The sequence below is a fragment of the Butyrivibrio sp. AE3004 genome, assembly GCF_000703165.1.
Taxonomy (GTDB): Bacteria; Bacillota; Clostridia; order Lachnospirales; family Lachnospiraceae; genus Butyrivibrio.
The window spans coordinates 1,889,277-1,946,947 of record NZ_JNLQ01000002.1 but is presented as its reverse complement, the minus strand read 5'-3'; the positions used below and the strand labels follow the sequence as shown (position 1 = coordinate 1,946,947).

Sequence of the window (57,671 nt, the reverse complement as noted above, 5' to 3'; positions counted from 1 at the left end):
ATAAAAACAACTGTGATCTAAAGCTTATTGAAATTGCAGGACATCTTGAACTTGATGCAATAATAATGCAGCTTGAATTTATCAAGAATAAATATCTTATAGATGCTATTAAAAATCTTGCTAAGAAAAAAGCTATCCCCCTGATAGTAATGGAAAGAAAAATACCAGGAAGCATTAATATTTCGATGCGTTATAAGGAGGGATTTGCTGAAATTGTCAAACATGTAATTAATGTGCATGGATGTAAAAAAATAAACATGATCGCGGGACCTAAAGGGGACCGCTTTTCAGATGAAAGAATAGATGCATATAAGGAGATTCTTCTTGAAAATGGTATTCCGTTTGAACCTGATAGGATAGGTTATGGGGATTTCTGGGACAGACCTGCAAGAGTTGCTTTAAGACAATTTGTAGAAAAGGGAGATCTTCCAGAAGCTATAGTATGTGCAAATGATGCTATGGCTATTGCTGTTTGTGATGAGCTGTCTAAGTTTGGTTATAAAGTACCTGAAGACATAATAGTAACAGGATTTGATGGTGTTAAGAGCGCCCTTTTTAACGTTCCGTCAATATCGACTGTTGAACCAAACTATGCAGATGAGGCAGTTCAGGTAATTAAGCTTATTAAAGAATATGAGAATAATTCAGATGCTGACGCAAGCTATGATGTTGATTTTGTACTGAAAAGGAGAAGTTCCTGCGGATGTTTTAAATCTGAAGATGTCCTGTCACCTGAGGAAATAACAGTTCTTTCTTCCAGCTATTCTGACGTTAATCTGGCGGTAAGAAGTATTAATATGCTTGTATCCAGAACATCCATGCTGGATTCTGTGATCGATCTTTCTAATGTTATAGTTGATACATTATGGATGCGGGAATCAGACTTTCAATTCGTTGGGATTTTCTCGGATATTTTAAAACCCGAAACCGGAGAAAATGTATATGATGATTTCACTACATTATTTCGCTGTGAGAATGGTGAAAGAACCGGAATAGGCATTTCTTATGAGGAAAAGGAATTCATACCTGGATTTGATAAAATCATCGAAAAAAATGATATTAGTGTACTTTTGGTAAGGCTTCTTTACACAGGAAATAAAACCTTTGGTTATGTAGTGGAAGGGACAAAAAACACATCTAACAGAGATATCAGAAGATGTGAAGAGTTCAGCATGTTTTTGTCTACAGCCATTAATGCTGTTTTGACCAATAGAGATCTTGCGGATATGCATCGTGAAATGGAGCGCATCTCTGTACTTGATTATCTCACCGGAATTCCAAACAGAAGGGGATTTTATAATGAATTAAAAAGTATTATTGAGGAACCTTCCAATAAAGGAAAATGTATAACTGCATTTTCAATAGATATGGATAATCTAAAGCACATTAATGATTTCTATGGACATGCACAAGGCGATTTTGCTATACAATGTATGGCTGATGCTATTTTACATTTTTCTTCCAGAAACGGAGTATGTGCAAGATATGGCGGAGATGAATTTGCATGTGCATTGCTTACCGAAAAACCGATAGATTTAAATGCGGATACAGTTCGAAGCAGACTTGATAACGTGCTAACTTCAAGAGACGATGTTGTATCAAAGACATATAAAATAACTGCAAGTGTCGGAAGTGCTCAGGTGATCATAGACGAGAATATTGACATCGATACACTTCTTAGCAAAGCAGATGAAGAGATGTATAAAGATAAAAAAGAAAGAAAACAGGCTGCAGCAAAAAAAACATTCTTCTAATTAATTGTGTTGAATGTGAACTATAAAATAATATGAATAAAAAAAGAAGGCAATGTTGCCTTCTTTTTATATCATTATCAAAACTCTTATGTTTACAAAGCGGGATCAATAGGGCTATATGCAATTTTTACATTAATATCCTGACTGTAATTTCCAAATGTTTTTCCGAAAATAGTAAGACCGCCAACATGCTCGGCATCAGCAGGAACAGCCATCTTGAATTTTATACTACTCTTACTTGTCAGAGCAAAATGATCGATTGTGATATCGGAAATCTGAAGACCATCTATAAAAGTTCCACGATGATTTATAACAAGCATTTTTAGGAGACCATATTGATTCCAGTTAGGAAACCACCAATCAGGGGTGAATATTCCTTTAACATCACCAAAATCCCCGGGAGATACCCATGTTCCCAGAAATTCGCTGTTTAAATAAAAAGAGATATCTGAAGGCCATACATTATTAACACCGGGAGCTTCACTGGAAAGCTCAGCTGAAATGCATATTTCATCAATCTTCTGATTAAAGGGGATAAAATTAGGTACAACATATTCTACATACCCCTTAGTGAACCAAAGAATATCAGCGTTATAACGATCGGGATGAGAAAAATACCTTGTATCATCAACCTGTCCGATAATTTGTGTTGATGAAGCAAGACCACAGGTAGGGAATACATCATAATCAGAAAACTGCCCTACCTTAATATCTGCTGTATATATATTTTCATTGCGTTCTTCATTTTGGATATCTATTAGGATTTTATCTACATGTACGGAACAAATCTTTTGGTTACCATGACCGTTAGTTTCATTGCTGACTGTAATCATGCCGCATTCCTCAAGCTTTCGGATGTGGCTGGTAAGAGCACCGTTTGTGATATTCAGACGGCTTGCGAGCTCGTTCATGTTCATTCCGTTTTCTTCAAGTAAAATCTTGATTATTTCAATTCGTACATCTGAACCGAGAGCTTTGAAAAGGTCAAGTCCCTCAGAAAGTGATTTAATATGAAGCATGGCAACTCCTTTAAATAAATGTAAAATATTTAACATAAATATAATATCATAGGGGCTATATATGTTTCAATGGATTTTCTTTTTCTATAAAGAACTGTTTTTAATATATAATGAATAACAGAAAATAAAGGTTGTGACTTTCTAAATTATTAGTTTTTGATCAAAATTAGAAAGACGAGAGGATAATATGACAGATATCTTTGGAACAATTGGACCTGCATGTAGCAATGAAGAAACAATAAGAAAAATGTTCGAATCCGGAATGACGGGAGTACGATTTAATCTTTCACATTCTATGCTTGAAGATAATGAAAAACTTATAGAAACTGTTAGAAGACTTGGAAAGCAAGCCGGTATTGTGCCTAAGATTCTTATTGATTTGCAGGGTCCTGAACTCAGAATCGGTTCTTTTGAAAAGGAGAAGATGCTTTCTGAAGGTGACATTGTAACCTTTGGAGAAGATGAAATTCCTCTTTCTGGTAATATTTTATGTGCATTGGGAAAAGATATGGAGATACTGCTTGATGACGGGAAAATACTATGTCATGTAGTGGAGAATGATGGAAAAGCAGCTAAAGCAAAGGTTGATAGAGGTGGATTACTGAAAAGCAGAAAAAGCATAGCAATAAAAGATATTGATATAGAAATGAATACACTTACGGATTCTGACATGCAAAATATCAAATGCGCAATTAATAATGGTATTACAGGAATCATGCAGCCATTTGTCCGAGAACGAAGAGATGTAATTACTTTGAAAGATATCCTGAAAAAAGAAAAAGCTTCTAATATAGAAGTGTATTCAAAAATAGAAAACCAAAGAGGCCTGGAGAAACTTGATGAAATAATTTTAGAGTGTGATGAACTTATTATTGCAAGAGGCGATCTGGGTAATGTAGTTCCATTATGGGAGTTGCCGGGTATTCAAAAGAGAATAGCAAAAAGATGCAGTAATTCCAAAAAACGTTTTATGGTAGTAACACAGATGCTTTCTTCTATGGAAAATAATCCGGTGCCTACAAGAGCAGAGGTAAGTGATATATTTAATGCTATTCTTGATGGAGCATCTTCGGTAATGGTAACAGGTGAGACGGCTGTTGGAAAATATCCTGACAAAGTAATAAGCTATTTGAAGAGAACGGTTGAATGTGCAGAGAAATTTCAAAGAAATATTTAGGAAAACTATAGTGAAAATCTGAAGTTACAGGAAACTGGAAATATTTTTAAAAAAAGTAAAATTTCTTGTTGACACATATAGGGGTGAGTGATATATTAAATATCGCTGCGGCGTACGGCAAACATCAAAAAAGCCTGCGAGCCCAGTATTTAAGCACATTGACAATGAAATAGTAATGCAACCCTGAAAATTCCAAAAAGAATATTCAGAGAATAAAACAAACCTAACAAGGTAAAAACGGACAGAACAAAAGCCAAGCTTAAGTTCTGGTCAGACGAACGAGATCAGGAGAGATCCTGATAGAACATTTAAACGTGAGAGTTCGATCCTGGCTCAGGATGAACGCTGGCGGCGTGCCTAACACATGCAAGTCGAACGGAGAATATACGCTTCCGAGACTTCGGTCAAAGATTGTATATTCTTAGTGGCGGACGGGTGAGTAACGCGTGGGCAACCTGCCTCGTACCGGGGGATAACAGTTGGAAACGACTGTTAATACCGCATAAGCGCACGGTGTCGCATGACACAGTGTGAAAAACTCCGGTGGTACGAGATGGGCCCGCGTCAGATTAGCCAGTTGGTGGGGTAACGGCCTACCAAAGCAACGATCTGTAGCCGGACTGAGAGGTCGGACGGCCACATTGGGACTGAGACACGGCCCAAACTCCTACGGGAGGCAGCAGTGGGGGATATTGCACAATGGGCGAAAGCCTGATGCAGCGACGCCGCGTGAGTGAAGAAGTATCTCGGTATGTAAAGCTCTATCAGCAGGGAAGAAAGACCCTTCGGGGAGATGACGGTACCTGACTAAGAAGCCCCGGCTAACTACGTGCCAGCAGCCGCGGTAATACGTAGGGGGCAAGCGTTATCCGGATTTACTGGGTGTAAAGGGAGCGCAGACGGTGATGCAAGTCTGAAGTGAAACCCCACGGCTCAACCGTGGGCTTGCTTTGGAAACTGTATGACTAGAGTACTGGAGAGGTAAGCGGAATTCCTAGTGTAGCGGTGAAATGCGTAGATATTAGGAGGAACATCGGTGGCGAAGGCGGCTTACTGGACAGCAACTGACGTTGAGGCTCGAAGGCGTGGGGAGCAAACAGGATTAGATACCCTGGTAGTCCACGCGGTAAACGATGAATACTAGGTGTTGGGGGACGAAGTCCTTCAGTGCCGACGCAAACGCATTAAGTATTCCACCTGGGGAGTACGTTCGCAAGAATGAAACTCAAAGGAATTGACGGGGACCCGCACAAGCGGTGGAGCATGTGGTTTAATTCGAAGCAACGCGAAGAACCTTACCAGATCTTGAGATCCTGCTGAATACAGAGTAATGTCTGTAGGCCTTCGGGACAGTAGAGACAGGTGGTGCATGGTTGTCGTCAGCTCGTGTCGTGAGATGTTGGGTTAAGTCCCGCAACGAGCGCAACCCTTGTCCATAGTAGCCAGCAGTAAGATGGGAACTCTATGGAGACTGCCAGGGATAACCTGGAGGAAGGTGGGGATGACGTCAAATCATCATGCCCCTTATGATCTGGGCGACACACGTGCTACAATGTCGTAACAAAGAGAAGCGAACCCGCGAGGGGGAGCAAATCCCAAAAATAACGACCCAGTTCGGACTGTAGGCTGCAACCCGCCTGCACGAAGCTGGAATCGCTAGTAATCGCAGATCAGCATGCTGCGGTGAATACGTTCCCGGGTCTTGTACACACCGCCCGTCACACCATGGGAGTCGGAAATGCCCGAAGCCGGTGACCTAACCGCAAGGAAGGAGCCGTCGAAGGCAGGTCGGATGACTGGGGTGAAGTCGTAACAAGGTAGCCGTAGGAGAACCTGCGGCTGGATCACCTCCTTTCTAAGGAAGAGGAAGAAGTAGGGAGTTGCATTACTGTTTTGTTGCCGGTGGCAACAGAAAAATTCCGGTGGCGATGCGAAAAGGGGAAACACCCGTACCCATCCCGAACACGACGGTTAAGACCTTATCGGCCGAAAGTACTATGCTGGAGACGGCATGGGAGGATAGGTGGCTGCCGGATATAAAAAGAAGAAGTTTTAACAGTGATGAGGGAACAGAGGAAGATCCGTTTCCTGATGACTGGTAAAACAGTCAGAAGTCTGTACCTTGAAAACCGAATACTGAAGAAAACATTTTAATCAGAGAATCCGATTAAAAGACATCGAACGGATCTGCGATCATATGATCAGGATCCGAGATCCAGAAAAAACAATGTAGCAATACATAAACGAGCATATATCGATAACGCTATATCAGATATATGCGGGAACGTGGTTATTAAATGGACCAAAAGTTCTATATAGCTGGTCAAGCTATGTAGGGCGCAGGGCGGATGCCTTGGCACTAAGAGCCGAAGAAAGACGTGATAAGCTGCGAAAAGCTGCGGGGAGTGGCAAATACACTGAGAGCCGCAGATATCTGAATGGGGCAACCCGGCAGGAAGAACTCCTGTCACTGCATGCTGAATACATAGGCATGTGGAGGGAACCCGGTGAACTGAAACATCTAAGTAGCCGGAGGAAGAGAAAACAACCGTGATTCCGTAAGTAGCGGCGAGCGAACGCGGAAGAGCCCAAACCGGGTGCTTGCACCCGGGGTTCGGACTGAATGATCGATGGAGGACGATAGCAGAAAGGTCCTGGAAAGACCTGCCAGAGAGGGTGAGAGCCCCGTAAGCGAAATTGTCCGAAGCGAGTCAGTATCCAGAGTAGGACGAGACACGTGGAACCTTGTCTGAAAGAGCGGGGACCACCCCGTAAGGCTAAATACTCCTTAGTGACCGATAGCGCATAGTACCGTGAGGGAAAGGTGAAAAGGACCCCGGGAGGGGAGTGAAAGAGAACCTGAAACCCTGTGCCTGCAAACTGCGAAAGCTCCTTATGAGAGTGATCGCGTACTTTTTGTAGAACGGTCCGGCGAGTTATGTTATGCGGCGAGGTTAAGGGCCATAGGTCCGGAGCCGGAGGGAAACCGAGTGTGAAGAGTGCGAGAGTCACATAACATAGACCCGAAACCGGGTGATCTATCCATGTGCAGGATGAAGCGGCCGTAAAAGGCTGTGGAGGTCCGAACTCACATCCGTTGAAAAGGGTGGAGATGACGTGTGGATAGGGGAGAAATTCCAATCGAACCCGGAGATAGCTGGTTCTCCCCGAAATAGCTTTAGGGCTAGCCCTGTAGCATGCCATTTGGAGGTAGAGCACTGAATATCCGCGGGGGCTTCACCGCTTACCAAAGATTATCAAACTCCGAATGCCAGTATGGCTGAGCGCAGGAGTCAGACTGTACGAGATAAGTTGGACAGTCAAAAGGGAAAGAGCCCAGATCCACGGCTAAGGTCCCAAAGTGCGTGTTAAGTGGAAAAGGATGTGGGATTTCACAGACAGCTAGGATGTTGGCTCAGAAGCAGCCACACATTCAAAGAGTGCGTAATAGCTCACTAGCCGAGAGGTCCTGCGCCGAAAATTACCGGGGCTGAAACACGACACCGAAGCCTGGGGATTGCAAGTATCTACGGGTACTTGTGATCGGTAGGGGAGCATTCACAGCAGCGTCGAAGTCGTACCGTAAGGAGCGATGGAGCGCTGTGAAGAGAGAATGCCGGAATGAGTAGCGAGATGGAGGTGAGAATCCTCCAGGCCGAATATCCAAGGATTCCAGGGTAAAGCTGATCTGCCCTGGGGAAGTCGGGACCTAAGGCGAGGCCAGACGGCGTAGTCGATGGACAGCAGGTTGATATTCCTGCACCTGATGATATCAGAACTGTGGGGACGCAGGACGAAAGTGTGAGCCGGGAAAGGAAAGACCGGTCCCGCAAGGGGGAACGAAGTAAGAGTAGTGAAGCACATGGACGTACTGCCAAGAAAAGCCACTATTGCGTATCATCAGCCCGTACCGTAAACCGACACAGGTGGATGAGGAGAGGATCCTAAGGCCGGCGGGAGAAGCATTGTTAAGGAACTCGGCAAAATGTCCCCGTAACTTCGGGATAAGGGGAGCCTGCGAGAGCAGGCCGCAGAGAAGAGGCTCAAGCAACTGTTTAGCAAAAACACAGGTCTATGCGAAACCGAAAGGTGAGGTATATGGGCTGACGCCTGCCCGGTGCTGGAAGGTTAAGAGGAGAGGTCAGGGCAACCGAAGCTTTGAATTTAAGCCCCAGTAAACGGCGGCCGTAACTATAACGGTCCTAAGGTAGCGAAATTCCTTGTCGGGTAAGTTCCGACCCGCACGAAAGGCGTAATGATTTGAGCACTGTCTCGGCAATGCACCCGGTGAAATTGAAGTACCAGTGAAGATGCTGGTTACCCGCGCCAGGACGGAAAGACCCCATGGAGCTTTACTCCAGGTTGATACTGGGATTCGGTACTGTATGTACAGGATAGGTGGGAGACTGTGAAGTGATGACGTCAGTTGTCATGGAGTCGCTGTTGGGATACCACCCTTATAGTACTGGGTTTCTAACCAAGGACCGTGAAACCGGTCCGGGGACAATGTCTGCCGGGGAGTTTGACTGGGGCGGTCGCCTCCGAAAGGGTATCGGAGGCGCTCAAAGGTTCCTTCAGAATGGACGGAAACCATTCGCAGAGTGCAAAGGCAGAAGGGAGCCTGACTGTGACACCGACGGGTGGAACAGATACGAAAGTAGGACTTAGTGATCCGGTGGCATGAAAGTGGGATTGCCATCGCTCAACGGATAAAAGCTACCCTGGGGATAACAGGCTTATCACTCCCAAGAGTTCACATCGACGGAGTGGTTTGGCACCTCGATGTCGGCTCATCGCATCCTGGGGCTGTAGCAGGTCCCAAGGGTTGGGCTGTTCGCCCATTAAAGCGGTACGCGAGCTGGGTTCAGAACGTCGTGAGACAGTTCGGTCCCTATCCGGCGCGGGCGTAGGATATCTGAGAGGAGCTGTCCTTAGTACGAGAGGACCGGGATGGACGGACCGCTGGTGTATCAGCTGCATCGCCAGATGCATAAGGCTGGGTAGCCAAGTCCGGAAGGGATAAACGCTGAAGGCATCTAAGCGTGAAGCCCCCCTCAAGATGAGATATCCCTGCATTTTGCAGTAAGACCCCTTAGAGACTATGAGGTAGATAGGCACAAGGTGTAAGCACGGTAACGTGTTCAGCTGATGTGTACTAATAGGTCGAGGGCTTGTCCAAAAAAGGATATAGAACAATAACGGATTGAAGATGAAGTATTCAGTGTTCGGTTTTGAAGGTACAAAATGCAGAAGAGATAGTCAATTGGCTGTCTCTTTTTTGTTATTTGGTATAAAAAAGTGTGATTTTTCAATTGGTTTTGATATACTTCAATATATGCTATACTACGATACTTTCATTTGCTGATACTTATATACTGGCAAATGATTTGGATGAATCGGATAAAAAACATGCATTTATAATAGGAGAAATATGTATAAGATTAGAGACGTCAAAGCAGATGATGTAAATAGATTATTAGAAATATATGGATTTTATGTTAAAGAAACTGCCATCACATTTGAATACGATATACCTACTGCTGAAGAATTTTCAGAACGAATAAATACAATTACTGAAAAATATCCTTATCTTGTTATTGAAGAAAATGATATTGTTTACGGCTATACCTATGCAGGTGTTTTAAAGGATCGTGCGGCTTATGATAAATCATGTGAACTTACAATATACATAGATAAGCATGCTAAAAAAAGAGGATATGGAAGAGCATTATATGAAGCTATTGAAAAAAGGCTTATTGAGATGGGAATCGAGAATTTATATGCATGTATTGGAGATCCCATAGAAGAAGACTGTTATTTAGATAAAAATAGTGAGAATTTTCATGCTCATCTTGGATTTAAAAAAATTGGAACCTTTTATAAATGTGGATATAAGTTTGATAAATGGTATAACATGATTTGGATGGAGAAACTTATCGGAAATCATGATCTATTGTCTGAGCGTATTGATTTGTGGAAAGATGGTGAGTACTCATATCCGCTATCTTTTGGCTTTATACCAAATATGGTTAGTTATTTGCATAATGATGGTAAAAAACATCCATGTATGGTGATAATTCCGGGTGGTGGTTACTGCGTTGTTTCACCAACTGAGGGTGAAATAGTTGCAAAGAGATTTTTTAAGATGGGATATAATGCTTTTGTTGTTACATATACAACTAACATCTTATTTAAAGAACCTTTAAAAGACCAACCTATGAGGGATGTTTCAAGAGCTATTAGAATTATTAGAAAAAATGCTGAAAAGTATGGCATTTACAATAATAGAATAGTGATATGTGGTTTTTCTGCAGGTGCCCATCTATGTGGAACAGTGTGTGTTCATCATGAAGATGTTGAGGAAACAGATTCGGATTTCAAACAATATAGTAACAGACCTGATGCTGCTATTTTAAGTTATCCGGTCATTACAGGAGGTGAATTCGCGCATAGAGGTTCATTTGATGCATTGATTGGTGCAAATCCGGATGCTTGTGAACTTGAATACTATTCATTGGAAAAGCAGGTAAATTCAACTACGCCTCCTGTGTTTCTTTGGCATACAGCAACAGACGATACAGTTCCTGTTCAAAACAGCTATCTGTTTGACGAAGCTTTGACAAAGGCTAAAATAAATCACGCAATGCACATTTTTTCATCCGGGCATCATGGTTTAAGTCTGGGTGATGAGGATTGGGCTAAACACAGATTTGGAATTCCGTATACTTATGAGCAGACATTTAAAACAGTGGATGCAGTTAAAAAAGGAATAGTTGATGTTCCTGATGAAAAGAAGGAAGAACTGATCAGAGATTATGCAGAGGCTAAATATTTTCCGGATGTAACATATCCAGAGATTTCTCTATGGCCGGACCTGGCAAATGCATGGATAAGGAACACTCTTGTGTTTTGATTTTATTTGAAAAATATAAACGAAAAGATGTTAAATCATATATAATCGAAAGCAAGTTTTAAATGTATAAAAAACTTATTAACAGTTTCTTAAAAGACAGACAATTCGGCTGTCTTTTTTATTTTTTCTATTTATTTTCAAGAAGTATATGCTATACTAAATTAGGATATTAAATATATATTCAATCGGTTTTTAGTTTGTTTTTTAAGTGATTGCAGTCTCTTTTTTTCAATGCGTGAGGTGAAAATATGGAATCGAAAATCTTGCTTGAAAATGGCACAAACGAACTTGAAGTCTTAGAGTTTAGAATTGATGATCATTGCTATGGAATTAATGTTGCAAAGATTAAGGAAATTATCGTATATCAGGAAGTAACACCGGTTCCAAATGCTCATCCCAGTATTGAAGGTATCTTTATGCCAAGAGATACTATGATAACTGCAATCGATTTACGAAATTGTTTACAAAGAGGTGCATCTAAACCGGGTGGACTTTTCATAATAACCAACTTTAACAAGCTTGATATTGCATTCCATGTTGATACTGTAGTAGGAATTCATAGAGTTTCATGGGCGGATATTATAAAACCAAACGCAACTATCTCCAAGGCAGAAGAGAGTATATCAACCGGTATTATCAAACTTGAGGAGAGACTTATCATTATTCTTGACTTTGAGAAGATTGTATCGGACATTAATCCTAACACAGGTCTTAATGTTGCTCAGCTTACCGATATTGGCACCAGAACGAGAAATGAAATTCCGATTGTGCTTGCTGAAGATTCACAGTTACTTAATAAGCTGATAGTAGATTCTCTTAAGAAGGCCGGATATGATAATGTCAGACACTTTGAGAATGGTAAACTTGCATATGATTATATCAAGGGATGCAAGGACAGAGGACAGCTTGATAAAGTTAAATGCATCATAACAGATATTGAAATGCCTATTATGGATGGCCATCGTCTTACTAAACTTGTTAAAAGTGACGACGAGACGAAACAGATTCCGCTTATTATATTCTCATCACTTGTTAATGAGGAAATGAGAAGAAAAGGAGAGTCTTTAGGAGCCGACAGGCAGCTGTCAAAGCCGGAAATCGGAAATTTGGTTGCTGTAATAGATGAACTTGTTCATGCTGATGGCGATGCCAAATAAAGATATATGATGTGAAAGATAACTCCCTTTATTGCTTCAGTTATGAAAATCAATTTTCAATGACTGCTACAATGAAGGGAGTTTTATAGTTTTAGTGCAGATGTTTTATATTAACCGGAATAAAAACAACTGTATTAGTGCATGGTTTTTGGGGAGTGGGTGAAATGAAGTCTAAGAATGAGGAGCATTTGGATAACCTTTTGCAATCTCTGAGAAATGATTCGAATTCAGGCATTGCTAAGATTACGGAATCCGAAGAGTTACATGCGGCTATTAATAATTCATCGGAGAACAGTGATCTTAAAGAAATAAGTGCAATGCTTGATAATTTGGATAGCGGTCAATTACTTGATTCAGGAATGTCAAATGTTCTTGAATCTATTAGTATGCCTCCCTCTGAAGATTTGCCTAAATATACAATAGGTAATGATGCTGACCAGGAATACGAAAAAGATGCAGATGAACTTGCTTTAGACGAAGCTATTGCCAGGGCAGAAGCATTGGCAATGGAAGCTATAAATGAAGGAACTGATAAAAATGATGAATTAGCCGGTGACGATGCAGAAGAAATAAATGCTGCGGAAGCATCAGTATTAGCTGAGGAAACAGTAGCAGAAGAAACAAATGCGCTGGAAGAATCAGCATTAGCGGAGGAAGCAGTAGCAGAAGAAACAAATGCGGCGGAAGCATCAGCATTAGCGGAGGAAGCAGTAGCAGAAGAAACAAATGCGGCGGAAGCATCAGCATTAGCGGAGGAAACAGTAGCAGAAGAAACAAATGCGCTGGAAGAATCAGCATTAGCGGAGGAAGCAGTAGCAGAAGAAACAAATGCTGCGGAAGCATCAGTATTAGCGGAGGAAGCAGTAGCAGAAGAAACAAATGTGCCGGATGCTTCATCGTTAGCTGGGAAAACCGGTACAGAGGAAATAGATTTACCTGAGAGTCCATTGTCGGTAGAAGAAGTGACCGAGACAGAAGGATTATCTCCTATTAATGATTCTGATGTAACTGAAGAAGCAGCCGGATCGGAAAAAGCAATTGTTCCTGAGTTAAATGAAGTAAGTGAAGAGACATCATCTGAAGATATAGAAAAAATGATGGCTGAAATGGGTATAACTCCGGAAACAGATCATGTCCCTGAAGAAAATAATGTTAATAATATCGATATTCCTGATATCCCTTCGCTGGATGAGATTACAGCTGAGGGTGCTGATGTTGCGGAATTAAAAACTGAAGTTGAAAATGCTGTTCAGGAATCAGTTCCGAACATGGATATAGCTGATCTGCCTGATTTAAATGAAATTAGTACTTCAAATTCTGAGGATATGTTGAAGGAAGTTGCTGTAGAAGTTCCTGAAGAGATATCTGAATCATTATTGGAAGTTGCTCCGGAAATACCAATTGAAGATGAAGAGGAGAACAGAACATTACAGACAGATGCTAAAGAGACAACAGAGGAAATATTGGATGAAATGCTCCATGCACCTGAAGAAATGTTGGATACAGATAGTTATGACAGCTCAGATACTGACGATGAAGCATTGGAAATACCGAATTCTGAACTGAATAATCCTGTTATGGATGATTTACTGGATTTGGAGGGCATGTTGGATGGTCTGAGTGAGACCGGTAATAACATCGACGAAGATACAGCAGATCTTGATGCAGCAATAAATATAAACGGAAAAGAAACATTATCAGATGAGGAAGGACTATCGCTGGATGACATCGAGATTCCGGAAGCTGTTATCATGGATAGCGCTTTGGACGAGAACTTGGTTACAGATGAAGATCAGTCTGTTTTATTGGACTCTATTGAGGGTGGCGTAGCCAATACAAATACGGATGATGCTAATGAAGAAAATCCTACAGAAACAGGAACGTCGGTTGTTGGAATAGATGAACTGAACCTGGATGAGATAAATCTTGATACTTTAAATCCGGATGAGCTTAATTTGGATGAAACAAATGTAGGAGAAGAAGGCCTTGCAGAAATAAGTACGCCGGATACCAATATAGATGAATTAAACTTAGACGAGATAAATCTTGATACTTTAAATCCGGATGAGCTTAATTTGGAAGAGACAAATGTAGGAGAAGAAGGTCCTGCAGAAATAAGTGCGCCGGATATCAATATAGATGAATTAAACTTAGACGAGATAAATCTTGATACTTTAAATCCGGATGAGCTTAATTTGGAAGAGACAAATGTAGGAGAAGAAGGTCCTGCAGAAATAAGTGCGCCGGATACCAATATAGATGAATTAAACTTAGACGAGATAGATCTTGATACTTTAAATCCTGATGAGCTTAATTTGGAAGAGACAAATGTAGGAGAAGAAGGCCCTGCAGAAATAAGTACGCCGGATACCAATATAGATGAATTAAACTTAGACGAGATAAATCTTGATACTTTAAATCCGGATGAGCTTAATTTGGATGAAACAAACGCGGGAGAAGAAATTCCTGCAGATATTAATACAGATGAACTGAACTTGGATGAGTTAAATCTGGATGAGCTTAATTTGGATGAATTAAATCCTGATGTGGCAAATACGGAAGAGATTAACACAGATGAAATTTCTTCGGAAGGAGTAAATTTGGATGAGATTAACATGGATGAACTGAACCTTGAAGAGTCTAATCCGGATGCCGAAGCATCTGATGAAATTCCAATGGAAGATTTAACAGCAATTGATGAATCACTGCTGGATAATCCTGAGGGTACAGGTGATACTACAGGTGAAGCAGATACTTCAGAAATGACAGGAGAAAATGATGTTGTTTCGTCTGAAGGTGAAAACGATACATCGTTGGCTTCTGATGTCTCCTTGGAAAGCGAACAGTCTGATGATAGTGCCGGTGGCGCTGATGAGGCAGCTATCGAAGATGCACTTGCTGCTTTTGCGGATGCTATGGATGAAGAAAAGACGGAAGATTCTGAAGGTGAAGATTCTGATGTAAGCTTTGAAGCGGTTAGTGCGGAACTGGATGATCTTCTAAAAGAAGCCGGAGAAGATATAAGTGATGAAGCAGGTGAAGGATCTGATGACATTGGATCGGAAATGGATCTTGACAGTATGCTTGAGGATCTGGGAGGAGACGCTGCGGAAGCAGAAGCCGGTGGAAGTGAACCTGCAGATGTTGAAATGCCGGATCTTGACGCTATTATGAACAGCCTTGCCAGTGATGACGCTGAGGATATGGAGAATACTGCCCACATAGATGAAAAAGAAGGTGCAAATGCAGAGATAAGCCTTGACGATATGGGACAGGATACTTCAGACTCGATGGATGCAGAGGTACCATCCGAAGAAACGGATATGAGTGCTGAAGATATGCTTGAGGCCATGAGCGAAGAAGGAACAGATGAAAATGGCCTTTCGGAAGATATCCCTGATCCTGATGAAGTAAATGACAATGGTGGGGATTACGATGAAATAGCCCTTCGAATGGGAGAGAATGAGTCAGAAGGCGGAACCGAGGACGGAAAGAAAAAGAAGAAAAAGGGCGGTCCCAATATAATAGTCCGCTTGATCACAACATTATTTAGGGTTCTGACGCAGACGGATGAAGACCTTAATCCCAAATTGGCTGAGGATGAATTAGCCAGTCTGACGGATGAAAATCAGCAGGTATTGGATGAGCTGGCAGCTGAAGGCAAAAAAGCTAAGAAAGAGAAAAAGAAAAAAGAGAAGCCACCCAAGAAAGAAAAGCCACCGAAACCAAAGAAAGAGAAGCCACCAAAGAAAGAAAAGCCAAAGAAAGAAAAGAAGCCGAAGCCGGATGATGGTGAGCCGGAGAAAGCGCTTGCACCTAAAAAGGTTGCTATTTCCGTGCTGTTTGCAGTTAGTATAGGATTGTTCTGTTGTCTGCCGACTATTATTTTGCCCGGAAGAATAAATATGAATAGGGCTAGTAGTGCTTTTGAAAAGAAGGACTACCATACAACATATAAACTGTTATATGGTAAGAAACTGAATGAGGAAAACTCGCTAATGTATCATCAAGCCAGAGTTATGACCAGCGCACAGCACTATCTTGATTCATATAATAACTATAAGGCAATGAACATGGAGGATGAGGCTTTAGATATTTTACTTATGGGTATGAATGCTAAGGATCAAATAGTCGCCGAGGCAGAGGAGTTTCAGGTTGCTAATGAAGTCCAAAGCGTGTATGCTAATATCGAATCGACGCTCGCTTCTGAATATGGACTTAATAGCCAGGATATTTCTGATATTAATAGCATTACAGAAAAACCATCGTACACAAAACGTATAATGGAAACGACAGGCTCAATAGAAAAAATAATGCCAAAAAAATAGCGAGATCGATATCCTATCAGGGAGAATTAGATTGATGTTAGCTATAATTGACTATGATGCAGGAAATATTAGAAGTGTAGTAAATGCTTTTAAGTATGTGGGGACAGATGCATGCGTGACGAGAGATCCTAATGAAATAAGAAGAGCCGACCATGTGGTTCTTCCGGGAGTTGGAGCTTTTGGAGACGCTATGCAGAAACTTGAAGAGTATAATCTGACGGGGGTTATTCGTGATGTTGCAAATAGCGGCACCCCGTTTATGGGAATTTGCCTGGGTCTACAGCTGCTTTTTGATTCAAGTGATGAGTCAAAGGGAGTTGAGGGCCTGGGCATTTTGCGTGGAAAGATAAAAAGGATACCTGACAATGGTACGCTCAAAGTACCACAGATTGGCTGGAATAGTTTAAAGTATCCGAATAAAGGAAGATTATTTAACGGTATTGATGAGGGGGCATATGTATATTTTGTTCACTCATATTATCTGGATGCTGATGATAAAGGAATAGTGACAGCTACAACAGAATATGGGACTGTTATTGATGCATCGGTTGAACAGGGGAATGTTTTCGCTTGTCAGTTTCACCCGGAAAAAAGTTCCGATGTTGGAATGGAAATTCTTAAAAACTTCTTGAGTGTTTGACATAATGTAGTTGAGTTCAATGTAGTTATTTAACTGCATTTATTACTTATATGAGATTTTGCTTACAAACAGGTTACTTATTATTTTGATTAAAAGATAAAGGATGACAGATGCTTACTAAAAGAATAATCCCCTGCCTTGATGTAAATAATGGCAGAGTAGTTAAAGGAATAAATTTTGTTCAGCTTCGCGATGCAGGAGACCCTGTTGAAGTAGGAAGGGCCTATTCCGAAGCCGGGGCAGATGAACTTGTGTTTTTAGATATAACAGCAACTTCCGACGCAAGAAATACGGTAGTTGATCTTGTAAGGAAAGTTGCGGAACAAATATTTATTCCATTCACTGTTGGTGGTGGAATAAGAACGGTTGAGGATATGAGAGCCGTTTTGAGAGAAGGCGCTGATAAGGTAGCCGTGAATTCTGCAGCCATTAATAGACCTGAACTTATTTCCGAATCAGCCGAAAAATTCGGATCTCAATGTGTTGTGGTGGCAATTGATGCGAAGAGAAGAGATGACGGTGGCTTTAACGTTTATAAAAACGGTGGAAGAATAGATACAGGACTTGATGCTATACAATGGGCTGTTGAGGCAGAAAAGAGAGGCGCCGGTGAAATATTGCTTACCAGTATGGATGGCGATGGAACAAAAGCAGGTTACGATATTGAACTGACAAGAGCAGTTGCGGATTCGGTTGGTATTCCGGTTATTGCATCGGGTGGTGCCGGAAACTGCGAACATTTTTATGAGGCACTTACAAAGGGTGGTGCGGATGCAGCTCTTGCTGCTTCACTTTTTCATTACAAGGAACTTGAAATAAAGGAAGTAAAGGAGTATCTGCGCAAAAAAAATATACCTGTACGGTTATAGTGTACGACATAACAAAAGGGGACATTCGACTGTTTTAAATAAAGAAAAGTTATGTGGTTGTAGAGGAGGGTGTGATAAAAATGCCAATGATTTCTAACGATTGGCTTCCGGCACTTGAGGAAGAGTTTAAAAAGGATTATTACAAAAAATTATATAAGTTTATTTTAGATGAATATCATTCCAGGGTGGTGTATCCGCCTGCGGATGATATTTTTAATGCATTACATCTCACACCGCTTAAGGATGTTAAGGTTCTTATATTGGGACAGGATCCATATCATGAACCGGGACAGGCACATGGGCTTTCTTTTTCGGTTTTGCCGGGTGAGAGTGCACCACCGTCTTTAGTAAACATTTACGGAGAACTCAAGGACGATCTGGGGTGTTATGTGCCAAATAACGGATATCTTAAAAAGTGGGCTGATCAGGGCGTTTTGTTACTAAATACTGTACTTACAGTAAGAGCACATGCTGCAAATTCACATAAAGGACATGGATGGGAGTATTTTACCGATGCCATAATCAGAGCAGTGAATGAGCAGGACAGACCAATTGTTTTTATGCTATGGGGAAAACCGGCTCAGACAAAAATGTCAATGCTAAGTAACCCGAAGCATTTGATCCTTACGGCGCCTCATCCAAGCCCGCTTTCAGCATACAGAGGCTTTTTCGGATGCAGGCATTTTTCAAAATGCAATGAATTTCTGAAGGCAAACGGAGTTACTCCGATAGACTGGCAGATTGAGAATATTTAAAAATTGTTCAAATAATATTGGACATGCGCACTTTTTCGTGATAACGTAGTAAAGTGTATTTCGATTATTTTTTTAGAACAGGAGAATATTATGAAAAAAGCGTTCGTAACAAAAAATCAGGTAGAAGACATTGCAAAAAAATACCCAACACCGTTTTATTTATATGATGAGAAAGGTATTGTTGATAATGCCAGAGCCGTAAAAAAAGCTTTCGCCTGGAACACTGGATTTCGTGAATATTTTGCTGTAAAAGCGACACCAAATCCGATGATAATGGAACTGTTGATGAAAGAAGGATGCGGATTTGACTGTTCTTCAAAAACAGAATTGATGCTCAGTAAAGCGATTGGAGCATCAGGACATGACATTATGTTTTCATCAAATGATACTCCTGCGGATGAGTTTGTGTATGCTGCTGAAATTGGCGGAATCATTAATTTTGATGATATTACTCATATTGAATTTGCGGAGGAAGCGTTGGGGGGAAAATTGCCCGAGACCATCAGCTGCAGATATAATCCGGGTGGAATTTTCAAAATGAGTAATGGAATTATGGATAACCCCGGTGATTCAAAATACGGAATGACTAAAGAGCAGCTATTTGAAGCGTTTAAGATCCTTAAGGAAAAAGGTGTTAAGCACTTTGGAATTCATGCGTTCCTTGCAAGTAATACTGTAACTAATGAGTATTACCCCACACTTGCAGCACAGCTTTTTGAGCTTGCAGTACAGCTTGAAAAGGAGACAGGTGCTGATATCAGCTTTATAAATCTTTCAGGTGGTGTAGGAATTCCGTATGAGCCTGACAAGGTAGGCAATGATATAGCGGTCATTGGTGAAGGCGTAAGAAAAGAGTATGAGCGTATACTTGTACCTGCAGGTATGGGAGATGTTTCAATTTATACAGAAATGGGACGTTTTATGCTCGGACCTTATGGAGCGCTTGTTACAAAGGCTATTCATGAGAAACATATATATAAGGAGTACATTGGGGTTGATGCATGTGCTGTAAACCTGATGAGACCGGCAATGTATGGTTCATATCACCACATAACTGTGCTTGGAAAAGAAGATGCACCTCTTGATCATGTATATGATGTTACCGGTTCGCTTTGTGAGAACAACGATAAATTTGCTATAGACAGAAAGCTACCGGAGATTGATATGGGAGACTATCTGTTCATTCATGATGCAGGAGCACACGGATTTGCAATGGGATATAACTACAATGGAAAGCTGTGGTGTGCTGAGCTCTTACTGAAAGAGGATGGAAGTGTTACACAGATTAGAAGATCAGAGACTCCCAGGGATTATTTTGCTACATTTGATCAATTACCCATGTATTCCGAGCTTGATAAAATAATGAAGGAATTTGAGTGAACAGATGAATGAGATTGCTGACTTCATAACTGAATGCAGATTGTCCGGCAAAATGAGTCGGAGTACGATCAGCTCATATCAATGTGATCTTAATAAGCTTCAAAATTACTTAAATGAGATTCAGATTACTGAGATAGCAAAGGTTACTGAGAAAGTTTTGAAGAATCATTTAAGTAATTTGGCAAACAAAGGATATTCATCTGCTACTATTGCCAGGAATATAGTGTCAATTAAAGCATTGTTCAAGCATCTGATAAAAGACGGGATAATTGCTATTGATGCTTCTGAAAATCTTGTGGCGCCCAAAGTTGAATTACCTAAGGCTTTGGTTCTTACCAGAAGACAGATAGAAGAGCTTATGCGTATGCCGGATGTGAAAACAGCAAAAGGACAGCGTGACGCGGCTATGCTTGAACTTATGTATGCGACCGGAATAAAAGTTTCTGAGCTTATCAAAGCTAAAGTTTCCGATATTGATATGCAGCTTGGGAATATCGAATGTGTAAATGACAAAAAGGAAAGAATTATACCCTTTGATAAAAGAACAAAAACTGTGCTAATGAGATATTTGCAGGATGGCAGACGACATCTGATAAAACGCACAGATGAAGAACTGCTATTTATCAATTATCAGGGTGAAGCAATGAGCAGGCAAGGAGTATGGAAACTTGTCAAGAGATATGCAGAGCAGGCCGGAATAAAGGTTCCTATTACGCCTGAGGCATTGCGACATAGCTTTGCGGCTCATCTTGTTGAAAGAGGTGCAGATATAGAGGCTGTTCAGATAATGATGGGGCATGTGAGCCCAATTTCCACTGTTCGTTATGCAAGAGAGAACAGGGATTATATTCGGGATGTATATGACAGAACTCACTAGGCATAGAAAACAGAAATCCCCGGATATGTAATATTAAAAACATCGAAGTGATGATTGATTTTAATATTGCATACCCGGGGATTTTTTTATACAAAGAGTTGCATTGCAACTCTTTGCGCACTATTTTAATTCGTAGCTGAGTTTTTATACCTGTTCTGCGATATCGAGAAGAAGACGCTCGGTGTCATTCCAGCCAAGGCAGGGATCTGTAATGGATTTACCGTAAATGCCTTCGCCGATTTTCTGGCAACCTTCCTCAATATAACTTTCTATCATTACGCCCTTAACAAGCTCACTTATATTTTTGTTCTGATTTCTGGAGTGCAGTACTTCCTTAACTATGCGGATCTGCTCCTTGAATTTCTTGCCTGAATTATTGTGGTTTGCATCAATAATTGCAGCAGGATTTTTTATATCACGCTCAGAATAAAGATATGCAAGAAGACTAAGATCTTCGTAGTGATAGTTTGGCTGTGACTGACCATGCTTGTTCTGGGAACCACGAAGCACGCAGTGAGAAAGCGGGTTACCGCTGGTCTTAACTTCATAACCTCTGTATACGAAGGAGTGAGGAAGCTGTGCAGCATATACTGAATTAAGCATTACACTGAGAGTACCGCTGGTTGGATTTTTCATGCCTGCGGGGACACCAAAACCACTTGCTACCATACGATGCTCCTGATCTTCAACAGAACGCGCACCGATGGCAACGTATGAGAGGATATCTTCTACATAACCCCAGTTTTCAGGGTAGAGCATCTCATCGGCAGCAGTCAGACCGGATTCTTCTATAGCCCTTATCTGCATGTGACGCATAGCAATAAGACCTGCACGGAAATCTGTTTTTCCTTCAGGATCAGGCTGAGAGGTGATACCCTTATAGCCTTCACCTGTAGTACGTGGTTTGTTTGTATAAACTCTGGGAACAATGATAAGTTTGTCCTTAACCTTTTCGTTAACTTTGGCAAGTCTTGTAACATAGTCGCAAACTGCGTCCTCATTATCAGCTGAGCAGGGACCTACGATAACAAGAAATTTATCGCTTGTTCCGGTGAGTACATCCGCAATTTCCTTATCCCTGTTTTTCTTTAATTCCGCAAGCTTTTGAGAAAGAGGAAATTCATCTCTTATCTCCTCAGGTGAAGGAAGCTGCTGTATATATTGGAATGACATTATTAAAACCTCCGATGAAGATAAATTTATAGTATTCATGAAACCTACGCACTACACTATACCACGTTAAAGTCTGAAAGTAAACGATGAAATATACTTGATTATTATTATAGCCGCTTTTTGTGCTATAATTCATTAGCATAGTACTGATTTTTGTGTAACGTTTCTGTTTGACAGGCGATATACCGGTACAAAATAGACCCATATTAGTCAGAAAAAACATGGGGGTATATAGCCAAGTACCGTCCAAGAATGCGAAGCGTGATTGGTTAACGGTATTGGCAACAGACCGGTATGAGTCAGATAAAAACTTGCGTTTATAGATGAGGAGGATGTATGAAAGAGGATGCTTTAAGACAATCCAATATTGAACTTTTGAGAATTTTGGCAACGTGTGGGGTTATAATTCTTCATTATAATAGTATAGCAGGTGGTGGGTTCTTTTCTGCACTGGATAAAAGTGTGAATCAGTTTATACTTATTTTTCTTGAATCCATAAGTATATGTGCGGTTAACGTTTTTGTTATTATAACAGGGTTTTTCCTTAGTAAGACAAATATAAGAGATTTTATGAAGCCACTTGGTCTTCTTGCTCAGGTATTTGTTTTTGCTGTACTGGCTTTTGCTATACAGAAAATAATAATGCCCGGTAAAGTGACGATAGATACATTCTTTGAATTTTTATATTCAAGTAACTGGTATGTATATGTATTTGTTGCTCTTTATCTGATTTCGCCTTTTATCAATGTAATGTGGAACGCTTTAAATGCCGCGGGTAAGCGAATACTTCTGGCTTTTTCCGTGTTCCTTTTTTCCATATATCCGACATTTATAGATATTCTGAAGTTTTGGACAGGACGACAACTTAACGGAAGCAGTTCAATAGGACTTGAAGGTTCGCAGGCAGGATATACTATAGTTAACTTTATTTTAATGTACATTATAGGGGCTTTTATTAGAGAGATGTCAGAAGGAGAGATGCCCCAGATGCCAAAGCTTTTGTCAAGATATTTCATATGTTTATGTCTTGACATGGCATGGGCATTTGCAGATGGGATCAGGCAGGGGAAAGAGATATATGAGACAGTGGCATGGAATTACAGCAATCCTTTTGTCATTGCGGAAGCTGCAATTGTGTTTATGATATTCCTGAAACTGAATATTAGATACAATAAGATAATTAACATGTTGGCGGCATCATCATTTACTGTTTACATATTACATTTAAGATTTTTGGGATTGCTTAAAATAGGAAGCTTTGCTAAAGGTAATCCTGTAATAATGATATTACATGCAGCTTTGTGTGTTGCCGGTACTTATCTTATATGCTTTGTGATTAATTATATTTACAAATATCCTGCCGGTTATGTTGCAGAGCGCATTTCTTCAAAATGGAACGATTTCAGAAAATTTTCCATTTGACACACAAAGGTGTTCACAGATTTTGAAAAAAATATCTTATCAGGGGAAAGAATGAAAAGAAAGAATATTACCGTCACTGTAATTATTTCAGTGGCGGTGTTCATTATAGGAACAAAAAATGTTAATGCATATAATGGCACCAAAAAGATAATTCCAATTGAATTGCCTGAGCTTACAGTAAGTGAGGCAATCGTTATTGATGATGACACCGAGGATCTTTTAGAAGAAATAACAGGCTCTGAATGTGATTTTAAATCTGTAACGTCAAAGGAAGATCTGCCATCTTTTTATAGTTCAGATCAGGCAAAGAACAGGGATAATGTAACACCTGTCAGAAATCAGGGAATAACAGCTCTGTGCTGGAATTATGCGGCTATAGGAGCTGTTGAAAGTGACCTTTTGAGCCATCATGAAGAACTTGTGGCAGACGAACTCAATCTCTCTGAAAAGCATGGAGCCTTCTATAATATGCATAAGGCTGAGAAACATGGGGATGGAGGAATAGATAATGATTATCGTGAGTTTGTTTTTGATGAGAAAGATAATTTTCTGAGTAAGTATCAGACGAGTTATCTATCGGTCGGAGGGGTTACAAACTATTCGATGTCATTGTTTACCGCATGGAAAGGACCTGTTAAGGACAGAGATAATAATTCTATTCATGTGATAAAGGGACAGAATGATTTTTATATTCAGAATGCAGATGTTCCTTCGGATGCATACGAAGCTGAATGTCATGTGCAAAATGTTCTGGAAATTCCGGCATCTGCAAAGAACAGAGATGTGATTAAGCAGATGATCATTGAGCATGGTAGTGTTACTGCCAGTGTTTGTGCTGATAATCAGTATTGGACAGGGAAAAAGGTGGCACTTTATGACTACAAAAGCTACGGAAACGGTAATTATGCAGACCATGAGATACTGATTGTTGGATGGAATGATGAATATCCTGCCAAGAATTTTATAACAAAGCCCTCTTCAGACGGAGCATTTATTTGCAAAAACAGCTGGGGAATGAAAAATGGTGCTTCCGGATATTTCTATTTATCATATGAGGATACCATTCTGAATAATAATAATGTTGTCGCATATAATTCGGTACTTCCGGAGGATGATGGCTGGTACGACAATAATTATCAGTATGCGGGGTTTATAACCCATATTACAGATCCGATGGAGGACCGGAAAAACGTTGTATATATGTACGACAAGAACGATGCTCATTACGGAATAACCTTTATACCTGAAAGTGATGAAGAACTGTCAGCAATAGGTTACTTTTCTATGAGTTCCTGTACCAATGATAAGGTATACATTTATGAGGTTCCCAAAGAATATTCTGTCGTACCGGATGTCAAGATGCTTGCAGAAGCGATTGGGCAATCTGATGAAGCTGCTAATGATGGATTGCTTTCAGGTTTTTCGTACATAGATACTGATAAACTCGGAAAGCCTCTTACGACAATAAACTGTAAGGCAATAACCGGTGGGTATCACACGTTTGAATTAAATAAAACATTAGATGTTAAAGCGGGAACAGAATATCTTATTGTTGTCTGCCCTGGACAGAAAACAAAGCTTATCTATGAAAAAGCTATGGATTCTACTACGGGATTTCATAAAGATGAATGGCAGCATACTCTTGGGGCAATACATACAGTAAATACTGCAAGCGGACACAGCTATCTTCAGGATATTACCGGAACAGCGATGGTAAAACAGACAGATAAAGATTTTTTTGTAAAAGCTTACACAAAAGTACAACAAAAAAACTCCCATTAATGGGAGGTGGCCATGCGATGGGGAGTCGCATGGCCATGTTGTATGAAAAAAGTTTTTTGGGGTTCAGAAGATGTTCTTCATCTCTGATGAACTTATAATAAGATAAATTTGTTTCTAAATTATGGCTGTTTTATAAAGTAATACTATTATGTTTATAAACATATAATTTGTAGTCTGTAAACAAGAAATAAAAATTATCGTATTCCCGTAATTAATAAATTAAAAGTTCAGAGTTTAAGCGTGTTTCACTTTCCGGTAGTCTTATCCATTCTTGCAAATTGGATTTGAATGTGCTATATTTTGTGGTAGGAACTAATGTTAAACACAAATTCTGCTAATTTGTATTCATAGGAGGTTTGTAGTGGGGAGAGAAGATAAGACACCTGCAGAGATTCGTACCACGGATAAATTGAAGATTCAGAAGATACTCGGTGAAGCCGGATACGTAGTTGAGATGGGGAATAGTAGTGTACCAACTGTCGTATGTAAGAGGCGAGAGGATATGAGTAAGGATCTGGCCGCTATACGCAAGATTCTTAAGGAACAGCGATACGAAGGAAGCTTTGGAGTAAGAGCTCCTCGTAAGACTGACGAAATGATAACAAGTGAAGAAACTGATAATTCTGAAGTAATGGACGAGATGATACCGGCAGCAGGCTAAGGATAAACAATAAGGAGTTGGCTTTAATAAAGGCAACTCCTTTTTTTATCATATAGTAAATTACTTTGTAATTCCTATATGATAAAAAAGAGCTCAGCTATGGATGCGCATCGGCGCGAAAGGAATATATTGCTTTAAAAAATCGCTCCGCCATGGATATAGCGTATAAAATAAATCAGGTATGGTGAAAAATAATGCCCAAAAAAGTTAAAATATTTGAAAAAATAATTCCTTCATATGTTCCGAATTCAGTTGTGGTTTTCTTTTTCTCGGCTATATCATTTATTACAGGGCCCGTAAAGAAAAAAATACGCAAGTTACATTTGGAGGATAATATAAAGTTCCTATCAGCAGGTAAAACCTGTTTAAAAAGAGATGAATTTATTGAAAATCAGGTTGACTGGGGTAGGGTCAGATTTGGCACCCATAACAAATCAAATATCGCATATTCGGGATGTGAGATAATTGCCACCTATAATGCACTTTGTTCGCTTGGTGACAGAGAAAATGATATGCCATACCTTATAGATTACTATGAAAAAAACGGCATTGCGCTAAAGGGAGGCTTTGGGATCACGCCAAATGCTCCTTACGGCTTTTTCAGGAAACGAGGCTATTGTGTGAAGAAGCTCACGTCCAGAAATCCTCGAAAAATTGATAAACTTGGAGATGATTTTCAGACCTTCATTGCGACCTTTTATTGGAACAGAAATAATATTAAAGAACAGCTGCATACTGTGTGCATAACCAAAAATCAAAATGGATATTTTATCCATAATAATTATTGCAGAGGCAAGAAAGGACAGTTTATAGGGCAGGGACCATATAGCAGTCTTTCGAAAGCAATAGCCGGTCTTTCGCCTAACGCGGCACTTCTTGTTATTATCGGGATACGAAATAACGAAAAAGTAAAACAAAATATCGGGGGACTTATGAAAACTGCCAGAGAACAATTTCCTACTAAATCATCACTGGTCCTGTATTTCCTTAAGGGGAGTGTCATTATGTTTATTTTGGGTGTCATATTCTCTATGACAGTGGCATTTCTTGACATGGTAAATCCTAAGATTATTCAATATACGGTTGATTATCTGATAGGTGACGCGGAATCATCTATGCCCTTTTATATGAAAATGATAATAGGTATTACGGGAGGTAAGGAGTATCTTAAGACACATATTTTTGTAATAGCGTTGGTTGTCGTCGTTATTGCACTTTTATGTGCTGTATTTCGCTATCTGAACAAAATGTTCAATTCCATAGCTGCTGAAAAACTTATCTGCAGAATGAGAGACGTGCTTTTTGAGCATATATGTCATTTACCATTTTCATGGCATTCGGAGAATCATACCGGAGACATTATCCAGCGTTGTACATCGGATGTTGAAACAATAAAAATGTTCTTGTCCGAACAACTGACTTCTCTTTTTAGAATAATGATCATGATTGTGCTGGCAACGTACTTTATGATGCAGATAGACGTAAAGCTGTCATTTATTTCACTGGCATTTATTCCTGTAATTGTTCTGTATTCCTTGTTTTTTCATAATAAAATAGGAACCGCATTTGAAAATGCGGATATTGAGGAGGGCAAACTATCTGCAATTGCGCAGGAAAATCTCACCGGTGTCAGAGTTGTCCGTGCTTTTGGCAGAGAAAAATTTGAGCGTGAGCGTTTCGAATCCAAAAACAGAGATTACACAAAAATGTGGATCAACCTTATGAAACTGCTTGCTGCATTTTGGACTTCGAACGATATGATATCCGGAATGCAGGGAATGACAGTTCTGGTTATGGGATCTATATACTGTGTGAGGGGGAATATAACCGTAGGGGAACTGATTGCTTTTATTTCATATAATGCGATGATCTCATGGCCTGTGCGAATGCTTGGTCGTGTCATTTCAGAAATGAGCAAAGCTGGAGTTTCAATAGACAGACTTAGATACATAATGAACTCTGAGGAAGAATGTGACAAGGAAAGCGCAGTCACACCGCCACTTGATAAGGATATAGAGTTTAATAATGTGAGCTTTTCATATGAAAACGGGTCTGCGGAAATATTAAAGGATATAAGCTTTAAAGTAAAAGCAGGTGAAACGCTTGGAGTTCTTGGTGGAACAGGGTCAGGAAAATCAACACTTATGTATCTTTTGGACAGGTTATATAGCTTGCCTGAGAACAGTGGAAGTATAACTATCGGCGGCGTTGATATAAGAGACATAAAGATGCACTATTTAAGAGAAAATATAGGTCTTGTTCTTCAGGAACCTTTCCTTTTCTCAAGGACACTTTATGAAAATATAGGAATCACTAAAAAATCAGCGAAGATGGAGGATATAAGAAAAGCTGCAAAGATGGCTTCTCTCGATGAAACCATCAGAAACTTTGATGAAGGTTATGACACCTTTGTTGGAGAGAGAGGTGTTACGCTCTCAGGAGGACAGAAGCAAAGAACGGCAATAGCGCAGATGCTGGTATCAGAACCTCCGATTATGATATTTGACGATTCGTTGTCAGCTGTTGATACCGAGACCGATGCAAAGATAAGAACTGCACTTAATAAGCATGTGGGAGGAGCAACGACCATTATTATTTCACACAGAATAACTACACTTATGCACGCAGACCATATAATCGTACTAAGCCACGGTGAACTTGCTGAAGAGGGAAAACACGAAGAACTTCTGGAGAAAAACGGCCTTTATCGCAGGATTTATGACATTCAGCTTCAGGGAGGAGGAGAGGACATTGCCTAAAAAACCAATACCGGAACAAACTAAAGCTACAAGGCTGCCGTTTTTTGGAATTCCAAAGCTTTTTCCTTTTTTAAAACCTTATATTACCAAGATAATAGTTATGATATTTCTTGGGAGTATGGTAAGTCTTGTGGATTCGACAATACCGCTTTTTAACAGATTTGCCATAAACAATTACATTACGGCAGGAACGACTAAGGGAATCGGATATTTTGCACTTGCTTATGCTCTCGTGCTTGTTTTAAAACTGATCATGGATTTTATAAGCGCAAATATGTGCGGAGAAATTGAGATGTCTATTGACAGAGATCTTAGAAATGCAGCATTTAATCATTTACAGGAACTGTCATTTTCATATTTCAATCAGAATAATGTCGGATATATTCATGCCAGAGTTATGAGCGACACGGGTAAGATTGGAGTAATGTGCGCCTGGAGAATGATGGATATTGTCTGGAATGGAAGTTACGTGTTGTTTGTGCTTTTTGTAATGGTGACTATAAACTTCAGGCTTGCGTTGTACATACTTCTTCTTATTCCGGTGGCAGTTGTTCTGGTTGTATATTTTCAGAAACACCTTATAGTTCTTAACAGGCATATAAGAGAACTTAATTCCACTATAACAGGAAATTTCAATGAGGGAATCACGGGTGCGAAAGCGATAAAAACGCTGGTGGTTGAGGATAGGATTCAGAAGGACTTTAAGAAGGACACTGAGAACTACAGGAAAAATGCAGTACATGCGACACATTTTTCAGCTCTGTTTTCTGCTTCGGTGACAATGCTGTCTTCCTGTGCACTTGCTCTTGTTTTGTGGAGAGGTGGTGTTATAACCATGGAAGGCGTTATGGAAATAGGAACGCTTTCCGTATTTCTATCCTATTCGCTGGGGATACTTGAGCCAATACAAAATCTTATTGTGACTTTTTCTGAGCTTATAGCTGTACAGGTCAATGTTGAAAGATTTACAAGACTACTCGAAACAGAATCCGATGTTGCAGATTCGCCCGAGGTTGTTGAGAAATATGGTGAAACCTTTAATCCCAGGAAGGAAAACTGGGAAGAACTTATTGGCGACATTGAGTTTAAAGATGTATCCTTCCATTATCCTGACGGAACGGAATATGTATTGGAACACTTTGACCTAAAGGTTCCACAGGGAACGAATGTAGCTATAGTTGGAGAGACCGGTGCCGGAAAATCAACGCTGGTCAATCTTGTGTGTAGATTTTTTGAGCCAACAAGTGGGGAAGTGTTGATTGACGGACGAAATGCGAAGGAAAGATCGCAGCTCTGGCTCCATAGTAATATTGGCTATGTGCTTCAGACGCCTCACTTGTTTTCGGGAACTGTGCGTGAAAATCTTAAGTATGGAAATCCCGATGCATCCGATGAGGAAATATGGAACGCATTAAGGCTTGTCTCTGCTGACAAAATCGTGGCAAGAATGGAGAACGGACTTGACAGTGATGTGGGTGAAGGCGGAGATATGCTTTCTACCGGTGAAAAACAGCTCCTTTCGTTTGCAAGAGCAATTCTTGCAGATCCGAGAATACTGGTTCTTGATGAAGCAACTTCATCTATAGATACCGTTACGGAAAAAGCCATTCAGGATGCAATTTCAGTTGTGATTAAAGGAAGAACTTCATTTATGATTGCTCACAGGCTATCTACTGTAGTAGATGCTGATATAATTCTTGTCGTAAAAGACGGTAAGATAATAGAGCGGGGAAAACACAAAGAGCTTATGAAAAATATCGGTGGTTATTATCACCAGTTATTCTCACGTCAGTTTGAGGAGATGGAAGCTAAGGCTATTTGACAATTATGGTAAATATCAAAAAAAATCTCAGAGATTCATGCCAATCTCTGAGATTTTTTTCAGTTATGGTTGACAAGCTTTAAGGTGTACTATATTATTCTAAGTGTACTAGTTGATATAGTACACTATAAACAGGAGGAAAACAATGCTGATAGAGATTGATTTCAGAGACAAACGACCCCTGTATGAGCAGATTTCCGGAAGATTGGAGGAACTCATTCTGTGCGGAGTAATAAGTGCGGATGAGGCACTTCCTTCTGTAAGGGCACTTGCGATGGATTTATCAATAAATCCCAATACTATTCAAAAAGCCTATGATGCGCTTGAGCAGAGGGGCTTTTGTTATTCGGTAGCAGGACGGGGGAGATTTGCTGCAGCTGCAGACGAAGTTCTTCCTGCAAAAAAGCAGGAGATACTTGATGAACTCGGTAAGGTAATTGATAAGGCATCAAAGGTTGGATTTACTGAGGAGGAGCTGACAGGTTTTGTTCATGAAAAGCTAATAAGGGGAGGTAAAGTATGATTAAGGCAACAAATCTATCGAAAAGATTTGATGATATACAGGCTATATTCGGAGTGGATCTTACGATAGAGGACGGACAGGTTTTCGGTCTTGTGGGAACAAACGGTGCAGGTAAAAGTACTTTTTTACGAATGGCAGCAGGTATCCTGAAACCTGATACGGGAATGGTCACAATAGATGGAAGACCTGTATATGAAAATCCTGCTATAAAGACAAATATGTTTTATATTTCAGATGATGTGGCCTTTTTTCCTAACACTACACCTATAGAGATGGCAACCTTTTACAGCAAGATATATCCGGAATATAACATGGAAAGATTTCATAGTCTCATGAACAGTTTCGGGCTTGATAAAAACAGGAAGATAAAGACTTTTTCAAAGGGAATGAAAAAGCAGTTGTGGGTAATTCTAGGTATTTCTGCTAATACCGCATACCTGTATTGCGACGAAACCTTCGATGGACTTGATCCTGTAATGAGACAGGCAGTGAAAAGTCTTTTTGTAGGAGATATGGCTTCGAGAAAATTTACACCTGTAATCGCATCTCATAATTTAAGAGAGCTCGAAGATATCTGTGATACGGTAGGACTTCTTCATAAAGGGGGTATTCTGTTATCCAAGAATCTTGACGACGCTAAATCCGATATTCATAAGATACAATGCGTATTTAGAGATGAGGAGAGCAGGAAGCGGATAGAGGAACAGCTTTTTGTACTTACAAGTGAGAACCGCGGAAAGCTGGTTACTATGACAATCCGTGGACAGGAGGATGAAATAAGTGATGCACTTAGGGCAGAGAGTCCGGTTTTTATGGAAATACTGCCATTGTCTCTTGAAGAGATATTTATTAGTGAAACGGGGGTAGAGGGATATGACATCAAGAAAATTATTTGTTGATTTACTTAAAGAAAACTCAAAACGGCGCCTCTGGCCCATCGCATTGTCAGTTGCGGCTAATTTTTTTGCACAGATAGTTTATGCGATGCTGATGTTTGGCCATTACAAATCAAGACTGGAAAACAATGCCACAACAATAACTGATATCAGAATAGATTTTTACAATAATACAGCGGGAATGGGGAATGTTCCGGTTCTGTTAATTGTATGTGCGATGGCATTTATTCTTGCTCTTCAGGGGTATTATTACCTTTTTGATTCAAGGCAGACTGATCTTTATTATTCACTTCCGATAAAAAGGGAGAAATTGTTTGATGTAAACAATCTTTGTGGGATTTTGATATTTGTTGTTCCTTATGCTGTGTGCCATCTGATAACTGTTATCCTTGGCCTTTCTCGAGGGTATGTTACATGGGATACCATTCTTCTGTTTCCGGCATCTGCTCTGGTAGTAATATGCATGTTTATTATGTGCTATGAGCTTTGCTGTCTTGCGTGTGTGCTCACGGGACATGTGGTGGTTGCGACACTTGGATGTGCAGTGTTCTTCTTCATGGGACCTGTTGTAAAAGGTGTTTATGAGATATTAATGGCCACCTTTTTTTCAAGCTATTTTTCTTATAATTCCATCTCCGGGATATTGCTTGCTTATTCACCGATTAAACTGATGACAGATGCGATTGCGGCCTTTCATGGTGATGCAGCGAATGAAATAGCATTTTATACCTTTGATGCAGCGGCATCTATGATAAAAATATTTCTCCTGGCTATTTTTTCATATCTGTTTGCAAGAGTACTGATTGTGAAAAGACCTGCTGAGGCAGCAGGAAAATCCATGGCATTTTATATCACAAAGCCTGTTCTGAAAATATTAGTTTCGGTGACAGGGTCTCTTGGAACAGGAATACTAATGTATTATGTAAGTAACAGCAGGAACCTTGGAATGTTTGTATTTGGCATTGTATGCGGACTTGTTGTGATACATATAGTAATAGAAACAATTTATGAATTTGATTTTAAAGCCTGCTTCAAAAACTATGCCACTCTTATTACAAGTGCGGTAATATCGGCAGCAGTTTTTGCGATTTTTGTATTTGATATTTTTGGATATGAAACCTGGCAGCCTATGCCGTCAAAGGTTGAAAGCGTTGCAATTGGTGATAGCTTTGTGTATTCGGAACTTATAGCTCCATATTCGAAAATAATAGATCAATCTTCAGGGTATACTTACTATGGGGGTAGTTCTTCCGGAACGGAATATGCTCTTCGCAATATGAAGCTTACTGATTTTGAAAATGTCGAAAAGCTTACAAGGAAAGGTGCTGTCAACGCCAGGCAGATACATAAGGAAGGCCTCAAATATCACGAATTTGGTCCGGACTATATATACTATGATAACAATAATTATGATGAGCTTGAATATCCGGACTATGAATTTTTTACTATTCAATGGAATTTGAAGAACGGCAAAAAAGTCAGAAGGAAATATCGCCTGAATTTAAAGGATGAAGAGATCTTTACAGCTTTTACGAATTTATATAACAGCGATGAGTATAAGGTTGGAAAATTCCCGGTGTACGGGATAACAAAGGGAGAAATAAATGCACTAAAAGGCAATACCGTTAAAGGAGATTACGGGAAAACTTTTAGCGATGATGAAATGGCTGAATTCCTAAAAGCTTATTCGGATGATATAAAAGGTCAGACTTATGAAGACCTGGAAAAAGAAAATCCGACGATGATGCTTTATGGCTGTGAAGAAGCCGATGTAAGAGACTACTATTCCTATAATAAATATAATTTTTACATATTCCCTTCTTTTGTAAACACCATAGCCTTTATGGAGAAATACAATATGCCGGTGACATGGTGGGAAGAAAAAGAAAATATAAATTATCTGAAGGTTGAGATGGAACATTGGGATGAAGAGCAGGATGAAAACATACATGCGGAATGGTCAAGCAGAGAAAAATCAGAAATAGATTCAGTAATGGATAATGTTATTCCTACTGAACTGTTCAATGTTTCCGGTGCAGGTTTCTTATCTGATTACTATGAAAAAGGATGGAAGCATGTTGAAGTAGGATTTGATACAGACAGATCTTCATATTCTCAAGATTTTTACCTGATAAATTCGGAAAAACTTCCGGAAAAACTAAAAAACATGTGTTTCCTTGAAAATGGTGATAATGCTTCCGCATACCGAAACGAATCTGAAACCGGAAGCTTAGGATGGATGAAATGTGTAACAAACGGTTAATATAAAATAAATCTAAATTTTTAATAATATTCTGTAAATTCCATACTATAGCTAAATAAATCAGCTAGAATAAAATTGATATGGAAAACTTAGAAGAATATGTTGTTAATAATATAAATAATGCGATAGGGCAAGGCTGGATAAAGGTTTATTTCCAGCCTGTTGTTCGTGCATTGACAGGGCAGCTTTGCGGAATGGAGGCACTTGCAAGGTGGGATGATCCTCACTGGGGCATGCTTGCGCCTTTTAGGTTTGTAAAACCCCTTGAGGACAATAACCTTATTTATAAACTTGATTGTCATATTGTAGAATTGGTTTGCAACACTCTGGGCAGACTTCAGAAGGAAGGCAGACCAATAGTCCCTACATCTATTAATTTTTCCAGATTGGATTTCTTAATGTGCGACATCTTTGCGATAGTTGAGGATGAAGTCGCAAAGAATGATATTCCACGAGACTACATTCATATTGAAATTACTGAAAGTATCTTTGTTTCCGACGAAGGCTTCTTAAATAATGTCATAGAAAAATTCAGAAAAGTCGGTTATGAAATCTGGATGGACGATTTCGGAAGCGGTTATTCATCATTGAATCTTTTGAAGGATTATGATTTTGACCTGCTTAAGATGGATATGAACTTCCTGACATCATTTACTGATAAATCCAAAGCCATTATGCGTTCGACGATCACTATGGCTAAAGACATAGGAATAAAAACTCTTGCGGAAGGAGTAGAGACAGCTGAGCAGTTTCAGTTTTTAAGAGATATTGGTTGTGAGAGAATACAGGGATTCTTTTTTGGAAAACCTGAGCCGATTGAGGATATGCTTGAAAACATGGCAGAAAAGAATATAGCTATTGAGGAGAGACAATGGCGGCATTTTTATGACGTTGCCGGTTTTCATGTAAAGGATACGGATATTCCTCTTGAGATAATAGAAGATGATGGAATGTCTTTCCACACTCTATTTATGAATAAAGCGTATATTGATCAGATACTGCATGATTATACTGTGGAACTTTCTGAAATAGACAGACGTATTTATCATACCGGTTCACCGCTTCTTGAAAAATACAGGGAATTTGCCAATATAATTGAGAACAGTTCGAATATCGAAACTTTTTACTATACTGATAATGGCAATTATCTTAGATTCAGAGCAAAGTGCCTTGTTAAGCAAAAGGGGCATTCTATTATCAAAGGTTCTATAATGAACATTACTCTTGATCAGAACAACACAGAGAGAAATATGCTTGACGCTAAATTGAGAGACATTAATCTTCTGTTTGAAGTGGTAGACCTGATAAATATAGGTGATAACCTGATAGCTCCGCTCCTTGGACGGTTTAAGTATATTACAAATGATTCATATGTATATTCAGACCTGAAAAAAGCAATAAGAATATTCACTGATGAGGCAGTATATTCTCCGGAGAAAAATGATTTCATTAAATTTATGAATCTTGAAACGCTTTTCGAAAGAATAGAGAAGAGCAGCAAGGGATATATTGAGAAAATTTTCAGACTAAAACAGCCGGACGGCTCATATAAAAGAAAAAATACCATTGTGATGATGGTTCCGGGCACAGGAGGAAATGAGTTTCTTGTATGCTATAAGTCTGTTCCTGAGGAAGTGGCAAGAGTGCTGGATGGACTTACGGCATCCGCGCGTTCACTTGTAGATAAGTATCTTGCTGATTCCGGAGCAATATCTTATTCGGAACTTTGGGAAAATATGATATGGGATTCATCAATCAAGTTTTTCTGGAAAGACAGAGAAAGGAGATTTTTAGGTGCAAGCCAGTCATTTCTTGATTTTTATGGATTTAAATCTGTTGAAGAGATAGTCGGAAAAACCGATGAGGATATGGGATGGCATGTCAGCGATGAACCATATAAAAATGACGAGTATGATGTTCTTATTTACGGAAAGAAAATAATTGATGCTCAGGGACAGTGCATAGTAGGTGGGGTTATTCATGATATCACATGCCAGAAGATGCCAATATATCGAAATGGTGAGATAGTCGGACTTGTCGGATTTTTCCAGGATAAAGAGGAAGAACTGTACAGGCTTGAGAACATTGCAATTCCTACCAACATAGATAATATTACGAAACTTATGAATGCTAAAGCACTGATGATATGTCTGCTTGATTATGCAGGTGAATATGCTGAGAAGGGTAAGAACTATGGTATTATCGTGCTTCGCAATGAAAAGTATCAGAGAATCATAAATACCTACGGTAAGGATATTGCAGATAAATATCTGGCTCTGGTGAGTAAGAAAATTACGTCTGTTACAGGACAGAACTGTGCAGTAGGCAGGCTTAAGGAAAGCTATTTCTGCATACTTACCTTTATTAATACCAGGGAAGCATTGGAATACCTTGCCGGCCGAATAAAAGAATCGGTTGAAACGCTTATAGAGATAGATGGGAATAGTATAACTCAAAAAATAAAAACTGCATTTGTGCTAAGAACGGATGAAAACGTGAATGATGAAAAGATATATGAAATGGTACTTAGTAAAATAGAAACTGATTGTTAGAAATCTCTAATAACTTTTATGAATTTTCATACACAATCACATATTGAATGATGTATACAAAATATAACTAATGTGTTATTGTAATATATAATTATAAGTATATTCTGTCATAAGTGACAGATTTTAGGAAAGATCCTTAGTGTGTCTTTACTGCAAAAGGCATGCGAGCAGCCGTTTTATGGTGGGGACCGGAGATAAGGCTGCAGCGCGAAAACGGATTTAACCTTATTCATGGAGGAAGAAAGGAGCGCAAATATGATAGGAGGCATAGGAAGTAACAGTTATAGCAATAATTATTCCTATGGCAAGATTGCAAGCGGTAACAAACTTCCGAGAGCAGCAGATGGTGCAGCTGAACTTGCAATAAGCCAAAAGCTTGAGAAAGAATCCAGAACAGATGGTGTTCAGATCAGAAACGGACAGGATAATGCAAACATACAAAACATTAAGGACGGAGTCCTTGATGGGGTTACCGATTATCTGCAGAGCATGCGCGAAAATGCAGTTTATGCTCAAAATGGAACATTGTCTTCAAGTGAACGAGGTGATATCTCAAATGCTAATTCTCAGCTGCTTAAGGGAATAGGACAGCAGCTGAACTCATCTGAAATGAAGTCCCTTGGGTTGGATAAGCTTGATGTCAATGATATTGATTCGATTGACAATGCATTAAAGAGTGTTAATGATGCAAGAAGTAGTGTTGGAGCTGTAACAAACGGACTTGAACATAACGTAAGCTATAACTCCATTGCAAAGGAGAATCTGCTTAGTGCGCAGAGCAGTATTGCTGATACAGATATAGCACAGGAGATTACAGAGCTTCGAAAGAACCAGACACTCGATGCATATCGTACGCAGATGCAGCGCAAACAGATGGATGATGAACAGCAAAAAAACAATATGAATCTGATGCTTTAAGGCTTAATGCCGGGAAAACCATCTGAATAAACAATTTCATAGTCATTCGTGACAAACAAAACATAAGTATCGGGGATGGACTCAATGAGTTCCATCCCTTTTTCTGTACCCAGTGAAAAGCAGATGGTTGAAAGCGCATCACCGTCAACTGAAGATTCAGAGACAATGGTTGCGCTGTAAATGTTGTTTTTTATAGGAAAACCTGTAGCCGGATCAAGTATATGGTGGTAAATAATTCCGTCTTTTTCAAAAAAACGATCATAGATTCCTGATGTGACAAGAGATCTGTCATTTAAGGAAAGCGTCAGAATAGGCTCATTGCTATTACCGAACGGTTTCTGTATACCGACGCTGAATGAAGATTCGGTTCCCGGTTTTTGACCTACAAGAAGGACATTTCCGCCAAGGTTGATTATTCCGCTGATCGCTCCTTTTTCTTTATAAAATTCTTTTAATTTGTCGGCAATAAATCCTTTAGCAATGCCGCCAAGATCGATCCTTGCTTCCGGGTCTGTTAGTTGTACAAAGTACTTATTATCTGAGCGTGACAGTTTTATGGTTTTGTAATCGACATGGAGAAGAGCATCGTTTAAGGTTTTGTCATCCGGTATGGATTTATCGGAATCCGCATGAAAATTCCAAAGATTTGTAACGATGCCTATGGTGGGATCGAATAATCCGTCTGTAAGGGCTGAATAATATAGAGCTTTTTCTATTAGCTGATAAGTGGAGGAATCGACCTCAACGCTTTTACCGTGCGCATTGTTGATATTCCAAATATCACTGCCTTCTTTCGAAGCTGAGAAAAGATTCTCATAGTGACTGCATTCTGTGAGACAATCGTCAAGAAAATCAGAACATTTTTTTTCAGCATCAGAATTTTTTGTAAAAAAATTTGAATCATCGGAGATAAAATCTTTATTGTAGGCTGTGAGACTGACAACCGTATCAAAGTAGAAACCGACTTTTTGGCTTGTGGAATTATCTGAAGGCTTTGAGCAGCCGGTAATAGAAGAGTGCAAAGAAATTATGAGTAAAATAATTATCGCCCGCAGAAATCTGCGGGCTCTTTTGAATTTTGAAATCATAGTAAAGTCCTTAGTTTGTGTTATCCTGTAAGCTCTATTATCCTGGGAGAAATTTTTACATTTGTATAAATGTCCGCATATTGTGAAGCGGTTAAATCCTCAATATAGTTAAGCATATAATTTCGGTCTATACCGTTTTTCTTCAGTATATCTGCGGCTTTATTGTAGGCTATAGCCGCTTCGTTTTCGGTATCGTATTTTCCAACCACAAAATCACCGTTGACATGAATTACAGTTTTATACTTAATAAATCCGCGTTCGGCATATTGGCGGACACCATGATATCTGTTAAGTATTTCTATATTTTCATATCGAAGATCGTTGGCATTGCCGTTGGCAAAGCGGTAATCGCGACCTTCAACAGCATAGCTTCTTATGCCATATCTGCTGAGAATACTTATCTGTGATCCATAGTCGGCGACAAAAAGATGAGACCCACGTTTCATGATCTTGTGGGATGAATAATAAAACAGGTCGTCTATATCAAATATCAGCATCTGATTGGGTGAGAGGTAGTAGAAAAAATACTTCTTCTCAAGGTAAATAGGGGTCGGAATATAAAGCCCCTTGTCTCTGAAATTGATCAGAACAACGCACTTTTCAAACGGAAGAGACTGTTCCTTCTCATAAGAAGATAAAGTAAAGGAGTTATCCGCCAGTATGTCCTGGGCTTGTGAATACGCATTCCCCGCTGTTTGCGCATTACAAAAAGACCCTAGTGCAATATGCTTCCCCTTAAAGGTTATGGATGCCCTGTAGGACTTAGTTCCATCCTTCAAACTAGTTTCATACACTCCCGTAACTTTACCATTCATTTTAAGTTTACCCCCATAAGCTTAAAACAGCATTCAGTAAGTTGGGTTTATAAATATTTATGTATTTATATGCAATTGTGTGGTATACTTTCTATTCAAAGTATAGTTTTTGATTCTTCATAAGAAAATCATCCAACTACTCATCAGTGAAGAGTTGTCTTTTAACTATTCTATCATATCAACAACAATGCTGAAATAAAAAAATGGAGGAGCCTAAAAACATGAACGTTATGTATTCCAGTACCAGAGGTGATAAGCATAAAGTAACTGCCTCTCAGGCTATTTTACAGGGACTTGCTGCTGACGGAGGACTTTTTGTTCCCGACAGTATTCCGAAGCTTGACAAGAGTCTCTCAGAGCTTAAAGAGATGGATTATCGTGAAACAGCTTATCAGGTTATGAAGCTTTTGCTTTCTGATTTTACGGAGGAAGAGCTAAGATATTGCATTAACCATGCTTACGACTCGAAGTTTGATACAGAAGAAATGGCTCCCATGACAGAAGCGGATGGGGCATTTTTCCTTGAGCTATATCATGGAAAAACAATTGCTTTTAAGGATATGGCACTTTCTATTCTTCCCTATCTTATGACTACTGCAGCTAAGAAAAATGACATCAAAAATGAGATAGTTATTCTTACTGCTACAAGCGGAGATACAGGAAAAGCTGCACTTGCCGGATTTGCAAATGTTCCCGGAACAAGGATCATTGTATTTTACCCTAAGAACGGTGTTTCACCTATTCAGGAAAAACAGATGGTAACCCAGGAAGGTGATAATACTTGTGTTATAGGTATTGAGGGTAATTTTGATGATGCACAGACAGGAGTGAAGAAGATATTTACTGACCATGATTTTGCAAAGGAACTGGATGAGAAGGGATTCCAGTTTTCATCAGCAAATTCTATCAACATAGGCAGACTTGTTCCTCAGATAGTTTATTATGTTTATGCATATACAAGACTTCTTAAAGAAGGAAGAATTGCTGAAGGCGATAAGATAAATGTTGTAGTTCCCACAGGTAACTTCGGAAATATCCTGGCTGCATATTATGCAGGCAAGATGGGACTTCCTATTAAAACATTTATCTGTGCATCAAATTCAAACAAGGTTTTATATGATTTCTTTAAGACAGGTGAATATGATAGAAATCGTGACTTCATACTGACAAGCTCTCCTTCAATGGATATTCTTATTTCATCCAATCTTGAGCGCCTTATTTATCATATAGCAGGTGATGATGCTGCTAAAGATGCTTCCTACATGAAGCAGCTTACCGAGGATGGTAGGTATGTAATCTCGGATTCGATGAGAGAAGAGCTTTCATGCTTCTTCGGTGGATATGCAAACGAAGAAGAAACTGCGGAGGCTATTCGTAATCTATTTAATAACACAGGATATCTTATTGATACTCATACCGCTGTAGCTTCAAGCGTGTATAATAAATATAAAAAAGAAACAGGTGACAAGACCGTAACAGTAATTGCCTCAACGGCAAGCCCGTATAAGTTTACCAGAAGCGTTATGCAGGCTCTTGGCAAAGATGATGCAAGCCTTGATGATTTTCAGCTTGCTGATAAGCTTTCAGAGGTATCCGGCGTAGAGATTCCTGAGGCTGTAACATCAATTCGTGATGCAGCGGTTCGACACAACAAGGTTGTTGCCAAGGATGCTCTTGCTGATGCGGTAAGAGATTTCCTGAAATAAAAAATAATAAATATGCATTGATCAAGGAGGTAGAATGGGAAACAAGGACAACGAGAGAAACATTTACTCAGATAATACACCGGAATTAGTCGATCTCGCTAAGGTTGTTGAAGGCGCTGACAGCATTGATCCGGAACTTTTTACAAAATATGATGTAAAGAGAGGACTTCGTGATTTAAATGGTAAGGGTGTTCTGACCGGTCTTACCAATATCTCCACAATAAATGCGACAAAGGAAGTGAACGGGGAGAGAATTCCCACTGACGGAGAACTTTTTTATCGCGGTATAAATGTAAGGGAAATTGTCCATGGTACAGCCAGTGTATCTAAATATGGCTTTGAAGAAGCGGCATACCTGATTCTGTTTGGAAAGCTTCCGAGCAAGGATGAGCTTCAAGGCTTTACTCAGCTGCTTGGTTTTTACAGATCACTTCCTACAGGCTTTGTCAGAGATATCATTATGAAAGCTCCTAGCCGTGATATGATGAATACATTATCCAGAAGTGTACTTACGTTGTATTCCTATGATAATCATGCAGATGATGTTTCCATGCCTAACGTATTAAGGCAGTCTCTGCAGATGATAAGTCTTTTTCCGCTTCTTGCTATATACGGATATCAGGCATATAACCATTATCATGAGGGAAACAGTCTTTTTATTCATCCTCCGAAGGCTGAACTTTCAACAGCAGAACATATTCTTTATCTGCTGAGGCCTGACAGTAAGTATACGGAGCTTGAAGCAAGACTTCTTGATATTTGTCTTATTTTACATATGGAGCACGGTGGTGGTAATAACTCATCATTTACAACTCATGTTGTAAGCTCTTCAATGACTGATACCTATTCTGTTATAGCAGCAGCTATAGGCTCACTTAAGGGCCCTCGTCATGGTGGCGCAAACATTAAGGTTATTCATATGTTTGATCAGATGGAGAAAGATCTTAAGGATTGGACAGATGAGGAAGAGGTAACAGAATATTTGGGAAAACTTCTTCATAAGGAAGCTTTTGACAAAGCGGGTCTTATTTATGGTGTCGGACATGCTATATATTCAAAATCCGACCCCAGAGCCGTACTTTTGAAGGAATATACAATTCAGCTTGCAAAAGAAAAGGGAATGGAAAAAGAGCTTGCCCTCTACGAAATGGTAGAGAGACTGGCACCGCAGGTAATAAGCAAAGAACGAAAGATGTACAAAGGTGTTAGTATAAATGTCGATTTCTATTCAGGATTTGTTTACAAGATGCTGGAGCTTCCTGAAGAACTTTTTACACCGATGTTTGCGATTGCGCGTATTGTTGGTTGGAGTGCACACCGAATGGAGGAGCTGGCAAATAATAGCAAGATTATTCGTCCGGCATATATGGCAGTAAGTGAAATGCATGATTATATCCCGCTTGACGAAAGATAAGGGATATAATGTATAATAAATTATTAAAGGCAGGAATAAAAAGCCTGCCTTTTTTAATGTGTTTATTTTGTAGAGGAGGAATATAGACAATTATGAATAAAGTGATAAAGAACAGACTCTCTGCACTAAGAGCTAAAATGGCAGCGAATGGCATCGACTATTATCTTATGCCTACATCTGATTATCACAATTCTGAGTATTCAGCTGATTTCTTTAAGGCAAGAGAATATTTCTGCGGGTTTACCGGATCTAACGGAACGCTTGTGGTTTCAAAGGATTGGGCAGGCATGTGGACTGATGGAAGATATTTTATTCAGGCTGAACGCGAGATGAAGGGAACCGGTGTTACACTTTACAAGATGGGTGAAGAAGGTGTTCCAACTATTTCAGAGTATCTTGTCGAAAATATGACCTCAGGAGAGGTCCTTGGATTTGACGGTAAGGTGGTTCCTGCCGCAGAAGGACTTTCGTATGAAAAGAAGCTTAAGAAGAAGCAGATAAAGATAAAGTATGATAAGGATCTTGCAGGAGAAGTATGGGAGGACAGACCGGAGCTTCCCTGCAATCCCATTTTTGTTCTTTCGGATGAACTTTGCGGTAAATCTTTTTCGGAAAAACTTGCTGATATCAGAGAAGTGATGAAAAGAGAGAATGCCCATGCATATCTTCTCTGCAAGCTGGATGATATTTGCTGGCTTACGAATCTGCGCGGTAACGATGTTGAATGTAACCCCGTTATCCTTAGTTATTTATTTATCACGCCTAAAACCGTCAACATGTTTGTTCAGTTTGATGAAGTAAATGATGAGGTTCGTGCTTATTGCGAAAAGAATGGCATTGACCTTATTGCCTACAACAGAATTATAAACTGGCTTGATGAATATGAGTATGAGGGCGTGACTTTGTACGACGAGAGAAACGTCAGCTATTCGGTTTACAGAACTATCAAAGATAACTCTGAGGAAAATGGTGCAACAATTAAAAATATTTTGGATCCTACCGAATTGATGAAGGCTTGCAAGAATGATACGGAGCTTAAGAATATACGTGACGTATATATAAAGGATTCTGCCGTACTTACAAAATTTATTTATTGGGTAAAAAATGAAGTTAAAAATAATGCTGATTTAAATGAGTATACCGCTGCTATGCACCTTGATGGTATGAGAGCAGAGATTCCGGGATTTATTGAGCTTTCATTCCCGACTATAAGTGCATATAAGGACAATGCAGCTATGATGCACTATGAAGCGACTGAAGAATCTAATGCAAAGCTTAAACCTGAGAGTTTTCTGCTTGTCGACTCAGGCGGAACATATATGGGAGGAACAACAGATGTTACAAGAACGATAGTGCTGGGACCTCTTACAGAAGATGAAAGAAAGCATTATACACTTACCTGTGTCGGTATGCTTCAGCTTGCAAATGCACATTTCCTTGAGGGCTGTAATGGACGTAATCTTGATATCCTTGCAAGACAACCTCTCTGGAATATCGGTATTGATTATAAGTGTGGAACGGGCCATGGCATCGGATATATTTTAAATGTCCATGAGGGACCACACAGTATTAGATGGAAGTCGAGATCCGTTGAGGATGAGGCTGCTCTCAAGGTTGGCATGATAATGTCAGACGAACCCGGAGTTTATAAAGAAGGTGAGCATGGTATAAGAATTGAAAATATTCTTGAAGTGGTAAATGGTGAAAAAAACAGTGACGGTCAGTTCCTTGAGTTCAGACATCTCACATATGTTCCGCTTGACCGCGATGCTATCGATACAAAGTATTTACAGCCAAGAGAAATGGAAGCGATCAATGAATATCATAAGCTTGTTTATAATACTATTGAACCTTTGATCGAAGAGCCGGAAATAAAGGAGTGGCTTAAAGAGGCTACTAAACCCTTATGATAATCGCAGCCTGGTACCTTTCAAATATTAATTTCAATTAGAAACGAAAGAAATGCAGATTTTATGCGCTTTCTTCATATATAATTAATAATTTTTAAGGGAAAATCTATTGATTTAGGATTTATGAAGGTTATAATATAATTAAAGAACTGCAAGAGAGCAGTTTATATCGAGCCTCGTGCTCGCCTGGGATGCTCGACAACTCCGGTGTAATTTGAACCTACAGTTACTTTAAACGGGACACTTAGATTGCGTGTTCAGCTGTCACGCCTCCGGCCCTGCACATGTGCAGACAAGCTATGGGAGAGGAAGACTAATGACAAAGCTGCGGTAACCCACCTGGCGTTTGCTAGGAGTCAAATAACCGGAACCGGCATTCTCGGGATTTTTTATAACAGCCTTAGGGCTGTTTTTTTTAACATTATTGGGAACTTACTTCGTAATTCCGATATTAAGCTAAACTAAGGCTCGTATTTTGTGAATTTTTTCTTAAATAATTGTCTATACTTTTTTGGGATGATATAATGAATTTACAGACAAAAATTCACGAAAAACGAAAGAGTCCGAAAGGAGTAATCAGATGTTAGCTTCGTTAATCCCGCTTTTTGATGATGAGATGAGAGTTTGCGCGTACTCTGTTTTTGCACAGAGAGATAATCATTTGATGAATCCGCATCTCATGGGAACTGGGTTCCTTGATAACGTTGTCAATATTGTAGGACTTGATATTGTAGACAGTATAGGCCCTAATGTCCTTTCCGGGGGAAAGGAAGTTTTCGTTGAAATTAACAATATTTCACTGTTTGCAAATATAGAAGAGCAGTGCAAAGCTCCAAGAAAACTGATAGTACTCCTTCTTGATGCGTCTGTTTTACCTGAAGAACCTTATCTTACAAGACTTTGGGATTTAAGAGGACAGGGATATAAGATTGCGATAAGAAAACTTGCAGGTAATCAATTTGAGACCTACAGACCGATTTTGGAAATGTGTGATTATATCCTGCTTGATCACAGAAAAATTAATATAAGAAGTGCCAGAATATATTTTGAAAATGCATATCCGGATATCAAGCTGTGTGCAGTTGGTGTTGACAGCAAAGAAGATTATGAAAGACTTACTTCGGATGGAGCTTATGATCTGTATGAAGGCAACTTCTTCCGTGTGCCCGTGGAGGACTCTGAGAAGACTGTAACACCCTTAAAGGTTACTTATATAGAGCTATTGAATGTTGTAAATAATCCTGATTTTGATCTTCAGCAGGCTGCGGATGTAATAGGAAAGGATCCCGCTCTTGTTATTTCAATGCTTGAGATGGTAAATCATCTTACTATTAATTCAGAGATAACATCAGTAAGACATGCAGCAGCAATGCTCGGACAAAAAGAACTAAAGAGATGGATAAATACAGCGGTTACCAAGGAGCTCTGTGCTGATAAGCCAAGTGAGATTATGCGTATCTCAATGGTTAGAGCAAAATTTGCGGAGAACCTTGCAGAATGCTTTGAAATAAAAGGACTTTCAGCAGAATTGTTCCTTGCCGGTCTGTTCTCACTGCTTGATATAATGCTGGATCAGACACTTGAGCAATCACTGAAGCTTGTTCATGTTTCAAAGAAAATAGAAGATGCTCTTCTTAAACACAGCGGTGATCTATGGCCTGTTTTACAGTTCATGTTTGAGTATGAAAATGCTTCCTGGCAGGAGGTATCAAGGCTTATGATCATGGAAAATGTGGAAATGGACGATGTATATAAGGCTTATACCGGTGCACTTAAATGGTACAGAGATCTGATTGATCCTGTGTGATATTTATACACCTTAAGTTTTAAAGAATGCCTGATTTCCTGAGAAACACAATATCATAATTTAAGCTGATGTATAAAAATGCGTCAGCTTTCTTTTTTTTATTTAATATTTGTTGTATAATCTTTGCAGTTTAAAAACGAAGTGAGGAGTCTATTATGATTAAAGATTACAAGGAGATGAATAAGCAGGAGCTTGAAAAAGAGCTTGCTAACTTAAAAGCTGAGTATAAGAGATACCAGGCTATGGATCTTTCTCTTAATATGGCAAGAGGAAAGCCGTGCCATGAACAGCTTGATATTTCTATGGGAATGATGGATGCGCTTAATTCGGAGGCTGATCTTTCATGTGAAGACGGTACGGATTGCCGTAATTATGGTGTACTTGATGGTATCCACGAGGCTAAAGTCCTTATTGGTGCCATGATGGAGAACAAGCCTGAAAACATCATTATTTATGGAAATTCATCCCTCAACGTTATGTATGATACGGTTTCCAGAGCTTATACACACGGAATTATGGGTAATACACCCTGGTGTAAGCTTGATAAGGTTAAGTTCCTCTGCCCTGTACCCGGATATGACAGACATTTTGCCATAACCGAATACTTTGGCATAGAGATGATTCCGGTTCAGATGACTCCCAATGGCCCTGACATGGATGTGGTTGAAAAACTGGTTTCCGAGGATGAAAGTATTAAGGGTATCTGGTGTGTTCCGAAGTATTCAAATCCTCAGGGATACTCTTATTCAGACGAGACAGTAAGAAGATTTGCGAGACTTCGTCCGGCAGCAAGAGACTTTAGGATTTTCTGGGATAATGCATATGGAATCCATCATCTCTACGATGATGATCAGGATTATCTTATTGAGATACTTGAGGAATGTAAAAAAGCAGGAAGTCCTGATATGGTTTATAAATTTTCATCAACTTCCAAGATTACATTCCCCGGAAGTGGTATAGCAGCTATAGCAACTTCACTTAATAATCTTGAAGAAATCAAGGCTCAGCTATCACATCAGACTATCGGACATGATAAAGTTAACCAACTTCGTCATGTGAGATTCTTTGGCGATATTAACGGCATGAAGGAACATATGAGAAAGCATGCTGATATTATAAGACCTAAGTTTGAGGCAGTTTTAGAGATTCTTGACAGAGATCTTGCACCATATAATATCGGTGAATGGACAAGACCTAAGGGAGGATATTTCATCAGCTTTGATGCACCCGAGGGTTGTGCGAAGGCAATTGTTGACAGAGCTAAAAAGGCAGGTGTTACAATGACCGGTGCAGGTGCAACCTTCCCTTATAAGAAGGATCCTAAGGATAGTAATATCAGAATTGCTCCTACATATCCGTCACTTGCAGATCTTAGGACAGCAATGGAGATATTTACGGTTTGCGTAAAACTTGTATATGCAAGTAAACTTCTCAGTGCTATGGACGAAAATGCAACAACTGAGACAGCTTAAAAGCATGAAAAATAAAAGGATTTAATCATATGGCAAAGGGTTTTCCTCCAATAAGTAAGGAAGATATGAAGGAAAGGGGCATTGAACAGCTTGATTTTGTCTATGTGTGCGGTGATGCATATGTTGATCATTCAAGCTTTGGTGCTGCCATTATAACAAGAACACTTGAGGCTCACGGATATAGCGTGGGCCTTATTTGTCAGCCTGATTATCGAGACGAAAACAGCGTAGCGATTCTTGGAACACCAAAACTTGGATTTCTTGTTTCTGCAGGGAATATGGATTCTATGGTAAACCATTATACTGTTGCGGGGAAGCGTAGAAAGACAGATGCTTACAGTCCCGGTGGGGAGATGGGGAGACGTCCCGATTATGCAACAATAGTATATTGTAACCTTATACGTAAACTGTATAAGCACAATCCCATTATTATAGGTGGTATAGAAGGAAGTCTTCGTCGCTTGGGACATTATGACTATTGGTCTAATAAGGTCAGACGCTCCATACTTCTTGATTCCGGTGCGGACTTAATATCTTATGGTATGGGAGAGATAAGCATTGTTGAAATAGCCGATGCACTCTCATCCGGACTTGATGTAGCAGACATTACATACATAAACGGCACGGTTTACAAAACAAGGAATGAAGAAAATATCTATGAAGCAATAAAACTGCCTTCATTTGAAGAAATAAAATCCGATAAGAGGAAGTATGCTGAGAGCTTTCAGATCCAATATAAAAACACGGATCCTTTTTACGGAAAACGTTTATATGAGACCTATGATAAAAGCCTTTTTGTAGTTCAGAATCCGCCATCAAGACCTCTGACTCAGCAGGAATTTGATGATGTTTACGAAAGAGAGTATATGAGAGCATGGCATCCTGTTTATGATGCTGCGGGCGGAATACCTGCGTTTAATGAGATAAAGTATTCCATCACTTCTAACAGGGGATGCTTTGGAGAATGTAATTTTTGTGCATTAACTTTTCATCAGGGCAGAATTATTCAAAGTAGAAGTCATGAATCTATTATTCGTGAGGCTGAAATTTTTACCGGTGAAAAGGAATTTAAAGGATACATACATGATGTAGGCGGGCCTACAGCGCAGTTTAGAAAACCTGCATGTAAGAAACAGATGAAATTCGGAGCATGTCCTGATAAAAAATGCCTTCATCCGGAAGTGTGCAAAAATATGGATGTTGATCATAGAGATTACCTTAACCTTCTGAAAAAGCTCAGGGCTCTTCCCGGAGTAAAAAAGGTATTTGTTCGTTCGGGAATAAGGTTTGATTATCTTTTGGCAGATAAGGATGATACTTTTTTAAAGGAGCTTTGCCTCCACCATATAAGCGGACAGCTTCGAGTTGCACCTGAACATATTTCAGATAATGTTCTTGATAAAATGGGTAAACCAAAAGTAAAGGTTTATGATCGCTTTATAGAAAAATTTGAGAGAATAAATAAGCAGATAGGGATGCAGCAATATGCTGTTCCTTATCTTATGTCTTCGCATCCCGGCAGCACACTTAAAGATGCTATTGCTCTTGCGGAGTATCTTTGCAAACATAAACTAAGTCCCGAACAGGTTCAGGATTTTTATCCCACTCCGGGAACGGTTTCTACCTGCATGTACTATACAGGAATAGATCCACTTTCAATGGAACCGGTTTATGTTGCAAGAGACCCACATGAGAAAGCGATGCAGAGAGCTCTTATACAGTTCAGGCGTCCTGAAAATTATGAACTTGTAAAAGAAGCACTTTTACGGGAACATAGGGAAGATTTAATAGGGTTTGGACCTCAGTTCCTGATACCTCCAAGGAAACCATCTTCTAAGGAGGATTATAAAGGTAAAGGGAAATCATCCAAAGAGAATTTTAAAAATCAGGGTAAAGTCTCTAAATTGAATTACAGGGGGAAAGGAAAGAATTCGAAAACAAAAAAAAGACATTAAATATGTCTTTAGGGAGGAGGAGCTGTCAGATGGGGAATCTGACAGCTCTGGTATGAAAAAAGTTTTGTTGGGGGAGTCAGAAGTCTTCACTTCTGATAAGTTTATGATAGTCTTTATTTTTGTCTAAAGTATGTACGAAGCCTAAAAGAAACATAAGATTTATAAGGAAAGTTTTAAGTAAATATTATAAAATCATAAACTATAAGATAATGTAAAATATATCGTTAAATATGATTATGTTAAAACGATAGCATGTTTGAAATTGTTTTTTTGACATATATAATGATGGAAGGGGCAAAAGTAAATTTGGCCACATTTTTACTAATGTCTGAGCAGGTATATTTAGCGGTGACTGAATGGAGATTATAATGAGTAAAGACCTTTGCGGGGAAAATAATCATTCACATAAACATGGTGGAGAGCATAGTGATTCATTGATTCATAAGCATGCACACTATCATTCACCTGCTGAAAAAAAGAAGCAGATCAACAGACTCAGCAAAGCTATTGGTCATCTTAATCATGTTAAAGCCATGATAGAAGATGATGAAGACTGTGCGGATGTTCTAATGCAGCTGTCAGCAGTAAATTCTGCCCTTAAAAGCCTCGGTAAAGAAATAATAAATGAACATATGACCCATTGCATAATTCATGCTATAGAAGATGGAGATATTACTGCGGTAGAGGAATTCCAAAAGGCAGTACAAAAATTTATTTAGGGGCATAACATGGTAACAGTATCGGTAGCAGACCGGTATAAGTCAGATTAAAAAATGTTTTTTACAGATGAGGAATTTATGAGTAAAACAGCACTTATTGCCATGAGTGGCGGAGTAGACAGCAGTGTTGCTGCTGAGCTTATGAATGAAAAAGGGTTTTCGTGTATTGGATGTACCATGAGATTATATGAGAATGATATGATCGGTGAAGATCTTTTTGGAACCTGTTGCAGTAAAAAAGATACGGATGATGCAAGAGCGGTTACAGAGAAAATTGGTATTCCATATCATATTTTTCATTATGAAAAGGAATTTATAGACAATGTTATTGAACCCTTTGTATGTAGTTATGAGAGGGGGGAGACTCCTAATCCATGTATAAGATGCAACAAGTATCTTAAGTTTGACATTCTTTATAAAAAAGCTAAAGAACTATCCTGTGATTATATAGTAACCGGTCATTATGCGAGGATAGAGGAGAAAGACGGACACTTTTATCTGAAAAAAGCAGCTGATCTAAATAAGGATCAAAGTTATGTACTCTATGATCTGACTGAGGAACAGCTTTCACATACTATGTTTCCTTTAGGGGAATTTACAAAGAGTGAAGCAAGGCAGATCGCGGAAAAAAATGAATTTGTTACATCTCATAAGAGCGATTCTCAGGATATCTGTTTTGTACCGGATGGTGATTATGCCGGAATGATCAAACGATATAGAGGGAAAGAGTATCCGGGTGGAGACATAGTTGACAAGGAAGGAAATGTACTTGGTCATCATAAGGGTATAATAAACTACACTATAGGACAAAGAAGAGGACTTGGGGTTCCTGCAGACAGAAGACTTTATGTGACAGAGCTTGATATTGAGAATAATAAAGTGGTCTTATCGGATAATGAGGACTTATTCAGGCGTGAAGCTATTGTAAGGGATTTCCATTGGATAACAGGACAAATGCCTAAAGGCGATATAAGGTGCAGCGCAAAGATAAGATATAAGCATAAAGAGCAGCCTGCTACCGTAACGCTTCCAAAAGAAGAGGGAGGTATTGCCAGAATACTTTTTGATGAACCGCAACGAGCAATAACAAAAGGACAGTCAGCTGTGCTCTATGATGGGGATATAGTGCTTGGTGGTGGTATAATAACAGGCTAAAGGAAACAAAAAGAGCTCTGATGACAATCAAATAAGTTCAATAAAGCTGTGAAGAAGCCTTCCAGTAAAGCCCCAGATTACCGGTTCTGCTTTTTCATAAATCCACATATCATAGTGCTGGGTGTGCCAGGGATAAGTATTTTTTCCGCCGGTTACTTTCTCATAGGGGAAGTTTTCCGGCGGTATTGTTTTTTTCTGCATGTTATATCTGACTGCCGGATTATTCTTGAAAAAAGATATAGGATATGTGAATACTTTCTCTACTTCAGAAGGTGAAAATGTCATTTCATAATTTTTCAAAAGACCAACATACGGAAAAACAAGTGCACCCGTAGGTCCCATAAGAGGAGTGAGGTCTGTAAGTATTTCAAGCCGGGGAAGTGTGTCACAATTGCAGGTAAAACTGTCATTTACATTGCTGTTATTGGTAACCTTGGCAGGTGCGAGTAATAATTCTTCGCAAAGCTCTCTTATGGCAGCAGCTTTTGGCGTCTCATTTGCTTCGATCCGGCCTCCGGGAAAGCATACTTCTCCCGGCTGGAATCCAAGATTTTTTGAGCGCTGTTCGAAAAGTATATGGAATTCTCCGGATATTTCAAGCAGAGGAATCACTACAGCAGAACTCTTTGCAGGAATTTTAGAAAGAGTATTAAGTTTTTGGAGATTGTTAAATAAATCATTCATTTTCATAATTTTTATTATAAATCACTATTAGATTGTTTCAAATAGGATGAATACATATAATGATATAAGGGTAAAAAGTATGTTGTAGTTAATAAAAATGCTTAAAGGAGTTTTTACATCATGGAAAGAAATAAGACTATAATCAGAACCAGTATTATCGGAATAGTAGCTAATATCCTACTTGCGGGATTTAAAACCTTTGTTGGGGTAATATCGGGATCTATCGCGATTGTCCTTGATGCGGTTAATAATCTTAGTGATGCGCTCTCGTCAGTAATTACGATTATTGGAACGAAGCTCGCAGGTAAAGAGCCGGATAAGAAACACCCGCTTGGGTATGGAAGGATAGAGTACCTTAGTGCTGCATTGATATCCGTAATCGTTTTGTACGCCGGTACAACTTCTTTTGTTGAGTCGATAAAGAAAATCATAAATCCGGAGAAGCCATCCTATCAGATATCATCACTTATTATCGTTGCTGTAGCAATTGTTGTAAAAATTGTCCTTGGTACATATGTTAAGAATGTAGGTGAAAGAGTAAATTCCGAATCGCTTGTTGCATCGGGAGAAGACGCTAAGCTTGATTCTGTAATATCTGCTTCGACATTGGCAGCAGCTATTATTTTTATGTTTTTCGGAATCAGCCTTGAAGCATGGCTTGGTGCAGTTATTTCTGTTGTGATAATAAAAGCCGGCCTTGAAATGCTGCGTGATAATCTTTCTCTGATATTGGGAGAAAGAGTGGACCTTGAGCTTTCAAGTGAGATAAAAAAGACTATAGCGTCATTTCCGGAGGTGCAGGGAGCATATGATCTTCTTTTGCATAACTACGGACCGGACAGATATATAGGTTCTGTGCATATTGAGGTTCCTGAGAATATTACAATATACAGACTTGACCAGCTTCAGAGAGAAATAGCTGCTCTTGTCTATAAAAAGCATGCTGTGGTAATAGAGGGCATTAGTATTTATTCACAGAATTCTGACACTTCGGCTGCAGGAAAACTAAGAAATTCCATAGCGGGAAACATTATTTCCAAGCATGAGAACGTTAAGCAGATTCACGGCTTTTATCTTGACGAAGTTAAAAATATAGTTGCCTTTGATATTGTTGTTTCATTTAAAGAATCAGATAAGCAAAAACTCCATGACGAAATCATTGCAGAACTTAAGGCACTTTATCCTCAATATGAGTACAGGATAAATCTTGACAGAGACTTCAGCGATTAAAGATCAGACAAAGGAATTGGCAGGTTCTTCAAGAAAATTATAAAAAAAGCATAAATTTGATATAACCTTTTTCTAAAAATCAATAGGATATTCTTACCGATTAGATTTTTGGAAGGAGAAGGACATGATCAAAAAACAATGGGGAAGGATGCTTGCAGCGGCAATGGCAGCAACCTTAACAGTAACAAGTGTTCCATTTTCAGTTCACGCAGAGGAGAGCGAAGGAACTGAAGGTGTGACACAAACCACCAATTCTGATGAAGGATATAATCTGGTATGGCACGATGAATTCGATGGTAATTCATTAAACACGGATTATTGGAATGTGGAACAGCACGAGCCGGGTTGGGTTAATGCTGAGCTTCAGAGATACACTGCACTTGATGAAGGCAACATTAAGGTAGAGGGTGGATCACTTCATATCATCCCTAAATATACAGGCTATGAGGAAACATCAGAAGAAACTACTGAGAATAATAATGAAGCAGAACCTCAGCATATAACAACTGAGTTTACTGCGGGTGGTGATACATCAACTGCTCAAATACAGGTTAACTTTGGATTGATCGGGGATGTAGATGAAGAGTCAGCTAAGGCAAATGCAGAGGTTGTTTTATCAAATCTTGCATTTGTTGATACGACTGAAGGTGTTGATATCCTTAAGGGTGGAGTATCTGACGGGAACGTTAAAGACCCGGCTGAATGGAACTTTGGTACGAATGAAGATGGTAAAGCATCATTAGATAGTGCAGATGGAGTATACAAAATTAAAATTGATAATTCCGGTTCTGTTAATTATGCTATACAGCTTCTTACCGGTGATATCAATTTGATTGCAGGTCATACCTATCAGTTTTCAATGGATGCTACATCTGATATGAACAGAGCAACAGAAGTAAGCGTACTTGATCCGGCAGCAGGCTATAAATGGTATGGCGGAGGAAAATATGTAATAAACGGAAGTGGTAAGAACACAACACCGGCTACCGGAAAAGGGGAGATAACTTCCGGAAGAATTACAACTCAGAATAAATACGATTTTACATACGGTCGTTTTGAAGCAAGAGCAAAAGTACCTGAAGGAAAAGGATTCCTTCCTGCTTTTTGGCTTATGGCTACTGATGAAGGACTTTATGGACAGTGGCCGAAGTGTGGAGAAATTGACATTATGGAAGTTATGGGACAGGATACAACAAAGTCCTATCACACAATCCATTATGGCTACGATTCTTCCAGCGGACACAGAGAAAATCAAGACTCAAAGGTACTTAATGATGGTAGCTTTTCAGATGATTATCATGTTTTCAGAGCTGATTGGGAACCCGGTCTGATTACCTGGTATGTTGATGATGAGAAGGTTTTTGAAACCAGGGATTGGTATACAGGTACCGATGACGATAATCAGAAGACATATCCTGCACCGTTTGATCAGAACTTCTACATCATTCTGAACCTTGCGGTAGGCGGCAGCTGGGTAGGATATCCTGACAATAACAGTGATATTAACGGTAAGGAATTTGAAGTTGATTATGTAAGAGTATATCAGAAGGATGAAGGTGCTTACACGGAAGGTGAAGCAACTGCGCAGCGCCCAGAGAAGCCCGCTGTACAGTACAGAGAAGCAGATGATAAAGGAAATTATGTAGTTAACGGTGATTTTGCAGCAGATATTGCAGCTGAGGGATCGGATGAATCCAAGGATAACTGGGTTCTCCATCTTGAATCTGATTCAAAGGAGTCTTCTTCAAATGTAAGCAATAACCAGATAACACTTACTCCTTCTGCAGTAGGAAGTGTAAATCACAGTGTACAGCTTAAGCAGACGAATATTCCTATGTATAAAGGCTGGGAGTATGAGCTTTCATTTGATGCATGTGCTACAGAGGAAAGGTCGATCATTGTTGATATCGAAGGTCCCGATCACGGTTGGGAAAGATATATGCAGGATACTACTGTTAAGCTTGGAACTAAGATGCAGTCTTATACCCTTGATTTCACGATGGATAAAAAGACGGATGCAAACGGTTCTCTTGAGTTCAATCTTGGTAAGCAGGGATCAACAGCTCCTGTTACCATAAAGAATGTCAGACTAATTCATAAGTCAGGCGAAGAGGCTTCAAATGTCACTGAAAAAGAAATCCGTCCTGACGGAAACTATGTATACAACGGTTCCTTTGATCAGGGTGATAAGAGACTTGGTTATTGGGAATTTGATGAAGAAGATGCTGATAGCATTTCTGTAACGAATGTAAAGAACAAGAGAGAGCTTATGGTTAAGGTTGAGGTTCCGGAAGGAGCTTCAGAGGCTAATCCTGTAACAATTTCACAGTCTGAACTTGCACCCCTTGTAAAAGGTCAGTATGAACTTAGCTTTAATGCATATCATGAGGGCGGAGAAGCAGACGGAATGACAGTAAAGGTTGTCGGTGATGAATTTACACCTTCTCTTACAACTGAGAAGACAAGCTTTAGCAAGGTTGTAACACTTGAAAATAACCTCACAAGAGAAGAATCAAATATTGAGTTTTCATTTACAAAACCCGGTACCTATTATCTTGATGATGTATTTTTGACAGAAAAAGCAATCCTTAAAAACGGTTCATTTGATGCGGGAACTGCAGGGTTTACTCCGTACATTTATGATACTGTTAAGGCATCCTATGTAGTTGACAATATGAATGGCAATGATAATACATTTGCTATCACAATTGACGATACAATGGCTGATGATGCAGGCAATGATTGGTATGTACAGCTTAATCAGGATGGTCTGACAATTGAAGAAGGCAAATATTACTATATTGCGTTTAAGGCAAAGTCCAGCATCGACAGAAAGATAAAATATTGCCTCCAGCAATTTGAAGGTACTTGGGCAAACTATAGTGGAACAGGTGAAGTTGAGATCGGAAATGAGTGGAAGGAATTTTCACATGCATTCCAGATGACAAATCCTACAGATACAAAGACCAGATTCAATATAACAATGGGATCAGTTGGCGGCACAAGAATTACTCAGAAGCATGATGTTTATATTGATGACATTCAGGTAATTGAACTTAGTAAGGAAGAATTTGATAAATTAATCGGTAATAAACAGGAAGAACCTTCTGAGAATCCTTCAGAGAAGCCGGGCGAAACTCCGGAAGTAACACCTGAGCCCAAACCTGAAGTAACTCCCGAACCAAAGCCTGAAGTTAAACCTGAGCCCAAGCCCGAAGTGACACCTGAGGTAACTCCTGAGGTAACTCCTGAACAGAAGTCTGAAGTATCAAAAGAGGCAGACCCTGAAGTTAAACCTGAGGTGAAGCCTGAGACAAAACCTGAGGTAAAGCCTGAAGTAACACCTGAAGTTAAGCCTGAAACAAAGCCTGAAGAAATGAATAAAAATACTGACGAAACCAAAGAGTCTGCTAAAGTTGAAAATGAAAAAGCAGAACCTGTAAAGGCTGAGTCAAAAATGAATAATAATGGCAAGGCAGAGAAAGGTGAAGTAAAGGTTACCAAGAATAATATTTACCAGGTAACAGGCAAGAAGAAAGCCAGCTATAAGGCTAATCCCGATTCAACAAAGACGAGCCACTCTGTTCCCTCAAGTGCAGTAGTTGATGGAACAAAGGTTAAGATTACTACGGTTGATAAGTCTGCGTTCAAGGATAACACAAATGTAAAGAAAGTTACTCTTGGAAAAAATATTACAACTATTGATGAAGAAGCATTTGCAGGATGCACAAATTTGAAGAAAATAGTTGTGAAGTGTAACAAGCTTAAGAAAGTAAAAAAGAATGCATTCAATAACTGCAAATTCGATAAGAACTTTAAGGTTGTTATCTATGCAAAGAGTGAAAAAGCTTTCAAAAAGGCTGTTAAACTCTTTAAGAAGGCAGGATTACAGGACGTTACTTTCGTTCGAAAAGATGCATAAATTCATGATTTCCCTCATAAATTCTTAAAAATGAAAAAGCTGACGGAGATATCTGTTGATATCTCTGTCGGCTTTTTTTATATAGAAAAAACATTTTTATTTCCAGGTTGTTCCGTAGTAAGTCTCTCTGTATTTTTTAGGTGTCATTCCTGTT

General features: G+C 39.4%; 36 protein-coding genes, 3 rRNA genes and 1 other RNA gene (2 of these 40 cut by a window edge). 34 read left to right on the top strand and 6 right to left on the bottom strand.

Annotated features, from left to right (window positions below):
* Window positions 1-1,754, top strand: the 3' portion of a protein-coding gene (locus BV60_RS0111505; protein WP_197029553.1) for a diguanylate cyclase domain-containing protein. It extends 154 nt beyond the left edge of the window; the window shows 1,754 of its 1,908 coding nt (coding positions 155-1,908); its start codon lies beyond the left edge, outside the window; the stop codon is at window positions 1,752-1,754.
* 92 nt (window positions 1,755-1,846) lie between these two features.
* Here BV60_RS0111505 and BV60_RS0111500 read toward each other — a convergent pair whose 3' ends face one another.
* Entirely contained in the window at window positions 1,847-2,773 is a 927-nt protein-coding gene (locus BV60_RS0111500) for an ArsR/SmtB family transcription factor (RefSeq protein WP_029321920.1), read from the bottom strand.
* A 187-nt stretch (window positions 2,774-2,960) separates the two neighbouring features.
* Here BV60_RS0111500 and pyk point away from each other — a divergent pair, with 187 nt between their 5' ends.
* The 12 genes from pyk to BV60_RS0111440 all read left to right on the top strand — a co-directional run bounded on the left by pyk (window position 2,961) and on the right by BV60_RS0111440 (window position 20,869).
* Complete coding sequence (pyk, locus tag BV60_RS0111495) at window positions 2,961-3,950, top strand: pyruvate kinase (protein WP_029321918.1); 990 nt, start codon at window positions 2,961-2,963, stop codon at window positions 3,948-3,950.
* Between the two features lie 310 nt (window positions 3,951-4,260).
* Window positions 4,261-5,805 (top strand): 16S ribosomal RNA (locus BV60_RS0111490).
* A 63-nt stretch (window positions 5,806-5,868) separates the two neighbouring features.
* Window positions 5,869-5,986, top strand: a 5S ribosomal RNA gene (rrf, locus tag BV60_RS0111485).
* A 285-nt stretch (window positions 5,987-6,271) separates the two neighbouring features.
* Window positions 6,272-9,129, top strand: a 23S ribosomal RNA gene (locus BV60_RS0111480).
* The 16S, 23S and 5S rRNA genes sit together here, the layout of an rRNA operon.
* A 252-nt stretch (window positions 9,130-9,381) precedes the next feature.
* Window positions 9,382-10,863 (top strand): GNAT family N-acetyltransferase, encoded by a 1,482-nt coding sequence (locus tag BV60_RS24215; RefSeq protein WP_081846660.1) that lies wholly within the window; start codon window positions 9,382-9,384, stop codon window positions 10,861-10,863.
* Between the two features lie 248 nt (window positions 10,864-11,111).
* Complete coding sequence (locus BV60_RS0111470; protein ID WP_029321914.1) at window positions 11,112-12,020, top strand: chemotaxis protein; 909 nt, start codon at window positions 11,112-11,114, stop codon at window positions 12,018-12,020.
* Between the two features lie 164 nt (window positions 12,021-12,184).
* A complete protein-coding gene (locus BV60_RS0111465; protein ID WP_029321912.1) occupies window positions 12,185-16,348 on the top strand; it encodes a hypothetical protein in 4,164 nt (1,387 codons plus the stop codon).
* A 34-nt stretch (window positions 16,349-16,382) separates the two neighbouring features.
* On the top strand, window positions 16,383-16,988 hold the full coding sequence (gene hisH, locus BV60_RS0111460) for an imidazole glycerol phosphate synthase subunit HisH (protein ID WP_029321910.1): 606 nt from the start codon (window positions 16,383-16,385) through the stop codon (window positions 16,986-16,988).
* Window positions 16,989-17,098: 110 nt separating this feature from the next.
* Window positions 17,099-17,857: an imidazole glycerol phosphate synthase subunit HisF gene (hisF, locus tag BV60_RS0111455; RefSeq protein WP_029321909.1), complete on the top strand. Its 759-nt coding sequence runs from the start codon at window positions 17,099-17,101 to the stop codon at window positions 17,855-17,857.
* Between the two features lie 80 nt (window positions 17,858-17,937).
* Entirely contained in the window at window positions 17,938-18,612 is a 675-nt protein-coding gene (locus BV60_RS0111450) for a uracil-DNA glycosylase (RefSeq protein ID WP_029321907.1), read from the top strand.
* 87 nt (window positions 18,613-18,699) lie between these two features.
* Window positions 18,700-19,992, top strand: a complete 1,293-nt coding sequence (locus BV60_RS0111445) for a diaminopimelate decarboxylase (RefSeq protein ID WP_029321905.1) — start codon at window positions 18,700-18,702, stop codon at window positions 19,990-19,992.
* A complete protein-coding gene (locus tag BV60_RS0111440; RefSeq protein WP_156036069.1) occupies window positions 19,985-20,869 on the top strand; it encodes a tyrosine-type recombinase/integrase in 885 nt (294 codons plus the stop codon). The genes BV60_RS0111445 and BV60_RS0111440 overlap by 8 nt, the downstream gene beginning before the upstream one ends.
* A gap of 144 nt (window positions 20,870-21,013) precedes the next feature.
* On the opposite strand, the gene BV60_RS0111435 is transcribed toward BV60_RS0111440, so the two are convergent.
* Window positions 21,014-22,042 carry a 3-deoxy-7-phosphoheptulonate synthase gene (locus BV60_RS0111435; RefSeq protein WP_029321902.1) on the bottom strand — a complete coding sequence of 343 codons (1,029 nt, stop codon included), beginning with the start codon at window positions 22,040-22,042 and terminating at the stop codon, window positions 21,014-21,016.
* Between the two features lie 336 nt (window positions 22,043-22,378).
* On the opposite strand from BV60_RS0111435, the gene BV60_RS0111430 reads away from it, so the two are divergent.
* The 10 genes from BV60_RS0111430 to BV60_RS0111385 all read left to right on the top strand — a co-directional run bounded on the left by BV60_RS0111430 (window position 22,379) and on the right by BV60_RS0111385 (window position 37,640).
* The gene (locus BV60_RS0111430; protein WP_029321900.1) at window positions 22,379-23,464 is read left to right on the top strand and encodes an acyltransferase; all 1,086 of its coding nucleotides are present in this window, start codon (window positions 22,379-22,381) and stop codon (window positions 23,462-23,464) included.
* 51 nt (window positions 23,465-23,515) lie between these two features.
* Window positions 23,516-25,246: a C1 family peptidase gene (locus BV60_RS0111425; RefSeq protein ID WP_029321898.1), complete on the top strand. Its 1,731-nt coding sequence runs from the start codon at window positions 23,516-23,518 to the stop codon at window positions 25,244-25,246.
* 361 nt (window positions 25,247-25,607) lie between these two features.
* Window positions 25,608-25,907: a hypothetical protein gene (locus BV60_RS0111420; protein WP_029321896.1), complete on the top strand. Its 300-nt coding sequence runs from the start codon at window positions 25,608-25,610 to the stop codon at window positions 25,905-25,907.
* Between the two features lie 323 nt (window positions 25,908-26,230).
* A complete protein-coding gene (locus BV60_RS0111415; RefSeq protein WP_242840975.1) occupies window positions 26,231-28,666 on the top strand; it encodes an ABC transporter ATP-binding protein in 2,436 nt (811 codons plus the stop codon).
* Complete coding sequence (locus tag BV60_RS0111410) at window positions 28,659-30,488, top strand: ABC transporter ATP-binding protein (RefSeq protein WP_242840974.1); 1,830 nt, start codon at window positions 28,659-28,661, stop codon at window positions 30,486-30,488. The genes BV60_RS0111415 and BV60_RS0111410 overlap by 8 nt, the downstream gene beginning before the upstream one ends.
* A gap of 145 nt (window positions 30,489-30,633) precedes the next feature.
* A complete protein-coding gene (locus BV60_RS0111405; RefSeq protein ID WP_051656684.1) occupies window positions 30,634-31,011 on the top strand; it encodes a GntR family transcriptional regulator in 378 nt (125 codons plus the stop codon).
* Window positions 31,008-31,910 carry an ABC transporter ATP-binding protein gene (locus BV60_RS0111400; RefSeq protein WP_029321888.1) on the top strand — a complete coding sequence of 301 codons (903 nt, stop codon included), beginning with the start codon at window positions 31,008-31,010 and terminating at the stop codon, window positions 31,908-31,910. The genes BV60_RS0111405 and BV60_RS0111400 overlap by 4 nt, the downstream gene beginning before the upstream one ends.
* Window positions 31,885-34,170, top strand: a complete 2,286-nt coding sequence (locus tag BV60_RS0111395) for a DUF6449 domain-containing protein (RefSeq protein ID WP_029321886.1) — start codon at window positions 31,885-31,887, stop codon at window positions 34,168-34,170. The genes BV60_RS0111400 and BV60_RS0111395 overlap by 26 nt, the downstream gene beginning before the upstream one ends.
* 80 nt (window positions 34,171-34,250) lie before the next feature.
* Complete coding sequence (locus tag BV60_RS22010) at window positions 34,251-36,722, top strand: EAL domain-containing protein (RefSeq protein ID WP_051656683.1); 2,472 nt, start codon at window positions 34,251-34,253, stop codon at window positions 36,720-36,722.
* A 255-nt stretch (window positions 36,723-36,977) separates the two neighbouring features.
* A complete protein-coding gene (locus BV60_RS0111385; protein WP_029321882.1) occupies window positions 36,978-37,640 on the top strand; it encodes a flagellin in 663 nt (220 codons plus the stop codon).
* Here the strand turns inward: BV60_RS0111385 and BV60_RS0111380 are convergent.
* Both BV60_RS0111380 and BV60_RS0111375 read right to left on the bottom strand, forming a co-directional pair.
* Window positions 37,637-38,728 (bottom strand): FAD:protein FMN transferase, encoded by a 1,092-nt coding sequence (locus BV60_RS0111380; RefSeq protein ID WP_029321881.1) that lies wholly within the window; start codon window positions 38,726-38,728, stop codon window positions 37,637-37,639. The two genes, BV60_RS0111385 and BV60_RS0111380, sit on opposite strands and share 4 nt — an antisense overlap.
* 20 nt (window positions 38,729-38,748) lie before the next feature.
* Entirely contained in the window at window positions 38,749-39,543 is a 795-nt protein-coding gene (locus tag BV60_RS0111375) for an AP2 domain-containing protein (RefSeq protein ID WP_029321878.1), read from the bottom strand.
* Window positions 39,544-39,764: 221 nt separating this feature from the next.
* Between BV60_RS0111375 and thrC the strand changes: the two genes are divergently transcribed.
* The 9 genes from thrC (at window position 39,765) to mnmA (ending at window position 51,681) form a co-directional block, all read left to right on the top strand.
* Window positions 39,765-41,249 carry a threonine synthase gene (thrC, locus tag BV60_RS0111370; RefSeq protein WP_029321876.1) on the top strand — a complete coding sequence of 495 codons (1,485 nt, stop codon included), beginning with the start codon at window positions 39,765-39,767 and terminating at the stop codon, window positions 41,247-41,249.
* 34 nt (window positions 41,250-41,283) lie between these two features.
* Complete coding sequence (locus BV60_RS0111365; RefSeq protein ID WP_029321874.1) at window positions 41,284-42,663, top strand: citrate/2-methylcitrate synthase; 1,380 nt, start codon at window positions 41,284-41,286, stop codon at window positions 42,661-42,663.
* Window positions 42,664-42,755: 92 nt separating this feature from the next.
* The gene (locus BV60_RS0111360; protein WP_029321873.1) at window positions 42,756-44,573 is read left to right on the top strand and encodes an aminopeptidase P family protein; all 1,818 of its coding nucleotides are present in this window, start codon (window positions 42,756-42,758) and stop codon (window positions 44,571-44,573) included.
* 180 nt (window positions 44,574-44,753) lie between these two features.
* A non-coding RNA gene (ssrS, locus tag BV60_RS22730) (6S RNA) lies at window positions 44,754-44,963 on the top strand.
* A 190-nt stretch (window positions 44,964-45,153) separates the two neighbouring features.
* Window positions 45,154-46,380 carry an EAL and HDOD domain-containing protein gene (locus BV60_RS0111355; protein WP_029321871.1) on the top strand — a complete coding sequence of 409 codons (1,227 nt, stop codon included), beginning with the start codon at window positions 45,154-45,156 and terminating at the stop codon, window positions 46,378-46,380.
* 158 nt (window positions 46,381-46,538) lie between these two features.
* Window positions 46,539-47,852 (top strand): aminotransferase, encoded by a 1,314-nt coding sequence (locus BV60_RS0111350; protein WP_029321869.1) that lies wholly within the window; start codon window positions 46,539-46,541, stop codon window positions 47,850-47,852.
* A gap of 29 nt (window positions 47,853-47,881) precedes the next feature.
* A complete protein-coding gene (locus BV60_RS0111345; RefSeq protein ID WP_051656682.1) occupies window positions 47,882-49,807 on the top strand; it encodes a YgiQ family radical SAM protein in 1,926 nt (641 codons plus the stop codon).
* A gap of 368 nt (window positions 49,808-50,175) precedes the next feature.
* Window positions 50,176-50,526, top strand: a complete 351-nt coding sequence (locus BV60_RS0111340) for a metal-sensitive transcriptional regulator (protein WP_081846657.1) — start codon at window positions 50,176-50,178, stop codon at window positions 50,524-50,526.
* A 78-nt stretch (window positions 50,527-50,604) separates the two neighbouring features.
* The gene (gene mnmA / locus BV60_RS0111335) at window positions 50,605-51,681 is read left to right on the top strand and encodes a tRNA 2-thiouridine(34) synthase MnmA (RefSeq protein WP_029321864.1); all 1,077 of its coding nucleotides are present in this window, start codon (window positions 50,605-50,607) and stop codon (window positions 51,679-51,681) included.
* Window positions 51,682-51,708: 27 nt separating this feature from the next.
* Here mnmA and BV60_RS0111330 read toward each other — a convergent pair whose 3' ends face one another.
* Window positions 51,709-52,365 (bottom strand): NUDIX hydrolase, encoded by a 657-nt coding sequence (locus BV60_RS0111330; RefSeq protein WP_029321862.1) that lies wholly within the window; start codon window positions 52,363-52,365, stop codon window positions 51,709-51,711.
* Window positions 52,366-52,485: 120 nt separating this feature from the next.
* Here BV60_RS0111330 and BV60_RS0111325 point away from each other — a divergent pair, with 120 nt between their 5' ends.
* Together BV60_RS0111325 and BV60_RS22005 are read left to right on the top strand one after the other, a co-directional pair.
* Window positions 52,486-53,595: a cation diffusion facilitator family transporter gene (locus tag BV60_RS0111325; RefSeq protein ID WP_029321860.1), complete on the top strand. Its 1,110-nt coding sequence runs from the start codon at window positions 52,486-52,488 to the stop codon at window positions 53,593-53,595.
* 124 nt (window positions 53,596-53,719) lie between these two features.
* On the top strand, window positions 53,720-57,517 hold the full coding sequence (locus tag BV60_RS22005; RefSeq protein ID WP_051656681.1) for a carbohydrate binding domain-containing protein: 3,798 nt from the start codon (window positions 53,720-53,722) through the stop codon (window positions 57,515-57,517).
* A gap of 96 nt (window positions 57,518-57,613) precedes the next feature.
* Here BV60_RS22005 and BV60_RS0111310 read toward each other — a convergent pair whose 3' ends face one another.
* On the bottom strand, window positions 57,614-57,671 hold the final stretch of the coding sequence (locus tag BV60_RS0111310) for a helix-turn-helix transcriptional regulator (RefSeq protein WP_029321856.1). Its footprint extends 686 nt past the window's final position; only the last 58 of its 744 coding nucleotides appear in the window; its start codon lies off the right edge, out of view; its stop codon occupies window positions 57,614-57,616.

What these genes read in the sequence shown, in the direction of transcription:
- BV60_RS0111500 (WP_029321920.1), bottom strand. Translation starts at nt 2,773, where the DNA reads ATGCTTCATATTAAATCACTTTCTGAGGGACTTGACCTTTTCAAAGCT.
- pyk (WP_029321918.1), top strand. Translation starts at nt 2,961, where the DNA reads ATGACAGATATCTTTGGAACAATTGGACCTGCATGTAGCAATGAAGAA.
- BV60_RS24215 (WP_081846660.1), top strand. Translation starts at nt 9,382, where the DNA reads ATGTATAAGATTAGAGACGTCAAAGCAGATGATGTAAATAGATTATTA.
- BV60_RS0111470 (WP_029321914.1), top strand. Translation starts at nt 11,112, where the DNA reads ATGGAATCGAAAATCTTGCTTGAAAATGGCACAAACGAACTTGAAGTC.
- BV60_RS0111465 (WP_029321912.1), top strand. Translation starts at nt 12,185, where the DNA reads ATGAAGTCTAAGAATGAGGAGCATTTGGATAACCTTTTGCAATCTCTG.
- hisH (WP_029321910.1), top strand. Translation starts at nt 16,383, where the DNA reads ATGTTAGCTATAATTGACTATGATGCAGGAAATATTAGAAGTGTAGTA.
- hisF (WP_029321909.1), top strand. Translation starts at nt 17,099, where the DNA reads ATGCTTACTAAAAGAATAATCCCCTGCCTTGATGTAAATAATGGCAGA.
- BV60_RS0111450 (WP_029321907.1), top strand. Translation starts at nt 17,938, where the DNA reads ATGCCAATGATTTCTAACGATTGGCTTCCGGCACTTGAGGAAGAGTTT.
- BV60_RS0111435 (WP_029321902.1), bottom strand. Translation starts at nt 22,042, where the DNA reads ATGTCATTCCAATATATACAGCAGCTTCCTTCACCTGAGGAGATAAGA.
- BV60_RS0111430 (WP_029321900.1), top strand. Translation starts at nt 22,379, where the DNA reads ATGAAAGAGGATGCTTTAAGACAATCCAATATTGAACTTTTGAGAATT.
- BV60_RS0111425 (WP_029321898.1), top strand. Translation starts at nt 23,516, where the DNA reads ATGAAAAGAAAGAATATTACCGTCACTGTAATTATTTCAGTGGCGGTG.
- BV60_RS0111405 (WP_051656684.1), top strand. Translation starts at nt 30,634, where the DNA reads ATGCTGATAGAGATTGATTTCAGAGACAAACGACCCCTGTATGAGCAG.
- BV60_RS0111400 (WP_029321888.1), top strand. Translation starts at nt 31,008, where the DNA reads ATGATTAAGGCAACAAATCTATCGAAAAGATTTGATGATATACAGGCT.
- BV60_RS0111395 (WP_029321886.1), top strand. Translation starts at nt 31,885, where the DNA reads ATGACATCAAGAAAATTATTTGTTGATTTACTTAAAGAAAACTCAAAA.
- BV60_RS22010 (WP_051656683.1), top strand. Translation starts at nt 34,251, where the DNA reads ATGGAAAACTTAGAAGAATATGTTGTTAATAATATAAATAATGCGATA.
- BV60_RS0111385 (WP_029321882.1), top strand. Translation starts at nt 36,978, where the DNA reads ATGATAGGAGGCATAGGAAGTAACAGTTATAGCAATAATTATTCCTAT.
- BV60_RS0111380 (WP_029321881.1), bottom strand. Translation starts at nt 38,728, where the DNA reads ATGATTTCAAAATTCAAAAGAGCCCGCAGATTTCTGCGGGCGATAATT.
- BV60_RS0111375 (WP_029321878.1), bottom strand. Translation starts at nt 39,543, where the DNA reads ATGAATGGTAAAGTTACGGGAGTGTATGAAACTAGTTTGAAGGATGGA.
- thrC (WP_029321876.1), top strand. Translation starts at nt 39,765, where the DNA reads ATGAACGTTATGTATTCCAGTACCAGAGGTGATAAGCATAAAGTAACT.
- BV60_RS0111365 (WP_029321874.1), top strand. Translation starts at nt 41,284, where the DNA reads ATGGGAAACAAGGACAACGAGAGAAACATTTACTCAGATAATACACCG.
- BV60_RS0111360 (WP_029321873.1), top strand. Translation starts at nt 42,756, where the DNA reads ATGAATAAAGTGATAAAGAACAGACTCTCTGCACTAAGAGCTAAAATG.
- BV60_RS0111355 (WP_029321871.1), top strand. Translation starts at nt 45,154, where the DNA reads ATGTTAGCTTCGTTAATCCCGCTTTTTGATGATGAGATGAGAGTTTGC.
- BV60_RS0111345 (WP_051656682.1), top strand. Translation starts at nt 47,882, where the DNA reads ATGGCAAAGGGTTTTCCTCCAATAAGTAAGGAAGATATGAAGGAAAGG.
- BV60_RS0111340 (WP_081846657.1), top strand. Translation starts at nt 50,176, where the DNA reads ATGAGTAAAGACCTTTGCGGGGAAAATAATCATTCACATAAACATGGT.
- mnmA (WP_029321864.1), top strand. Translation starts at nt 50,605, where the DNA reads ATGAGTAAAACAGCACTTATTGCCATGAGTGGCGGAGTAGACAGCAGT.
- BV60_RS0111330 (WP_029321862.1), bottom strand. Translation starts at nt 52,365, where the DNA reads ATGAATGATTTATTTAACAATCTCCAAAAACTTAATACTCTTTCTAAA.
- BV60_RS0111325 (WP_029321860.1), top strand. Translation starts at nt 52,486, where the DNA reads ATGGAAAGAAATAAGACTATAATCAGAACCAGTATTATCGGAATAGTA.
- BV60_RS22005 (WP_051656681.1), top strand. Translation starts at nt 53,720, where the DNA reads ATGATCAAAAAACAATGGGGAAGGATGCTTGCAGCGGCAATGGCAGCA.